General features: G+C 43.1%; 34 protein-coding genes, 2 tRNA genes and 1 pseudogene (1 of these 37 cut by a window edge). 23 read left to right on the top strand and 14 right to left on the bottom strand.

Translation table 11 applies throughout. From position 1 onward, the window contains the following. Positions 1–414: 414 nt before the first annotated feature. Positions 415–816: pseudogene (locus Xind_RS07660) on the bottom strand (lysozyme); the annotation flags it as partial. Positions 817–1,192: 376 nt separating this feature from the next. On the opposite strand from Xind_RS07660, the gene Xind_RS07665 reads away from it, so the two are divergent. The 5 genes from Xind_RS07665 (at position 1,193) to Xind_RS07685 (ending at position 3,957) form a co-directional block, all read left to right on the top strand. Next, the gene (locus Xind_RS07665) at positions 1,193–1,612 is read left to right on the top strand and encodes a fascin domain-containing protein (protein WP_047682203.1); all 420 of its coding nucleotides are present in this window, start codon (positions 1,193–1,195) and stop codon (positions 1,610–1,612) included. 40 nt (positions 1,613–1,652) lie between these two features. Next, complete coding sequence (locus Xind_RS07670; RefSeq protein WP_187649780.1) at positions 1,653–2,000, top strand: hypothetical protein; 348 nt, start codon at positions 1,653–1,655, stop codon at positions 1,998–2,000. A gap of 362 nt (positions 2,001–2,362) precedes the next feature. Further along, positions 2,363–2,452: transfer RNA gene (locus tag Xind_RS07675), tRNA-Ser, on the top strand. Between the two features lie 22 nt (positions 2,453–2,474). Continuing rightward, a tRNA-Ser gene (locus Xind_RS07680) sits at positions 2,475–2,564 on the top strand. Between the two features lie 235 nt (positions 2,565–2,799). Beyond that, on the top strand, positions 2,800–3,957 hold the full coding sequence (locus Xind_RS07685; RefSeq protein ID WP_187649781.1) for an iron-containing alcohol dehydrogenase: 1,158 nt from the start codon (positions 2,800–2,802) through the stop codon (positions 3,955–3,957). A 204-nt stretch (positions 3,958–4,161) separates the two neighbouring features. On the opposite strand, the gene Xind_RS22235 is transcribed toward Xind_RS07685, so the two are convergent. The 5 genes from Xind_RS22235 to Xind_RS07705 form a co-directional block, all read right to left on the bottom strand. Continuing rightward, positions 4,162–4,287: a hypothetical protein gene (locus tag Xind_RS22235; protein ID WP_276511063.1), complete on the bottom strand. Its 126-nt coding sequence runs from the start codon at positions 4,285–4,287 to the stop codon at positions 4,162–4,164. 56 nt (positions 4,288–4,343) lie between these two features. Beyond that, positions 4,344–4,844 carry a DUF6622 family protein gene (locus Xind_RS07690; RefSeq protein WP_246432490.1) on the bottom strand — a complete coding sequence of 167 codons (501 nt, stop codon included), beginning with the start codon at positions 4,842–4,844 and terminating at the stop codon, positions 4,344–4,346. Positions 4,845–5,036: 192 nt separating this feature from the next. After that, positions 5,037–5,408: a VOC family protein gene (locus tag Xind_RS07695; RefSeq protein ID WP_047682212.1), complete on the bottom strand. Its 372-nt coding sequence runs from the start codon at positions 5,406–5,408 to the stop codon at positions 5,037–5,039. Between the two features lie 239 nt (positions 5,409–5,647). Then, entirely contained in the window at positions 5,648–6,334 is a 687-nt protein-coding gene (locus Xind_RS07700; RefSeq protein WP_047682265.1) for a helix-turn-helix transcriptional regulator, read from the bottom strand. 155 nt (positions 6,335–6,489) lie between these two features. Next, on the bottom strand, positions 6,490–7,929 hold the full coding sequence (locus Xind_RS07705) for an amidase (RefSeq protein WP_047682214.1): 1,440 nt from the start codon (positions 7,927–7,929) through the stop codon (positions 6,490–6,492). A 337-nt stretch (positions 7,930–8,266) separates the two neighbouring features. On the opposite strand from Xind_RS07705, the gene Xind_RS07710 reads away from it, so the two are divergent. From Xind_RS07710 to Xind_RS07725, 4 genes are all read left to right on the top strand, one after another. Next, the gene (locus tag Xind_RS07710; RefSeq protein WP_187649782.1) at positions 8,267–8,875 is read left to right on the top strand and encodes a CDP-alcohol phosphatidyltransferase family protein; all 609 of its coding nucleotides are present in this window, start codon (positions 8,267–8,269) and stop codon (positions 8,873–8,875) included. Positions 8,876–9,080: 205 nt separating this feature from the next. Continuing rightward, positions 9,081–10,823, top strand: coding sequence for a C4-dicarboxylic acid transporter DauA (gene dauA / locus Xind_RS07715; RefSeq protein WP_047682218.1), 1,743 nt, complete (start codon positions 9,081–9,083; stop codon positions 10,821–10,823). Between the two features lie 324 nt (positions 10,824–11,147). Then, entirely contained in the window at positions 11,148–11,492 is a 345-nt protein-coding gene (locus Xind_RS07720) for a hypothetical protein (protein ID WP_047682220.1), read from the top strand. Between the two features lie 33 nt (positions 11,493–11,525). Beyond that, entirely contained in the window at positions 11,526–11,867 is a 342-nt protein-coding gene (locus Xind_RS07725; RefSeq protein ID WP_047682222.1) for a hypothetical protein, read from the top strand. 318 nt (positions 11,868–12,185) lie between these two features. Here Xind_RS07725 and kdsA read toward each other — a convergent pair whose 3' ends face one another. The 5 genes from kdsA to hemA form a co-directional block, all read right to left on the bottom strand. Continuing rightward, on the bottom strand, positions 12,186–13,040 hold the full coding sequence (kdsA, locus tag Xind_RS07730; RefSeq protein ID WP_047682224.1) for a 3-deoxy-8-phosphooctulonate synthase: 855 nt from the start codon (positions 13,038–13,040) through the stop codon (positions 12,186–12,188). A gap of 109 nt (positions 13,041–13,149) precedes the next feature. Then, positions 13,150–13,959 (bottom strand): invasion regulator SirB1, encoded by an 810-nt coding sequence (gene sirB1 / locus Xind_RS07735; RefSeq protein ID WP_047682226.1) that lies wholly within the window; start codon positions 13,957–13,959, stop codon positions 13,150–13,152. Beyond that, entirely contained in the window at positions 13,943–14,830 is an 888-nt protein-coding gene (gene prmC / locus Xind_RS07740; RefSeq protein WP_047682228.1) for a peptide chain release factor N(5)-glutamine methyltransferase, read from the bottom strand. Before prmC ends, sirB1 begins: the two co-directional genes overlap by 17 nt. Positions 14,831–14,847: 17 nt before the next feature. Further along, positions 14,848–15,930 (bottom strand): peptide chain release factor 1, encoded by a 1,083-nt coding sequence (prfA, locus tag Xind_RS07745; protein WP_047682230.1) that lies wholly within the window; start codon positions 15,928–15,930, stop codon positions 14,848–14,850. 30 nt (positions 15,931–15,960) lie between these two features. Further along, complete coding sequence (gene hemA / locus Xind_RS07750) at positions 15,961–17,223, bottom strand: glutamyl-tRNA reductase (RefSeq protein ID WP_047682232.1); 1,263 nt, start codon at positions 17,221–17,223, stop codon at positions 15,961–15,963. A 261-nt stretch (positions 17,224–17,484) separates the two neighbouring features. Between hemA and lolB the strand changes: the two genes are divergently transcribed. From lolB to Xind_RS07775, 5 genes are all read left to right on the top strand, one after another. Further along, positions 17,485–18,102: a lipoprotein insertase outer membrane protein LolB gene (lolB, locus tag Xind_RS07755; RefSeq protein ID WP_187649783.1), complete on the top strand. Its 618-nt coding sequence runs from the start codon at positions 17,485–17,487 to the stop codon at positions 18,100–18,102. Beyond that, positions 18,102–19,004, top strand: a complete 903-nt coding sequence (gene ispE / locus Xind_RS07760) for a 4-(cytidine 5'-diphospho)-2-C-methyl-D-erythritol kinase (protein ID WP_047682236.1) — start codon at positions 18,102–18,104, stop codon at positions 19,002–19,004. Before lolB ends, ispE begins: the two co-directional genes overlap by 1 nt. Before the next feature lie 181 nt (positions 19,005–19,185). After that, positions 19,186–20,133 (top strand): ribose-phosphate diphosphokinase, encoded by a 948-nt coding sequence (gene prs / locus Xind_RS07765; protein WP_047682238.1) that lies wholly within the window; start codon positions 19,186–19,188, stop codon positions 20,131–20,133. Between the two features lie 853 nt (positions 20,134–20,986). Next, complete coding sequence (locus Xind_RS07770; protein ID WP_187649784.1) at positions 20,987–23,020, top strand: autotransporter outer membrane beta-barrel domain-containing protein; 2,034 nt, start codon at positions 20,987–20,989, stop codon at positions 23,018–23,020. A 347-nt stretch (positions 23,021–23,367) separates the two neighbouring features. Continuing rightward, entirely contained in the window at positions 23,368–25,356 is a 1,989-nt protein-coding gene (locus Xind_RS07775; protein ID WP_187649785.1) for an autotransporter domain-containing protein, read from the top strand. 227 nt (positions 25,357–25,583) lie between these two features. Here the strand turns inward: Xind_RS07775 and ychH are convergent, their stop codons facing one another. Beyond that, the gene (gene ychH, locus Xind_RS07780; protein ID WP_047682242.1) at positions 25,584–25,862 is read right to left on the bottom strand and encodes a stress-induced protein YchH; all 279 of its coding nucleotides are present in this window, start codon (positions 25,860–25,862) and stop codon (positions 25,584–25,586) included. 269 nt (positions 25,863–26,131) lie between these two features. Between ychH and pth the strand changes: the two genes are divergently transcribed. The 4 genes from pth (at position 26,132) to Xind_RS07800 (ending at position 31,624) form a co-directional block, all read left to right on the top strand. Further along, a complete protein-coding gene (gene pth / locus Xind_RS07785) occupies positions 26,132–26,722 on the top strand; it encodes an aminoacyl-tRNA hydrolase (protein WP_047682244.1) in 591 nt (196 codons plus the stop codon). A gap of 122 nt (positions 26,723–26,844) precedes the next feature. Further along, positions 26,845–27,936, top strand: a complete 1,092-nt coding sequence (gene ychF, locus Xind_RS07790; protein WP_047682246.1) for a redox-regulated ATPase YchF — start codon at positions 26,845–26,847, stop codon at positions 27,934–27,936. Between the two features lie 297 nt (positions 27,937–28,233). Beyond that, on the top strand, positions 28,234–29,532 hold the full coding sequence (locus tag Xind_RS07795; RefSeq protein WP_246432485.1) for an HlyD family secretion protein: 1,299 nt from the start codon (positions 28,234–28,236) through the stop codon (positions 29,530–29,532). After that, the gene (locus Xind_RS07800) at positions 29,525–31,624 is read left to right on the top strand and encodes a peptidase domain-containing ABC transporter (RefSeq protein WP_187649786.1); all 2,100 of its coding nucleotides are present in this window, start codon (positions 29,525–29,527) and stop codon (positions 31,622–31,624) included. Before Xind_RS07795 ends, Xind_RS07800 begins: the two co-directional genes overlap by 8 nt. Before the next feature lie 146 nt (positions 31,625–31,770). Here Xind_RS07800 and Xind_RS07805 read toward each other — a convergent pair whose 3' ends face one another. Continuing rightward, positions 31,771–31,953 carry a hypothetical protein gene (locus tag Xind_RS07805; protein ID WP_047681366.1) on the bottom strand — a complete coding sequence of 61 codons (183 nt, stop codon included), beginning with the start codon at positions 31,951–31,953 and terminating at the stop codon, positions 31,771–31,773. A 121-nt stretch (positions 31,954–32,074) separates the two neighbouring features. Further along, entirely contained in the window at positions 32,075–32,305 is a 231-nt protein-coding gene (locus tag Xind_RS07810; RefSeq protein WP_047681369.1) for a hypothetical protein, read from the bottom strand. A gap of 692 nt (positions 32,306–32,997) precedes the next feature. Between Xind_RS07810 and panP the strand changes: the two genes are divergently transcribed. The 5 genes from panP to Xind_RS07835 all read left to right on the top strand — a co-directional run. Then, positions 32,998–34,677 carry a pyridoxal-dependent aspartate 1-decarboxylase PanP gene (panP, locus tag Xind_RS07815; protein WP_047681372.1) on the top strand — a complete coding sequence of 560 codons (1,680 nt, stop codon included), beginning with the start codon at positions 32,998–33,000 and terminating at the stop codon, positions 34,675–34,677. A gap of 734 nt (positions 34,678–35,411) precedes the next feature. Next, positions 35,412–37,049, top strand: coding sequence for a cyclic peptide export ABC transporter (locus Xind_RS07820; protein ID WP_187649787.1), 1,638 nt, complete (start codon positions 35,412–35,414; stop codon positions 37,047–37,049). A gap of 489 nt (positions 37,050–37,538) precedes the next feature. After that, the gene (locus Xind_RS07825) at positions 37,539–40,793 is read left to right on the top strand and encodes a non-ribosomal peptide synthetase (RefSeq protein ID WP_047681378.1); all 3,255 of its coding nucleotides are present in this window, start codon (positions 37,539–37,541) and stop codon (positions 40,791–40,793) included. A gap of 26 nt (positions 40,794–40,819) precedes the next feature. Next, entirely contained in the window at positions 40,820–50,878 is a 10,059-nt protein-coding gene (locus Xind_RS07830; protein WP_187649788.1) for a non-ribosomal peptide synthetase, read from the top strand. Continuing rightward, positions 50,875–57,671, top strand: the 5' portion of a protein-coding gene (locus Xind_RS07835; RefSeq protein WP_187649789.1) for an amino acid adenylation domain-containing protein. Its footprint extends 4,042 nt past the window's final position; only the first 6,797 of its 10,839 coding nucleotides appear in the window; it begins with the start codon at positions 50,875–50,877; the stop codon falls past the right edge of the window. The genes Xind_RS07830 and Xind_RS07835 overlap by 4 nt, the downstream gene beginning before the upstream one ends.

The following is a 57,671-nucleotide window of genomic DNA, read 5'->3' on the forward strand; positions in this document are numbered from 1 at the left end:
AAATTTCACGCCAATTTTCCATAATTATTCACTATCACGTTGAATGTCCTGAATTGATATTTTTACTTATTTTCGTGCATTTAAGGTTATTTTTAAATTAACAGAACCCCTGATAAGCCCCAAAACTTAGGGAGCCCAGATAGGAGAACTTCAATTATGGCCTACTTTCAATTATGGTCTACTATAGTATAAAAAAACGAGTATAGAAAAACGCCCACGTGCAGATGGCACTATACTTAAAATGACATATCTTAGCTAATACCGATAGACGGCGATAACCCGACGCAAATAAAAATACCACCCGTCGGGGTGCGTTGGGTACACGGCGGGAACGAAATGGCAGCATGATGTGTTATCGAAGTAGACCAGAGACAATCACCAGGGCACCAAGAGTAAGATATTGGCTATTGAGTTTCATGATAAAAACATCTGGCGTTCAGGTGCCCTGCGATTATTCAACCCCCGCAATACCTTACCCGCGGCTTTATTCCATCACAGAAATTCATCTGCTGCACCTTTGTAGTCACTGGCATTAAGCTTCTTAAGCAAGGTGGAACGAACAAAGTTACCGACGCCACAATTGAACGTGAACGAACACAACGCATCAAACTGATCTTGAGTCAGTGATACCTTAACAGACGATTCAATGGTGATGTCAATAAGTTCGAGGTCATCATGTAAGAATGCTTCGGCCTGTTGTTCGGTTATCTCTTGTCTTGGTTTGACGCCTTTCGTGTGCCCATAACCAATTGTCCACGGAAAGCCGCCTGTTGCCGGGTCAGGGTAGGCTGTTAGTTTCAGACCTTCCCATTGTTGAAATGGGAAATTATGTTACCGGTAATATCAATATGACGTATCAGTCACGTTTTAGAATGAAGCCAGCCACTCAACCAAAACTGAATATTGATACATTAAGCGAAATTAACGTAATTATAGATATTTCCATAGGAATCCCTCATGACATCAAAAATATTTGAAATATAGTTTTCTCATTTAATTACCATTCCTTACTTACTTTATTTCATAAAATAATTATAAATTTAATAATAGTTTAATTTATATATATTTATTGGTGTATGGATTGATGTTTTTTATAATTCACAATAAATTTCATTTAGATATACAATTACCTATAAAATAAAGTTTTTATTAAAATTCAATTATAACAATCATTAATAATGAGGATTAAATCATGTCAGAGCAAATAATTCAAATCGCACTACAAAGCACAACCGGAAAATATTTAAGCAGAATAAGTCGCGGTAATATAAACCCAATAGAAGCGTCAAAAGATGCTATCGATCTCCCTTCAAGATTCACTATCAAGTCATCAGGTTCTAACCAAGTTGTACTTATGGCCGATAATGAAATGTACCTTAGTAGAATGAATCGTGGAGAATTAAACCCCATTGAAGCAGCTAAAAGAAAAATAGATGAACCTTCAATATTTATCGTAGGTTATATCTCTGAAAACAAAATAACGTTGCGGGCTGACAACGGATATTATTTGAGTCGTATTTATCGCGATGGAATTAGTACTATAGAAGCTGCAAAAGAACAGATTGATGATGAATGTTATTTTTGGGTAACAACCATCATGAGTTATCAATAAAAAATCGCTATAGATATAATAGACAAAGGAATTTCAAATTATGAAAAAAGAAATAGCTCCAGATTTCACTGGAGTAACATACAGAGAGGAAATCATAGGCATCCCTCTTCATGTGGTACATTTACCCCATAACACGATTAAATCTTTCTCAGGCATTGTATCGGCACTAGCTGCTGCAAACAGTCTTAATGTATTTTTAGTAAATCAGTTTCCCGCTTGGGTGAAATTAGCCGCCCCATATTCTACAGCACTTATTGCATATCTTGCAGCGGAACTTGCCATAATTATAGCTATGGATGCGCGTAGCAAATGCGGAGTTGATTTATACTCTCCAGTACTTCCTATAGTGAGTGCAGTGCCACTTTGGGGTCCTGTTCCCGCTTGTTGATTAGGAATAACATATTTGGTTTATAATCCACACCATTACAATACAAGGGTGCTAAAATATTCAGCACCTTTACTTAATTAAAACTACCGAATGCTGTTATCGTGGCCCCCAATAGCACTAAAACCCATAACAAATTGATTTATAATATTAAAAAACCGATGACTACAAGATTGCCAGTAACTATAAATGAGTGGGATACGAAAAAGTGTTTACCAGGCAATCAAATTGTTTTTTATTTGTCTAATCAGTCAAAAAGCCTAAAAAAATCGTGACAAGTCTGTTGACGCCTGCACTGCTTTTCCCTATAGTAGCGCCCCGTTGCAGTGACGAACACAGAAAGAATCCCTGTAACAACAAAATATGGTGAGGTGTCCGAGTGGTTGAAGGAGCACGCCTGGAAAGTGTGTATACGTGAAAACGTATCGAGGGTTCGAATCCCTCCCTCACCGCCATATTTTGAAAAATTAAAAACACGGTGAGGTGTCCGAGTGGTTGAAGGAGCACGCCTGGAAAGTGTGTATACGCGAAAGTGTATCGAGGGTTCGAATCCCTCCCTCACCGCCACTTCTTTAAGAAAGCCTCATTGTCCTCACCAAACCAATTTAGCCATTTTCTTTCAAACCAACCTCTTATCGTTGACTGTTCATTGCAATTTCGAGCACTTCTCACGAATAATTTTCTAATAAACAATTTATTAAAAATATGGGTAACCATTCTATTTTTTCACTATCTATTGTCTTCGACATTCGACAAACCTCTTTTATCATTACCTTTATTTCCTAACGTTAAGGAGCTATATATGTCCACTGTCGTGTTACCTCGTATTATGGAAATAGGTGGTGGGACTCTCATCAATCTTCCGAAAATTCTGCAAAGTATCCGCAGTAAAAAACCGCTGATTGTGACAGACAAGATGATGGTTCAGTTAGGTTATCTCGATAAACTGCAATCTATTCTGCAAAAGGCGGGTATTGAAAGTGATGTCTATGCTGACACAATACCTGAACCTACTGCTGCTTCTATTCAGGCCGGGATTGAAAAGGTAAAAAGTGGTTTGTTTGACGCAGTTATTGCACTTGGCGGAGGAAGCCCGATTGACAGTGCAAAGGCCATCGCCATGATGGGTAAATTTGGCGGAACAATCAACGAATATCGTTCTCCCCGCCAATTCAATGAACAGGGGTTACCTGTGATTGCCATTCCGACAACGGCAGGAACAGGTTCAGAATGTACTCGTTTCACAATTATTACTGATGAAAAAACCGATGAAAAATTGCTTTGCGTAGGTATGGGATTCATGCCTATCGCCGCGATTATCGACTATGAGTTGACTATCAGCGTTCCGGCAAGAACAACAGCAGATACCGGCATTGATGCAATGACTCATGCCATTGAAGCCTATATTAGCCGGAAAGCTAATCCCTATTCAGATAGCCAGGCTATTGCTGCTATGAAACTCATCGGCCCCAACCTGCGCAAAGTATATCATGACGGCAATAATAAAGTTGCCCGTGAAGCAATGATATTGGGTTCAACTCTGGCAGGCATTGCATTTTCTAACTCCTCTGTTGCACTTGTACACGGTATGAGCCGCCCTATCGGAGCTTTCTTCCATGTTCCACATGGTTTATCCAATGCCATGTTACTTCCTGCCGTTACCCGTTTTTCTTTAGACGCAGCCAAAGAGCGTTATGCCGAATGCGCACGCGCACTAACTTTTGCAAAACTAACAGACAATGACGATGTAGCTGGTGAAAAACTTCTGGCAACTTTAGCCGATTTAAATAAAGCGTTTTCTGTGCCAACACCAGAGCAATTTGGTATTAATAAAACACGTTTTTTTGAAGTTGTGGAAATAATGGCAAAACAAGCTGAAGCCTCTGGTTCACCAGGTAATAACCCACGTATTCCAACCATTGCGGAAATGGTAGCCATTTATAAGCAATTGTGGAATTAATAGCCTGTTTATTGCGGGAAAAATAATACCCTGTTCATCCAGGGTATTACTCAGAACCTGCATCACTTAACCTTCTTGGATTCGCCTAATCCTGCCCTGCGCCAATAACGGCCAAACTTTTTTATATAAGTCAGAAGCACCAAGTGGTGGATAATAAACACGACGTTGTAAAACATCCGGTCTGTTAACCTCCGCCGCGACCACTTAGATCAAAATATCCCTGTTTCCCAATTGTGGAATGAGTTTCTTCACCAGAGTCAGAACTTCTGGTTCACCAGGACACCTGATTTCGATTACAGCCATACTTTCAGGCAGAAAATCTGTTGTCATATCATTTTCGCCCTTCACAAGCCGACTTCATTAGTTAAGAGATGGATACATCCTTCTCAAACATTTTTTTGCTTATCTTTATAATAAGGAACAAATAGATTCAGCATTCCTCCCCAAAAAATACCATCTGACAAACCACCGACAAAGCCAAATAGCAAATTAAAACTCAAAGAATGCATTAAAAGAGGATGAATAGCTATCATCGCGGAAAGAATGAATTTGACACAGAAAATGATAAGGATCAAAATCAAAGTTAAAGGTGTACCTTGACGAATAATTAAATCACTTTCAGGTTTTTGTCTTAATCGTGGCTGAGAGTTCCATAATTTCCAGCCTATCGCAATACCTGCCAGTATACCCACAATAAGCGCCAGTAATGCAGAAACCTGAAAAACCGTTTCATGTAATACACTGTAAACTGCCCAGATAAAAAACAATATAGGCAATAAAAACAAACGACTGGGATGCATTTCTCTATCGTCTAACGCCTTAATTCCGCGGAAAACCAAAAAGACTAATAAGACCCAAACCCATACAGGGGTGTTTTTTATAACCATCAAGATCGACATGCCTTTCACCTTTATCTATTCTCTTCAATGTACAAGTTACAACTTTGCTGGCTATATCTTGAAATCTATTATTATAAAAAATTAAGAGCCTAATACTATAGGCTCTTATTATAATTGTTCCTAAATAGATCCTCTATTTTTTCGCATTTTTAATTGTTATACATAAATTATCTATACTCTCTAATCCAAAGGACATACCCGAATAATATGACCATCGGGATCTTCAACAAGAAACGTTCGGCCAAACACTTCGGTATGAGGTTCTTGTAAGACTTTAATTGCAGGTTCCTGTTTCCATTTTTCAAACAATTTATCGATATCTTCACTGTTTGGTAACATAATACCGATTTCAGAAAACCGTGGAATTGTAAGATCTGGTTTTGTTCCTCCTGACCAAATAGCAAACAACGCTTCTCCATCAGCAGGGAATGCCACATAGCGTGAGCTTAAAAATATGGGTTCAATATTAAAGATCATTTTATAAAACGCGGTTGAACGCTCAATATCACTAACATAGACAAGCTGAAGATTAGGTTTAGCAGATATAGCCACCCTATTACCCCCTACATTCATTGCATTAAATACATTTTTTATCAGTACTCAGATGAAACACTGACATCTTTTTTTTAATCTTTCCTTGGTGCATATTTCTTATTTATTCAACAACTGCTTTCAATCTTAATACTGTTTCAACTAAATCATGTGTCACTTGTTTAAAGAAATCCTGGGATTTAACAACAGGATTATTTATATCAACCCCAAGTGACAGTTTTTGTCAGTAGTCTTTCTGATTAGCCAGTTATTTTTTCAAATTCCCGCCACTCCTTCAGTAAAGATTGCCTTGAACGGGGGTAACACTGCCTTTCCACCTTCAGACTCATTATCCTGTCTGATCTGAAATGACGGAATGCCTCCCGTAATTCACACCAACCAATCACGATACTGATATTTTCAAAGTACCCTAACGCAAAAGGCCAAATTGTTCTTTCAGATTCATTACTTTTTAGATCTAAATAAACGAAGGTAATTTTATGTCTGGTACGGATTGCCTGTCTTACAGACTGAATATCAACCACGGGTTGAATAGCTGTTGCCGCCGACCCAATTAATAAGGAATTGTTCTCCAACAATTGTTTCAATTCTGTTGGGATAACAGCCGCAATTTTACAGACAGCACTGTTTGCCGATTCTCTTAGTTGTGGATCTGCACGTTTAGCCACCCAACTGGTGCCTAACGCCAGTGCTTCTATTTCATTTTGAGTAAACATGAGTGGTGGCAAAACAAAACCCGGTCTTAAAACATACCCTATTCCCGGCTCACCTTCGATAATCGCGCCCTGCTCCTGCAAAGATGCAATATCCCGATAAAGTGTTCTTAAACTAATGTTCATTTTTTGTGCTAACACTTTACCCTGTACAGGAAAATGATAACTGCGTAGCATTTCCATGAGAGATAACAAACGCTGTGCTCTGGACAATTCTCCATCCCTATTTAATTTGTTAAAAATAATCCAATAAATCATAAGCCAATTACAGAAATTGACTCAACTGAAACTCTGGAAACATAATAACCCTGCTTAAATAAACAGGGCTATTTATGTTTAAGTATACTTTGTGTATCTATCTGGCCTGATCAAGCTATCACTGATGGACGACGCCCTTTCCAAGGCATTGCTTGCTCCAGTTGCGCAGAAACCTGAAGCACTGTAGCTTCATCACCATAGCGGCCCACGAGTTGTATACCGATAGGAATACCATCATCACTCCAACCAAGTGGCAATGAAATAGCAGGTTGACCAGTAATATTGAAGGGATATGCGAACACCGAATCTGCCCATTTGGCATTGTAACGATCGATATCAGGTTCTGACATATCATAATACCCCATAGGACGCGGTAATTGTGTCAATGTCGGTGTAATAAAAATATCGTAAGATACCAGGTCAGATGTGAGTTCCCGCCCAAGTAAACGGATCTTTTCTATATCGTTGGAATGAGCCATACCATTTATCGAACGCCCACGTTCTAAAATCGCCCAGGTCACAGGTTCAACATCATTGGGTGTTACCGGGCGTCCGACAATATTAGATAAATCATCAAAAATTGCCGCTGTCTGCACACAAGCCATGTTGATGTAAGTCCTCCAGGCGACATCCGTGTCAAACTTCATATTGTGCTCTTCCACAATGTGTCCCTGCCTTTCCAACTCATGAACAGTAGCTAATACCGCCTTTTTAACCTGTGCATCAATTTGAGTGTTATTGGGTGGTGTGACAGTAAACCCGATACGCAATTTTTTCGGCTCGCGTACCATCAGCTCTAGCCACGGTGAATCTGGTGTTGGTGGTGTATAAGGATCGCCCGGAAGTGCACCTGCCAACGCATCCAGATAAGCAGCTGTATCTCTTACTGTGCGTGAACAACAGAGAAAATGGACGCCGCCGTACCAATAATCGCCAAAAGGTGCTAAGGTCACACGTCCACGGGATGGTTTCAGCCCCACAACGCCGCAGCAGGAGGCAGGGATCCGGATAGAGCCTGCTCCGTCACTGGCTTCTCCGATAGGAACAAGGCGAGCAGCAACGGCCGCTGCCGTACCACCGCTAGATCCTCCGGCAGTAATACCTTCTTTCCAGGGGTTTTTTGTGACACCATAAAGTTTTGGTTCAGTACTGATTGACCAACCACTCTCTGGCGTATTCGATTTCCCTACCAATATCAATCCCGCACGTTTAATACGCCGTGCCATTTCTGAGTCAACAGGGGCAATTATATCTTTCATATAGCGAGAACTGTTGGTCAATGATGTGCCTTTCCATTGAGTAGCCAGTTCCTTAAGTAAAAATGGTACACCGGCAAAGAGGGCATTATGATCGACAGACGTTGCAGCTTCTCTGCCAAGATCATATAGCTTGTGGACGACAGCATTAAGCTCAGGATTAAGTCGTTCAATACACGTAACAGCCGCTTCCACAAGCTCGACAGGTGTTACTTCTCCCTGCTTGACCAGCCTGGCTAAATCAAGCGCATCCGACTCCGTGTAGGTGTTAATAAGACTTTCAGTTACAGTCATTACTCTCTCCTATCGAATAGAGACAAGTCTACTTGTAATACTTATCGCTTTATCTGTTTCATATTGTATTGGTCTATATTCTTTATTTCCCGCATTGCAACTTTATGAATTATATCTTGTAATTTATAGTTATATTCAACAAAATTTATATATGAATTATAAATAAAGACCTTTTCAGTCGATTCAGGCTAAAACTATCTTGTTTATTGTCAATAGCGGGCTTAACCGGCATAAGATGACTTATTTTTATCATTATATTTTCCCGAACATAAATATTTGACATTACACTTTATATTAATAAGACTAACGGTTTTACCTCTAAAGGATTTAGGGAATAATGACTATATATGATTTAAAACCCCGTTTTCAGAACCTGTTGCGTCCTATCGTCATTCAACTTCATCAACGAGGATGCACAGCCAATCAGGTCACATTAGCTGCACTGTTTTTGTCAATTTTTGTCGGTTTATTATTAAGTTTATTCCCCTTTCCTCATCTCTATTGGCTCCTGCCTATTTTTCTTTTTATTCGTATGGCACTGAATGCCATTGATGGCATGCTGGCACGGGAACACAACCAAAAATCTCATTTGGGAGCTATCTATAATGAATTGGGAGATGTCATTTCTGATGTGGCTCTTTATCTCCCTTTTTGTTTTTTACCTCATGTCAGCAATATCAGTTTACTGATTATTCTGTTTCTTACCATTCTGACTGAATTTATTGGCATATTGGCGCAAACAATCGGCGCATCACGGCGTTATGACGGCCCGATGGGGAAAAGTGACCGGGCTTTTGTTTTTGGGGTTTATGGATTGGTTATTGCAATTTTTCCTTCAGCTTTAAATTGGAGCAGTTATTTGTTTCCTATTGTAGCCATTTTACTCTTGATAACGTGTTATAACCGGATTGTCAGAGCACTAAATGAAATCAAGCTCAATAAATGAATAGACATAAAAATACTGAACACATTATTTCACAGTGAAATTATAAAAAAACACTATTCATTTGATTTTTATTGATTCAACGCTAACCTATCAGGTAACTTTTTGACGTATAACACCTTTATTGGATGATAAAAGCGGTATCCTTATACTAATTACTTATTTTAGTCTGTTGTGTGGGCAGCTTATTTTTAGGTCTTATATTAAAATGAATACTCGTAAAATTAATGGGATACGACTATTTAGTGCGTTTATTGATTCCTGCTGGAAGGAATCTTACTCCTTTTCCCGTTTTATCAAAGATGCTATTGCCGGGATCACTGTTGGTGTTATTGCCATTCCTCTGGCAATGGCTCTGGCAATAGGGAGTGGCGTTGCGCCTCAATATGGGCTATATACAGCCGCCATCGCAGGTATGATTATTGCCATTACAGGTGGTTCACGTTATAGCGTTTCCGGGCCAACGGCTGCTTTTGTGGTCATTCTTTATCCGGTATCACAGCAATTTGGTTTGAGTGGCTTGCTGATAGCAACACTTATGTCTGGTGTTATCCTGATTATGATGGGATTAGCACGTTTGGGTCGGCTTATTGAATACATCCCGCTGTCCGTTACGCTGGGGTTTACTTCTGGTATTGCTATCACCATCGCCACAATGCAGATACAAAATTTCTTTGGTCTGCAACTCACACATGTTCCCGAAAATTATATTGATAAAATTATTGCTCTCTCTCAGTCCCTCCCTTCATTTCAGTTGAGTGATACACTTATTGGTCTGACCACTCTTCTGATACTGATTTTCTGGCCTAAATTGGGACTTAAGTTACCAGGTCATCTACCTGCTTTGGTTGCCGGCACAGCTATAATGGGAGTGATGCACCTATTGGGGCATGATGTCGCTACTATCGGTTCTTCGTTTAGTTACACACTGGGGGATGGAGCACAAGGTCAGGGCATTCCGCCAATCCTTCCTCAATTTGTGTTGCCATGGAATTTACCGGGTTCAAGTTCTTCCGATATTAGCTGGAATACCGTCTCTGCATTACTGCCCGCTGCCTTTTCAATGGCTATGCTAGGTGCTATTGAATCATTATTATGTGCAGTCATTCTTGATGGCATGACAGGGAAAAAACATCACTCCAACAGCGAGCTACTTGGACAGGGATTAGGTAATATTGTTGCACCTTTTTTTGGAGGCATTACTGCAACTGCGGCTATTGCCCGCTCAGCCGCCAATGTGCGTGCAGGTGCAACCTCCCCTATTGCCACAGTCATTCACTCCTTGCTGGTATTATTGGCACTGTTATTTTTGGCCCCAATGCTCTCATACTTACCTTTAGCGGCAATGTCCGCGATTTTATTGATAGTAGCCTGGAATATGAGCGAAGCTCACAAGGTTGTGGATTTAGTTCGTCATGCCCCCAGAGATGACATCATTGTGATGATGCTGTGTCTATCATTAACTGTATTGTTTGATATGGTGATAGCAATTACTATTGGCATTGTTCTGGCATCACTTTTGTTTATGCGCAAAATTGCCAACATGACCCGGATTAGTACCTCAGCAATGACGGATACTGAACAAGGGCTATTAGCTGTCCGGATTAACGGCCCTCTTTTCTTCGCTGCTGCCGAGCGTATTTTTACTGAATTGAAAGAAAAAAGTGTGGAATATCAGATTATTATTATGCAGTGGGATGCTGTTCCTGTTTTGGATGCCGGTGGGCTACATGCTTTTCAGGGTTTTGTACGCGAAATGGCGAAAGGACAGAAGCATGTTGTAGTCTGTGACATTCCTTTCCAACCATTGAAAACACTGGCAAGAGCAAAAATTGTACCCATTGAGGGACAACTTAGTTTTTATGCTACCTTACCCAAGGCATTAAAAGAGATGGAGTTTAATTATTCCCCTGAAATTTGTATTTCAGCAGAAAAAACCAGCCATTGTTAAGATTCTCTTGGCTTATCCAATCAGACATCAAACTAATCCAGTGGAACCCTTTTTACGGGATTGTCCATGTCAGATTTACTGGTATTCATTGCCTTAGCGACTTAATTTATCTGGAGTGACAACAATCTTGACAATTACCGTTTATGACCTACCTTTAATAGTATACCTTCGTTTCGCACTTCATTCATAATTTATTGTTTTCTTTTCATTAAGAATTGTCGTGTATGCAATATACATACAAACACTTAGAGATCAAAATATTACAGATATAGCTGCGGAAAGTCGGATGTAAAGTTTCTATTTTTCATTATTAAGGGGAGCATCATGAAAATAGAAAAAACTTTTTATAACAATACAAAAATGCCTATTTTAGTAATTCTTGGGGCAGAGTATGTAAGGGGTACAGTTAGCCCTTCAGTCTACAGACAAACAGTCAACCCTCAAGAAACAGAAACTTTAACTGTTGATGGAGACTATATATCGCGGCTTGATTTGGTTATACAGTATAACCAAATTGACTTTGGTATGAGTTTAAAAACTATGGAGCAAGAGCCGGAAATAACTAGTTTTTTAAAATATGAAAAATTCGTTCTTAATTATAATGAAACGAATGAAGTTAATCCACCTGAATATTTTCAGGTTTCTATAATTCCGTTGATTGAATTATAATATCATTTAACATAACTAACAGGAGGTTATGAAATGGATAGTAATCTTCATTATAATCCTGATAAGTACATAGCTAACTATACTGAATTCAATTTTTACGTATCTATATACCTTTACTTCAATAAAAAGGAAAAATTCGCATCAACATATATAAAATCTAATTCGTGGGAGGCCTTTAAAATTCCAGGTATTCCTATAGTAACTGGCATAGTATTTCAAAGTGTTACAACTGCATTACAACTGCGATATTTTGCACAATCTCCCGCATCAAAAGGTCTTATGTCTCATTTTGAAAAACCAAGCATTCATCTTCATCAAGGAAGAGACGTTGAATTTTATTTTTATTTAACAAGTACAATACAAGAGCAAAAGTAATTAATTAATATTATTTACATTTCTATCCAGGATAAAAACTAGCATATTGATATCATAACCAAGAACAAAATTTCTCATCCACATTATAATGGAGTGATGAATCATTCATCGCTCCATTATAATAAAAAATCCCCGTATAATCTGTGTAAAATTCGACAACTCAAATTCTTGATTATTGATCAGCTATTTTATAAAGGTCTAAAAAATTAATAATATGGCTTTCAAGCTGCGATTTGAAAAACACCAGATATACAAAAGCGGTTACAATGATAATTATCTGTAACCGCATATTATTCAATATTTCAGTCGATTAAATTATTACTTACTGGTATCCAATGCCGGGAAACCTTTCACTACATCATCAATCGCTTTCAACTGCATCAAGAATGGTTCCAGTTTTGCCAGTGGTAGTGCAGATGGGCCATCACATTTTGCATTTTCTGGGTCTGGATGCGCTTCAAGGAATAAACCAGCAATGCCCACTGCCATTCCCGCACGAGCCAGTTCAGCAACCTGCCCGCGGCGGCCACCGGAAGCTGCACCAAAAGGATCTCGACACTGTAATGAATGTGTTACATCAAAAATCACAGGTGAACCATTGGTTGCTTGTTTCATCACACCAAAACCCAACATATCAACAACCAGATTGTCATAACCGAAGTTACTACCACGGTCACACAGGATCACCTGTTCATTGCCACCTTCTTTGAATTTTTCTACGATATTACCCATTTGCCCCGGACTAACAAATTGTGGTTTTTTAATATTAATCACAGCTCCAGTTTTCGCCATCGCTTCAACCAGATCAGTTTGACGGGCGAGGAAAGCCGGAAGCTGGATAACATCAACCACTTCAGCCACAGGTTGAGCTTGTGCAGGTTCATGCACATCAGTGATGATTTTTATGCCGAAAGTCTGTTTCAGTTCCTGAAAGATTTTCATTCCCTCTTCCAAACCAGGGCCACGATAAGAGTGGATAGAAGAACGATTAGCCTTATCAAAAGATGCTTTGAAAACATAAGGAATGCCCAGTTTTTGTGTCACTGTGACATAGTGCTCACAAATCTGCATGGCCAAATCCCGTGACTCAAGAACGTTCATGCCACCAAACAATACAAATGGCAGATCATTTGCGACCTTAATATCACCAATATTAACCACTTTCTGTTGCATGCTTATACCTTCTGTTGTTAAGCGCAAATAAATTTGCTGTATTAATAAAACATAAAATCAGGCGCAGACATTTCGTCATTGCACGATAAGTCTATTTATTTAAATACTGTTAATGCAGTACTATTGGCGGTTGCTCTATGGAGTTAATCTGCATTTTTATCATCTCTGAGATTGGATCCTCAGGGCAATGCTCTACAAAATAACTCAAATCCGAAACAGCAATATGATTACAATCGAGCTGAGCATAAATAAGCCCACGATCACGGATTTCATACGGGTCATCAGGGTCGAACATCAATACGACCTCACTGGCTTTGAGTGCCAGTTCCATCTTTTTCTCTTCCATTAAAGAAACTTTGATCGTATCTGTAATCTTGCGCACAATGCTGCTGTTATCCGCTTCCTGCAAGTCTTTCTTTTCCAACCGAACAGTTGGACCAATGTTACCTTTCAACCAGACATCAAGGGTATGCTCATTGAGAGTCTCCCCATTCATGGGATTAATGAACCACGTAGGTTGATCAGGCAAATCGATGCGCAATATCAACTGTGTTGGAAATATCACTGGCTGTACAGGCATTGCCAATGCCTGAGCTATATGTGCAAACAGCGTACCTAACGCAACCGGAGCACCTTGACGTGAATGAAGTACACTATCCAACCATAAAGTATCCGATAGACAGTACACCCCATTCGCCGCGCCAAACTTCCATTCCCGATAAAAAAGTGTCAGCAACGATTGCAATTTTGCCCTGGTATCGTTGACTAAAGAAAGTACCTGCCGTGCTTCTTCAACCAAAACAGTTAACTGTTCTGCCACTGAAGTTTGTGGAAAATCAGGACGAATAGCCTTTGTAACCAAAATAATACCATCAATCAGAGGAGCATTATTGAATTCATAATTAGCTATGGGGTTCATTTTTATTCCATCGACCTACCGTGATACGTTCATTACCACCATAATCTTGAAAAGTCGCTATCTGATGATAACCCTTCTCTAAAAACAGGCTCCTCACAACAGCTCCCTGTTTCCAGCCATGTTCCAATAACAGCCATCCATTTGGTAATAAAAAATGGCGGGCTTGTTCCACAATTGCCTTTAAATCTGCCAGACCATTATGGGCCGCAATCAATGCAGTAGCTGGTTCAAACCTGACATCACCCTCTTGCAAATGAGGGTCATTCTCGTCTATATACGGAGGATTACTGACAATCATATCAAATTGTCTGTCACCCACCGCAGAAAACCACTCACTTTGTAAAAAATTCACATTGTGAATTGCGAGTTGTGAGACAATTTCCCCTGTATTAATTTTTTCCACATTATATTTCGCCAGTGCGACTGCTTCAGGGTTGATATCAACCCCTGTCACATGGCAATCACGTCTCTCACTTGCCAGTGCCAGAGCAATTGCTCCTGTTCCTGTACCAAGATCCAGAATTTTTGCGGGCGTTTCCGGCAATAATTCCAGCGCTTTTTCAACCAGACACTCGGTATCAGGGCGCGGGATCAACGTTGCCGGTGATACGGCAAGCGGCAATGACCAGAACTCTTTTTCACCCACAATATAAGCAATCGGCTCACCTTGCATACGGCGAGCCAATAGATTATCAAGCCTGTGAGACTCTTCCTCTGAAATGGAAGTTTCACTGAAAGCAATCAGATAAGTGCGGGAATGTCCAGTCACGTATCCCAACAGGATTTCCGCATCACGTTTAGGGCTGTCACTACCAGGCAAGTCATCAGACAACTGAGCCGTTGCATATTGTAGCCAATGTTGATAATTCATTAGTCCTGCTCTGGCTGTTATTCCTGTTCTGACAGGGCAGATAATTGATCGGCCTGATATTCGGTAATGATTGGCTGGATCAACATATCCAGTTTACCTTCCATGACTTCATCAAGACGATATAACGTCAAGTTGATGCGATGATCAGTAACTCGTCCCTGCGGGAAATTATAGGTGCGGTTACGATCTGAACGGTCACCAGAACCAAGAAGATTACGACGTTCTGAGGCCTCTGCTTCTTGACGTTTCTGCGCCTCAGCGGCACGAATGCGGGCAGCCAGTACAGACAAAGCCTTAGCCTTGTTTTTGTGCTGCGAGCGCTCATCCTGACATTCCACCACAATCCCTGTCGGAATATGGGTAATCCGAATAGCTGAATCGGTGGTATTAACGTGCTGCCCTCCGGCGCCAGAAGAGCGGTAAGTATCAATTTTTAAATCACTGGGGCTGATTTCCGGCAATTCAGCTTCCGGAACTTCCGGCAGAACTGCAACAGTACAGGCAGAAGTATGAATACGGCCCTGAGATTCCGTTTCCGGTACTCGCTGAACACGGTGACCACCTGATTCAAATTTCAAATGACCATAGACCTGATCTCCTGAAACTTTCGCAATGATCTCTTTGTAACCACCGTGCTCACCTTCGTTAGCGCTCATAATTTCTACTTTCCAACGACGGGCTTCAGCATAGCGGCTATACATACGGAACAGATCTCCTGCAAAGATTGCAGCTTCATCACCGCCTGTTCCTGCACGGACTTCAAGAAAACAGTTCCGTTCATCATCCGGATCTTTGGGTAACAGCAATAACTGTAGCTGCTGCTCCAGTTCTTCATTACGAACTTTTGCGTCCTTGAGTTCTTCCTGCGCCATTTCCCGCATTTCGGGATCATCAAGCATCATCTCAGCAGTCTGTATATCATCCTGAATCGTTTTCCAAGTTTTAAAACAGCTTGTGACATCAGTAAGTTGTGCATATTCCTTTGATAATGCGCGAAAACGCTCTTGATCAGCGATCACATCGGCGTCACCGAGATGAGCCAAAACTTCTTCATGGCGTTCTTGCAATGCTTCCAGTTTAGAGACAATAGAAGGCTTCATTCGTAATATCAGACCTTATTTAAAATAGGGTTAGTTGTGATCCAGCCCAAGGCTGTCCCGCAAGAGATTCAGGCGCTCAAAATCACCATCGCTGGCAGCCTGTTGGAGTGATTTAGTCGGTATATGGATCAGACGATTCGTCAATTGGTGAGTCAATTGGTTGATGACCTGTTCTGCATCAGCACCTTGCCGTATGGAGATTAATGCTTTTGCAGTCATTTCAGCCCTGATTTTTTCTGCCTGTTCCCGATATTCGCGAATTGTATTGACTGCTCCCTGGGAACGCAACCAATCCATAAAATGAGTGCTCTCTTGTTGCACAATTCCTTCAGCAATCACAGCAGCAGCTTTGCGCTGTGCAAGGTTTTGCTGAATGATAGCCTGTAAGTCATCAACACTGTACAGGTAAACGTCACTCAATTTCTCAACATCCGGTTCAATATCACGGGGAACAGCAATATCAACCAGTAGCATAGGTTGATTACGGCGTAATTTTAATGCCCGTTCAACCATACCCTTGCCGATAATCGGCAAAAGGCTGGCAGTAGAACTGATCACAATATCAGCTTCTGCCAGACGGGTATCAATTTCTGGCAGAGAAATAACTTCAGCATTAACCTCATTGGCCAGTGCGTGTGCCCGTTCCTTCGTGCGGTTGGCAATTATTATACGATTTACCTGATGTTCCTTAAGATGGCGTGCCACAAGCTCAATAGTTTCTCCTGCCCCCACCAGCAGGATATTTAATTGAGAGAGGGATTCGAAAATCTGTCGTGCGAGTGTACAAGCTGCGAAGGCAACAGAAACTGCATTGGCTCCAATCTCTGTTTCGGTTCTCACTCGTTTAGCAACAGAAAACGATTTTTGGAACAGACGTTCCAACTCTCCTGACAAGGACTGGTAGTTTTGTGACTCGGCAAAAGCTTTTTTCACCTGCCCTAAAATCTGCGGTTCCCCAAGCACCAATGAGTCCAGGCCGCTGGCAACTCTCATTAAATGACTGACTGCTTCACTATCAAGATGCCAGTAAAGGCTTGTGCTAATCTCTTCAGGATTAAGTTGATGGTATTCACATAACCAATCGATCAATTGCTCTTTTAGATTATCTTGCTGCTCAACACTGAGATAGAGTTCCGTGCGATTGCAGGTTGACAGCACAACACCACCCCGCACCAACGGTTGCCGGAGCAGGTTATCAAGCGCAAGCCCTATCGTATCTGGAGAAAAGGCTACCCGCTCACGTAAGGAAACAGGCGCTGTTTTATGATTAATACCGAGTGCTAATAAAGTCATCTTAACTGCGTTGAGTTATCATGGGCAGGAGTCCATGACAATATTAATAATCATTCTCATAAACCTATACCCTTCATAAGGACTCTCATTGGTCGAGCATTCTACTTGATGCAACAATCCAATAAAAGTCAATAGAACAGTTCCGCTGTAATTATTCGAGAAATTTTGGCAAAACTTCGCTAAATTATCCCCTTGATTATAGACTTTGATGGCCCATTATTCGCCACCAGACCATTTTGTCTGTCTGCCAAAGGTTACTGTATGAAAATAGCATTATTTTTTCGTTTACTTCCCCTCTCCGCTGTTTTACTGACAGCCTGTACCGTTACGCAAGCACCCGTCGGAACAGGGTCAGCAGATGCTCCGCAATGGCATGATCGCAAACAACAACTGCAAAATTTAAAGCATTATCAGACACGAGGTTCTTTTGCTTACCTGGCAAATGAAAAAAAAGTGTATGCCCGTTTTTTCTGGCAACAATATACCGTTAATAATTACAAACTGCTGCTGCTTAATCCATTAGGAACAACTGAGTTGGAATTACTTGTCCAGCCAAATATGATCCAGCTTACTGATCATGAAGGAAAGAAATATATCAGTGATAATCCTGAAGACTTAATTTATCAACTCACCCATATGAACATCCCTTTGGATAATCTGAAAAATTGGATTATCGGCCTGCCCGGAAACGTCAAAAATTTTCAGCTAGATAAAAACTATCTGCTCAAATCCGTAAGCGATGGCGCAGGTGATGAAGTCTGGCAAGTCAATTACCAAGGATATGACACGTCAATCACTCCCGCGTTGCCAAACCGGCTGGAGCTCATTCAGGGCAATAACCGTATCAAATTAAAAATGGATAACTGGACGACCCAATAATGACTTTGACCTGGCCTTCCCCGGCAAAATTAAATTTATTTTTATATATCACCGGACAACGCCCTGATGGTTACCACGAACTGCAAACACTGTTTCAGTTTCTGGACTACGGTGATGAAATTACTATTGTTCCCCGTCAGGATAACCTAATTCGCCTGTTGACTCCTGTTAAAGGCGTAGCACATGATGATAACCTAATCGTACGTGCTGCCCGTTTATTACAGAATCATTTATTACAAAGCCAATTATTACAAGACAATACCCCCGTCTCAGTTATCCCCCCATATCTGGGAGCCGATATTCATATTAACAAACGTCTGCCAATGGGCGGGGGGCTAGGTGGAGGTTCTTCCAATGCAGCAACCGTGCTTATCGCCCTGAATTACCACTGGCAAGCTAATTTAGCTGATGATGAGCTGACACAACTTGGCCTCAAATTGGGGGCTGATGTTCCAGTATTTGTCAAAGGCCATGCTGCTTTTGCAGAAGGTATCGGGGAAAAACTTCAACCAGCCTCTCCAAAAGAGAAATGGTTTCTGGTTGCCCACCCCGGAATTGAGATCTCAACCCCGACAATCTTCACAGATCCTGAATTAAAAAGAAATTCTCCGATCCGCACTTTACCCGCATTATTACAGGCACCATTCAAAAATGATTGTGAACCAATCGCAAGAAAACGTTTTCGTGAGGTTGAACAGCTTCTTTCATGGCTGCTAGAATACACACCGTCACGCCTGACCGGAACTGGTGCATGTGTTTTCGGCGAGTTCGAATCAGAAGCATCAGCCCGTAAGGTGTTTAATCAAGCCCCAGAGTGGATGCAGGGCTTTGTTGCGCGTGGCGTTAACATTTCACCGTTGCATACATTCCGCTCTGGGATAAACATGTTATTGAACCGATGAATAATTATACCCAATAGATTTCGAGTTGCATCTCGGCGGAAAGAGAACGAATTCCCAGGAGCATAGATAACTATGTGATCAGGGTAAGTGAACGCAGCGAACCAAGAGGCAACTTGAAAGATGAAGGTAATGTTCAATTGGTCAACAATATCTCTCTGGACGCAAGCCTGAGGTTTTTCTCGTGCCCGATATGAAGCTTTTTGCTGGTAATGCCACCCCTGAACTAGCACAACGTGTTGCCAACCGTCTGTACACAAGCCTGGGAGACGCTGCTGTCGGTCGTTTTAGCGACGGTGAAGTCAGTGTTCAAATCAACGAAAATGTACGCGGTGGCGATGTATTCATCATCCAGTCTACTTGTGCACCAACCAATGATAACTTAATGGAATTGGTCGTTATGGTCGACGCTCTGCGTCGCGCTTCTGCCGGGCGTATTACTGCTGTAATTCCTTACTTCGGTTATGCCCGCCAGGATCGCCGTGTTCGTTCAGCGCGTGTGCCTATCACTGCCAAAGTCGTTGCGGACTTTTTGTCCAGCGTTGGTGTAGACCGTGTTCTTACGGTTGACCTGCACGCCGAGCAGATCCAAGGCTTCTTTGATGTTCCGGTTGATAATGTATTTGGTAGCCCAATCCTTCTGGAAGATATGCTCCAGAAAGATTTGGAAAACCCGATTGTTGTATCCCCAGACATTGGTGGTGTCGTCCGCGCCCGTGCTATTGCTAAGCTGTTGAACGATACTGATATGGCTATTATTGATAAACGCCGTCCACGGGCGAACGTTTCTCAAGTTATGCACATCATTGGTGATGTTGCTGGCCGTGACTGTATTCTGGTTGATGATATGATCGACACAGGTGGCACGCTGTGTAAGGCCGCTGAGGCATTGAAAGAGCGTGGAGCGAAACGGGTATTTGCTTATGCAACCCACCCTATTTTCTCTGGTAATGCTGTAGAAAACATCAAGAACTCAATGATAGATGAATTCATTGTCTGTGACACAATTCCTCTGTCTGCTGAGGTCAAGGCGTTGAACAAAGTTCGTACTCTGACACTGTCTGGTATGCTTGCTGAAGCAATCCGCCGTATCAGCAATGAAGAGTCAATCTCTGCAATGTTTGAACACTAAGGTAATGTTTGAACACTAAGGTATAGTGCAGTGCAGATGTTGAGCACAAACTTATACAAGTGATTAAATAAGTTATCGCTGAAAAACCCGTTGGTACATTTGTACCAACGGGTTTTTCTGTTTTATCTAATCCATGAATTTAATAATTTCAATAGTTTTAATTAAAAACCGAAATATTTATATCGTTAAAATAATTATTAATATCAATTAGTTAATTAATTTAACAAACTTCATATTAAACAAAACAACAACCTGTATACTAAGAACAGAAAAAAACCAACCTCATGACAGCTTAATAAATCATCTGGTATGTCCAGTAATTAACATGAGTAACAATACTGGTATGGTGCCATGGATACTGCTAATCTGTCGGCCGTTTTCTGCTATGCCTTGTGAGGTATTGATGGTGAAGAATTGATATTCATCTCCGAAGTACCTTCAAGGAAAAGTATGAATGCCAAAAAATAGACAAGTTACACAACAATTATTTTGTTAAATAATTTTCATCAGAAAAATCAAAATTCTCTAATGAAATCAACTTTGGGTTAAATAGTGCCAACATTGATTGTCGCTTTAGTTCAGTTAATAAAAGGTATAAACACCAAACATTTCTTAGAACACATTATATACAAATAAATCAAAGCGATATGGAATATTGTTAACAGGGAATCAGTACTTAATCCAAAGAATTGTTATCAATAGGTTAACAGCCTGACTAAGAGTATATCCATTTAGAATATTCAACCCATCAGCACCTCAAAATCTGACGAAGGGGCGTCAATCAGGCTTTGCTATTAGACGTCAATACGCTGGTAAATAATAAATAAGAAAAATTACTTTAAGGAGAATGCTAATGAAAAAGGCATTTTTATTCACACCTGCACTGTTAGCGCTTTCAATCAGCACCGTTTCTAATGCTAATGCTTATGATAAAATTTATGTTTTTGGTGATAGCTTAAGTGACACCGGAAATAGTAAGACGGATAAACTAGATATAGAACGCTTTACAACAAATGGGAAAAGTGAGCAACTTTATGCTGAATATATTTCCTGGAAACTTACTGGCAGCGAATTAATACCTTCAAATAAAGGTGGAACTAATTATGCCAAAGGTGGGGCGACTTCTATTTGGGAATTAAATCCTAAAACCCCTGACAATACAACGAACAAACAAGTCAGCAACTATCTGCAAAGTAATAAGCGAGCAGATTCTAATGGCATCTACATCCATTGGGTTGGGGGTAATGATCTTGCTGCGGCTTTGATAGCGGGCCAGAAGGATCCTTCTATTGCTCACGATATTGTGCGAAAAAGTGCAAGCGCAACCGCGAAACAAATTACACAGTTGGTAGACGCTGGAGCCGGATTGGTTATTGCACCCACCGTGCCTGATGTAGGTACAACACCTAGACTTCTTGAAACGGTGCTCAGACAAGGTTTAGAAGACCACAAAATTGACGACGCTACAATTGAGTATACTCTGAAAGAAGTACATCAGAGCATTAATACGCATGATATTCCTAGCGGGGCCGCCCGTGAGCTTGCTTTGCAACAATTATTTAAAAAATTATCGCAAAACGCCGAACAGATACTAAAGAAAAAATCATTAGCGTCTGGCGAAAAACCATTATCCGCGGCTGAAATTGAAAAAGAACTTACAAAGGGATATAAAAAGGCCAGCGAGGGGGCAACAAAACTCACCAATTCTTATAACGAGATAGTCGATGATCAAATCAGCCAAAGCAATGGCAATATCCTGCGTGTTGATATTAATGGTCTGCTGCATGAAGTCATTGACAACCCTTATATTTATGGTATTCAAAATACATTAGGCTACGCCTGCCCTCAGGGACAATCAGCTAGTATATGTCGCTCCGATAAGGATAAAGATCCTGAATTTAATAAAGACAGAGAGTTTTTATTCTCTGACGAATTCCATCCTACCCCACTTGCACACAAAATTCTGGGACAATATATTGAATCTATTTATATCGCCCCATCACAGGTAATGACCCTGAATCAAGTCAACCGTACCCCGGTTAAAGGCGCTCGTGCTTCCCTTGATGGTCACCTGCAACAACTGCGCAGCGGGGGCAATGAAACGGGGAAATTGGGCGTATTCGGTGGCTATAGCGGCAGCCGCAATAACACGTTCACCTTAGGTGGCGATTATCAGCTGACAGAAAGCTTGTTACTGGGTGCACTGTATTCTAACGACAAGACTGAACACTCCCCTGCCTCCAATTTCACCTATAATGGAAATGCCCATGTTGCAACCGCCTATGGATTGTGGAACGTGTTTAACAACGCATGGTTAAGTGGCGATCTCCATTATGCCCGTATTAATTACGATAGCCTGACCCGTAGTATCCAACTTGGTGAAGCGACCCGCAGAGAATCAGGCTCAACCACAGGTAAACAATGGGGTGCCCGTTTTGCCGCAGGCTGGGATATTCCTGTCGCTGACGTTGTCACCACCAGCCCAATCATCCAGTTCGCCTGGGATAAAGGGGATGTTAAAGGCTACCGTGAATCCGGCAATAATAGTACTTCCATGTACTTTAGTGACCAGAATTACACGTCTAAGGTCGGTACATTAGGTTGGCGTGTAGATACCCAATTAGGCCGTTTCAACCCTTATGCCTCTGTTCAGTTTAATCACCAATTCGGCGATACCCATTTCAAACTGCGCAGCGCCATTAATTCCACCGCAACATCGTTTGTTATGGATAGTGGTAAACACAGCAAAAACTGGCGTCAATATACAGTAGGGGCGAATGCTAATCTGTTTGGTAACGTACGTGGCTTCGCTTCCGTAACCCGTAATGAAGGCAGCTCGCAAGATCCTCACTACAACTTCAATCTGGGTATCAATGCCAGTTTCTAATGTTGTGCACGTAGTAAAGTGATGTATCTGATAAAACCATCACAATAACATGCGTAACACTGCAAAAGCGCAAGGAAAATGAAACCTCCTTGCGCTTTTGTATTCCTGTCATGCTTTTTTCTCATCGTTCAACCTACGTATACATATGCCTGCATGGTGTTGACTTTCCGTATATATAGCCAGAAGTAATATCACATAGAAATTATCAATAGGGATCAGCCCTCAACCCAACCAATAAGACGGACAGATTCGAGAAAAAATAAATACCTCCTTAATTCGAGCGAGGTTTTTTATTCGAGGTTTTGTGCTGACTGAAAAGTAATGGCTACATCGACCGGGGAATTCGAATGAAAAAGGTACTTTTTGGAATATCAACAACAACAATATTTTTGGTTAATTTCATTACAAACGCCTATGCTTATGACAATGTCTATGTTTTTGGTGATAGTCTGAGTGACGGAGGAAATTATAATCGTTTCACAACGGACGGAGCCAACAGCGAATTGTACGATGAGTATATTTCTCATCAAATTACGGGTAAGAAATTAATCCCTTCTAACGAAAAAGGAACTAATTATGCTCTGGGAGGTTCAACAGCCCTGCCGATGCCACGGCAAAATCCTATATTAAATGTTTTTCAGCCAAATACTAAAGAACAACTTGATAATTACCTCAAACAACATAACGGAAAAGCCGATCCAAATGGTATCTATATTCACTGGGTAGGCGGTAATGATCTTGCTGAAGCTTTAGTCGCTGGTCAGGATGACTTTTCTAAATCACGTAACATTATCAATACCAGTGCCAATGCTACCACAGAACAAATCAATCAACTTGTTAAAGCTGGTGCCGGACTCATCATTGTACCTACTGCTCCCGATGTGGGAATGACACCTAAGCTGCTAGAAATATTGATTAAAAATAGCTTAGAAAAAATAGGTTCTTCTGAAGAGAAGATTCAAGAAGTTCTGGATAAAGTCCATAAGAAAATTGACCAGTATGATATCCCCAGTGATAAAGCCCGTAAACTTGCCCTTAAAAAAATATTTGAAGAATTAGCTAAAAAAGCCCAAGAGGAATTTGGAATACCCGCTGAAATAATTGAAAAAAAACTGACTGAGGCCTACGAAAAAACTAATAAAAACGCCTCAGAGCTTACTGATACTTATAATAAGCTGATAGATGATAAAATCAGCCAGAATAATGGCAATATCCTGCGTGCAGATGTCAATGCTCTGATGCGTGAAGTGATAGCAAATCCCTACATTTATGGTATCCAAAATACGTTAGGTTATGCCTGCCCTCAGGGAGAATCAGCCAGTTCTTGTTCTTCTAAGGATAAAGAATTTAATAAAAACAGAGAATTTTTATTCTCCGATAGTTTCCATCCAACACCATTAGGGCATCAAGTTATTGGCCAATACATTGCCTCTATTTATATAGCCCCATCACTTGTAATGTCACTGACTCAAGTTAACCGACTCGCGGTTAAAGGTGTTCGGGCTTCTCTTGATGGTCACCTGCAACAACTTCGCAACGGAGGTAATCCACAGGGGAAAATCGGTGTTTTTGGTGGTTACACAAACAGTGGTAACCATGTCCTTACATTGGGTAGCGACTACCAACTAACGGATAGTCTGTTACTGGGCGCAGTATATTCTAATTACCAAGATGAACGTACCCTCGCCTCCAGATTCACTTATGAAGGGCTTGGTCATGTTGTGACTACTTATGGCTTATGGAATCTCTATAACAATGCATGGTTAAGTGGCGATCTCCACTATGCCCGTCTTAATTACGATAGCCTGACCCGTAGTATCCAACTTGGTGAAGCAACTCGCAGAGAATCAGGCTCAACCACAGGTAAACAATGGGGTACTCGTCTTACGGCAGGTTGGGACATTCCTGTCACTAAAGTCATCACCACCAGCCCGATCATCCAGTACACCTGGGATAAAGGTAATATAAAAGGCTACCGTGAATCCGGTCACAACAGCACCTCTATGCACTTTTCTGATCAGAAATACACTTCCAAAGTAGGCTCTCTCGGTTGGCGTGTTGATACTCAGTTAGGTCGTTTCAACCCATATGCCTCTGTTCAGTTTAATCACCAGTTCGGTGATACCCATTACAAACTGCGCAGCGCCATTAATTCCACCAAAACATCGTTTGTTATGGATAGCGGCAAACAGAGTAAGGACTGGCGTCAATATACAGTGGGTATCAATGCTGAATTTTTAAAAAATTTACATGGAATTGTTTCCGTAACACGCAACGAAGGAAGTGCCCAAGAGCCTGATTACAATGTCAGCCTGGGTATCAATGCAAGTTTTTAGTGTGAATTATATGTATCCTTTTGCCTGTCAAGTTGCAGCCTTGTTGGCTGCAACTTGAAATCTATTAGACTATGATAAAAATCTACAGTGCAGAGAGCTGATTCGATTAATCATCTATATTATAAATCGAGTCAGTTAAAAAGTGAGGTATTCGTTTCATATTATGTGTTTGTTATATCGTGTGTTACGTCAAAATCAGCAACATCTAAAAAATAACGTAATAAAAATTATGAATGTTTATGTTGTTTTTTACGGCGATAACGTTGATCATAATTCTTCAACCACCAATACTTATCAGTAACCTGTTCCCGCCCTCCAAGACTGGCTCCCCCTAGCCAAATCAATGCACCAACAAATAACCCCATTAGTGCGATTCCTGCCAAAAATTCAGATTCACTAAAACTGAATATGTGGCTGAGCAAGACATAAGATAAACTGATAAGCATTGCCATCATGCCTAATCCCATGAAAATATTGCCCAGAATAAAGGCTTTTTTACGTTTCATAACCAACCTCCAATACTTTTTGTGAACGTAGTTTGTGAACGCAATTTGTCAACAAACGAATTCAAAAGCACGAAAGCAGATACCTCCTTTTAGACATTATAGCCATAATATCTAAAAGGTTATTGCGTTGGCGATCACAAGCTGTACGATTTTTAACTTATTTCTCTTTATTATCTAATATCATAATGAGTTTTGTACTCAAGCCTTCAGGCAGGTACACTAAGCCTCTTTTTTTAATACCTTAATGCCAATAAGCGAAATCAAACACTGTGAGTAACATAAAATTAATCGTTGGTCTGGCAAACCCCGGTGCTGAATATGCACAAACCCGACACAATGCAGGAGCATGGTTTGTCGATTTATTGGCACAACGCCATAACCAGCCCTTAAAAGAAGAGAGTAAATTTTTTGGTTATACCGCTCGTATCTATATGAATGGGCAAGATGTCCGTCTGCTTGTGCCAACCACATTCATGAACCTCAGTGGCAAGTCTGTTCTTGCTTTAGCCAGTTTCTACCGTATCCAGCCAGATGAAATTCTGGTTGCACACGATGAGCTTGATCTTCCCCCCGGTGTCGCAAAAATGAAGCTAGGTGGCAGCAATGGCGGGCATAACGGCCTGAAAGATATCCAGAGCAAATTTGGCAATAATCCTAATTTTCATCGTCTGCGTATTGGTATCGGCCATCCGGGTGATAAAAACAAAGTTGTGGGATTTGTTCTCGGCAAGCCCTCTGCCAATGAACAAAAACTGATTGATGATGCTATTGCTGAAGCTCTCAGTTGTACTGACATTCTTATGAATGATGGTATGAATAAAGCCATTAACCGCCTGCACGCTTTTAAAGCCAGCGCTTAACAGGTCCGCTCGGAGTAGAGCGTGGCGCATCAGACTATTGCGTGTATAATAACGCCAATTTTTTATAACTCACCGACAGACTATTTTCTGTCGGTTTATAAGTGATCAAAGGTGATAAATCTATGGGATTCAAATGCGGTATCGTTGGCCTGCCTAACGTTGGGAAATCTACATTATTTAATGCGCTGACCAAAGCAGGTATCGAAGCAGCAAACTTCCCTTTCTGCACTATCGAGCCAAACACGGGTGTTGTACCAATGCCGGATCCACGTCTCGACCAGCTAGCTGAAATTGTAAAACCACAGCGCATCCTCCCAACCACAATGGAATTCGTAGATATTGCTGGTCTGGTAAAAGGTGCTTCAAAAGGCGAAGGTTTGGGTAACCAGTTTCTGACTAATATTCGCGAGACGGAAGCCATCGGTCATGTTGTACGCTGTTTCGACAACGACAATATTGTTCACGTTTCCGGTCAAGTTGATCCGGCTACCGATATTGAAGTTATCAACACCGAACTGGCATTGTCAGATCTGGATACCTGTGAACGTGCTATCCAGCGTGTTCAGAAGAAAGCTAAAGGTGGTGATAAAGATGCTAAAGCTGAATTAGAAGTGCTTGAAAAGTGTCTTCCCCACCTTGAGCAGGCGGGTATGTTGCGCTCTTTAAACCTGAGCGTGGAAGAAAAAGCGGTAATTCGCTATCTGAGTTTCCTGACGTTGAAACCAACTATGTACATTGCCAACGTCAATGAAGATGGTTTTGAAAACAACCCGCATCTTGATACCGTTCGCGCTATTGCAGAGCAGGAAGGCTCTGTAGTTGTTCCGGTTTGCGCAGCTATTGAAGCGGATATCGCAGAACTGGAAGATGCAGACCGTGAAGAGTTCATGGCAGAACTTGGGCTGGAAGAACCGGGTTTAAACCGCGTTATTCGTGCTGGATATCAGTTGCTGAACCTGCAAACCTATTTCACAGCAGGGGTAAAAGAAGTGCGTGCATGGACAATCCCGGTTGGTGCAACGGCGCCACAGGCTGCGGGTAAAATCCACACTGATTTTGAAAAAGGCTTTATCCGTGCCCAAACGATTTCATTTGAAGATTTTATTACTTACAAAGGTGAACAAGGCGCAAAAGAAGCAGGCAAAATGCGTGCTGAAGGGAAAGATTATATTGTTAAAGATGGCGATGTAATGAATTTCTTGTTCAACGTCTAATCTATAAACAAATTTACTTATCTTGTCCAATACCAATCCATGAGATTTATGCTAAAAATCCGCGTGATCACGCGGATTTTTCTTTTATAAGCCCGCCTATTCTTAATATTCCAAGACGAAATTTTGAAACCCCACATTAAGAAATTTTATTAATGGTTGAAGTGGCATTCAGGTTAACTATATTACAGTAATATTGCATCAAGCAGACCAAATCTACCGACATCACACTGATAAATTGATATTTTCAACTATTCCTCAAACCATAATCACTAAACAAAGCATGAAGATTAATTACATATGACTGCTATGAATAAGTTATTTAGGCAAGAAGCCTTAGATAACCAAAAATCCAAATGGACAGGAAAAGCACTATTGATAGCAAAAATTCCGGCATGGGTTATTTGTATTGCTTCATTAACTTTTTTAACTGTTTTATTTATATTTATTACTTTTGGAAGTTATACAAGAAGAATTAGTGTTTATGGTGAAGTTATCACTAATCCTCATCCAATAAATATTTTATCTTCTCAACAAGGATTTATTGCAAAAACATTCGTCAAAGTAGGTGACATAGTAAAAAAAGGCCAGAAAATTTATCAGGTAGATTTCAGCCAAATTACAGAGTCTGGCAAAATCAGTACTAATACAAAAAACTCCCTCAAGAATCAATTAATACAAGTCAATAATATTATTCAAAACCTGCAATATAATAAACGTATCACTTTAGAAAGCCTCGAAGAACAAAAAAAACAGTATGAATTATCCCATGAGAAGGACAGAATTGTCGTTGAAAATGCACGTCAGGGTATTGAATTTGCAAAAGAAAATATGAAAAATTACAAGAGCTATCAGAAACGAGGTCTGATCACGAAAGATCAATTTAATAATTATGGGTATTCTTATTACCAGCAGCAAAACACATACCAAAATCTCTATAGTCAATATATCAGCGATTCATTAAAGATCACAAGCCTGAATAGTGATATCATGCTCAAGCAAGCGGATTTCGATAAACAAATTTCACAATACAAAATTCAACGAGACGATCTACAGCGGCAACTAGCCGAAATGGCTGCCAGTGGCTCCCTATTCATCACCTCCCCTATTGATGGACGTATTGAATCACTTGGATTTACTGTGGGGCAAATGGTCATTACAAATGACAATTTAGCACAGGTGATCCAAAATGGTATAAAACCAATTTATTATTTAATCCTATGGGTTCCTAATAACAGTTTACCCTACATTACAAAAGGTGATGCAATTAATATACGTTATGATGCCTTCCCATTTGAAAAATTCGGCCAATTTTCAGGACACATCAATAACATTTCATATGTCCCGGCATCCTCTCAAGAAATGTCTCATTATAAAAGTTCACCGATAAATAAGATCGGAGAAAAAGCCGAATCTTATTATAAGGTGTTAGTAAGTCTGGATAAGAATCAGTTTAGTTATAACGGAAAAAATTTATATTTATCTAATGGCATGAAAGCCCAATCTACTTTCTTCCTTGAAAAAAGACCTCTTTATCAATGGATGTTCTCACCATTCTATGATATGAAAAAAACATTAACAGGCCCTAGCAATGAATAAAGCATCTTTTGACGTCATTACCGAAAAATTGAATTTAGGATTCAGAAGAAGAATCCCCAAGATTTTACAAACTGAAGCAGCCGAATGTGGATTAGCAAGTTTAGCAATGGTATTTCATTATCATGGGTTACAAATCGATTTATCCAGTTTACGTAGTCAGTTTGGAATTTCTACGCGAGGGGCGACACTCCCTGCCTTAATTAGCATAGCTACTACGCTCAAATTTAAAACCAGAGCTGTATCGTTAGATCTTGATGAGCTTCATGCATTAAAAACCCCCTGTGTTTTACATTGGGATATGAATCATTTTGTTGTCTTAGTCAGTGTAAAAAAAAATAAGATTACTATCCATGATCCAGCGTTTGGGCAACGTATAATGAGTACTCAGGAGTTTTCCAAACACTTTACGGGTATTGCATTGGAATTATGGCCGGGTAATGATTTTACCCCTGTAAAAAAGCAAAATAGATTACGTATTATCTCCTTATTAAATAATATTCAAGGAATTAAATCTGCACTGGGGAAAATTTTCTTCTTATCTGTTGTCATAGAAGCTATTAATATACTGCTCCCAGTGGGGACACAATTGGTCATGGATCATGTTATCATTGCTCAAGATCATAGCCTTTTAACTATTATTTGCTGTGGTTTGCTCTTCTTTATCTTATTTAGAGTCAGTGTGTCAACGTTACGTAGCTGGGTATCCATTACTATGGAAGCATTCGTTGATGTACAATGGAAATCAGGTGTATTTGACCATTTAATGAAATTACCTTTAGCTTACTTTGAAAAACGTAAGCTAGGTGATATTCAGTCACGCTTCGGTTCACTAAATATTATTCGCACAACCTTTACCCAAAATATTGTTAATGGAATTATTGACACTATTATGCTGATCAGCGTCTTTGTTATGATGCTGCTTTATGGTAACTGGCTGGTTTGGATTGTATCAGGGTTCACTATCATTTATATAATAGTCAGATTTCTGACATATCAATATTATAGACAGCTTTCTGAAGAACAGATAGTTAAAGAGGCCAGAGCAAACTCCCATTTTATGGAAACGTTATACAGTATTAATACATTAAAGGCGTTGGGATTATGTGAAACTCGTGCAAAATCCTGGTTAAACCTGAATATTGATACCCTGAACTCAAATACTAAACTCAGTAAGATAAGTTCAATTTTTAATATCATTAATGTTTTTATTACTACTTGTGAACAAATTATTATTCTGTGGTTAGGTGCATCATTAGTGATAGACAACCAAATGACACTTGGGATGTTTGTTGCTTTTAACGCATATCGGGGACAATTTGCTGACAGAGCAAGTAATTTGATCGACATGGCAATTAAATTGCGCATGTTAAATTTACATAATGAGAGAATTGCCGATATCGTCCTCTCTGAACCAGAAAGAGAAGCCCCTGCGCGGGAAATCGGCGTTTCAGGACAACCTGTTGATTTAACAGTTCATGATTTACATTATCAATATGATAGCTTATCAAAACCGGTGATATCCGGCTTTAATCTTAATGTCAAAGCGGGAGAAAGTGTGGCCATTGTTGGCCCATCTGGGGCTGGAAAAACAACACTCATGAAATTAATGAGTGGGTTATTAGAACCAGATAAAGGTACTATTTTAATGAACGGGCTTGATATTAATGTCATTGGTCTAAATAACTACCGGAAGTGTATTGCCTGTGTGTTGCAAGATGATAAATTACTTTCCGGCTCTATCGCTGAAAACATATCCGGTTTTGAACCTTCACCCGATATCTACCTTATACAAGAATGTGCTAAACGGTGCAGCATTCATGATGATATTTTATTGATGCCAATGGGGTATGAAACACTTATTGGTGAATTAGGTAATGGATTATCTGGTGGACAAATACAAAGGTTATTGATAGCCAGAGCGCTATATCGTCGTCCAAGTATTTTATTTATGGATGAAGCAACCAGCCATCTGGATTTAACTAATGAAGCGTATATCAACGAATCAATCTCTGCATTGAATATTACCAGAATTATTATTGCTCATAGACCATCAACAATTAAGTTTGCTGATCGTGTTATCTCTATATCATAGATCTCATTCATTTTTCAATTGATTTTCTTCTATACCTTAAAATATATAGTAAATATTTTTAGAAAAATCATTAGCCATTCTAATAGAGTGGCTAATGATTTATAACATACATAAAATTTAAAATTGATGCTTATAACTTATATGAATTAATTATCACATACGGGTTTGAGATAAGGGGGGATAATTGGCCATTCACGATCAAAGAAGTGTAGAATATCATCAATTATTCCATTTTTATATTCGATAGTTTCTTTTAATAGATCGCCTTTATTTATAACAGAGCCAGCACCTGAGACTTGCCCTAATTCAATAGTTGTTAATTCTTTCATATATCGCCTCATTATTTCATAATTGATTACGATTGATATTAACTTCTTAGTACATTAATTAAAAAATCACATGAACTTAATATTATTCTATTTTATGAGTATGTACTCTGAAATTTGGAAGTTATTCATCATTGATACAATCAAGTATATCACAGCCAAGATTTCCCAAAGCATCTACCTCACCTTTAATAAATCCGCCTAAGTCTTTCGAAATATAGCCTTCATTGGAAAGGAAATCAACGGTATCATCAATTGTTTTACCAAAGGCGTGAATGCCGGCTTTTACTGCTTTACGCCAGTTAAAAGTACCACCTGCAACCTGCTCCAATTCAATAATTGTTAACTCTTTCATATATCACCTCATTACTTATTAGTATCATCATTTAACTAAATTAGAACCATAATGCATAAATAGATAATAGTTTGAATTATGGCTCCAGAAAAATTAAAATAATTATAAATTGAGAGAAAGAAATTCAAAAATGATCCTAAAAATCATTGCATAAAACCTTTCTGTGATTCAGATCAAATTTATATTTTTCTGGAGCCAGCTTTCTCCGCTGTTCTGATATCACCATAAATTATTTGTTCTTAACTTTTATTAAACAACCAACCATTTATCACATACTATTTTTGGAGTATTGACTATTTTTTCTATCAGAAACTATTTTCATCGTCAATAGATAAAATAAACTGATAAGAAATTAAAAATACTTATTTATTTGGTTACTTTCAATTTATCAATCATGACATACTATAATCCAAGAATTAATATAAATCACATTAGCCTGAAAATAGCCTTGTTATTATTTTTCCACAAAAAATTATCAATAATTTTTAACAATACCCATACAATACGAATGAATCTCATTCTTATTTTTAGCTGTTCTATACAGATAAAGAGAGATATAAAGGAGGCAAGAATCCAGGACCCCAGGGGGGTACACATACCGTTCAGCGGTATCCAACTACTTGCACCCAACAATGATATGATTATGCTATTCACTCTACATTAATTAGCGATTCTGGAGAGGCAAACAAACTATGCAGAGTTCTCTTGACAGGCTGAATCACAATGAAAATGAAACAGAAAAGACGACTCCTCACGATAATTATTCGGGCACACAAGAATGGCAAGAACTATTCGACCAATTTACCACCAATATCGGTGAAAAAGCGTTGTCTGAACTGGAAGAGAAGATTGCAGATGATCCTGTAGGTTATTGTTGCCGTGAGCTAAACAAACCAGTGTATGAATTAGCAGAACTGGAGAAGAAGTTTTCTTCGGTATTCATACCAGAAATTCCCGTCGATACCGAAAAATATATCCATAATTTGAATGAAGATGTTCTTAACCAAGTGATGCCTGTGTCATCCCCTACTTTTGTTGGTCATATGACATCAGCCCTTCCCAGATATTTACCTGCCCTTGGCAAGATATTAACTGCCCTGAATCAAAATTTAGTCAAACTGGAAACATCACATGTTCTGACCGTACTGGAACGCCAGGTATTGGGTATGATGCACAAATTGGTATACGGTTGTGATGAAAGTTTTTATAAACAATGGCTGCACAGTGGTGATTATGCTCTGGCAGCCTTCTGTTCTGGCGGAACACTGGCTAATCTGACAGCCATGTGGGCATGTCGAAACCAGCTCATGCCAGCCGACGAAAATTTTACCGGTCTTAAACGTGAAGGACTGGCCAGAGGTTTACTCCATTACGGTTACAATGGAGTGGCGATTTTAGTATCAGAACTCGGCCACTATTCGCTGAAAAAAACTGTTGATGTGCTCGGCCTTGGACAAGATGCACTAATCAGTGTTGATGCCGACAAAAACGGACGGATCTGCATTGATTCCCTCTACTCACATCTGAAAAATCTGCGTCAGCGCAATATCAAGCCCATGGCAATTGTCGGAATAGCGGGAACAACCGAAACCGGCTCGATCGATCCGCTGGACGTACTGGCAGATATCGCTGAGCGCGAGCAATGTCATTTCCATGTCGATGCTGCCTGGGGAGGCGCGAGCTTGTTGTCAAAACGCTATCGACATTTATTCAAAGGCATTGAGCGCGCTGATACTGTGACAATTGACGCTCATAAACAAATGTACGTCCCTATGGGAACAGGTATGGTACTGTTCCGCCAGCCTACTCTAACTGATTCTATTGCCCAACATGCTAATTATATTGTACGTAAGGGTTCAAAAGATTTAGGCCGCCACACGTTGGAAGGTTCACGCAGTGCGATGTCGCTTATGTTGCACAGTAACCTGCATCTGCTTGGCCGGCAGGGTTTCGCCCAATTAATAGATCGTAGTATCGAGAAAGCACAGCAATTTGCAGACATTATCCGCCAGCAGGAAGATTTTGAGTTAATCAGCGAACCACAACTTTGTCTGCTTACTTACCGATATATACCACCAATGGCATTGACGGCACTATGCAACGCTCCTGAATCTGTGCGGGAAAAACTACACGATACACTGAATGTACTGAACCAAAATATCCAATCTATGCAGTGGACTACCGGAAAGTTCTTTGTCTCACGTACCAGTCTCAGGCCGGTGCAATGGGAGCGACAACCAACAACTGTTTTACGTGTTGTACTGGCAAATCCATTGACAACTTTAGAAATACTTGAGTGTATGTTGGAAGATCAACGCAAACTGGCACAGCAAAGTCCGTTATGGCAAACCTTACAGAACTTAATCAATTGAGATAACTTAATATCTGCTTCATTTTTCAAGTTACAATTCGAACTCTATTGGGCATATACCCAATAGAGATTCTGGGATAGTATGTATAAAAAAACAGATCGGAACAGTCATTTCAAAATTAAATATATCCACCGCCTAAATAATACAAGATATTATTTAACCGCTTCAGCTATTAGATAAATAATATTTAAAACCAAATTTTTTAATTCAAATAAATATTTATAATGCCAGATCATTTTTTCACTCTTTGCTGTACAAGAAGTGAGAAAGTGCAACTAACAAAGCAAGAGCAAATCTCCGAATTCACAGATAACTCTATGCTTATAAATACATGTTTATAGCTACAGTGACCGTGCTGAGTGTTCGTAACCAACAAAGAGGCAACTTAGAAGATGGAGGGAACATACACTATGTTAATGAAATGATATAGAATTGCATAAAAGTACATCTACGTTACTATCTGATTACTTAGAGAAATTATTTATGCTCTTTTATTCCACTATTACAAATAAACTCTATCAATTAATGAAAAAAAATAATATGCATCAATTAATGTCATATCTATTACACCCCATTACACCTTAACTGTGACTTTTATCACGATTTAAATTCATTCACATTTATGTTTATAAATCTTCCTTGAAATTTCACCAGAAAAAAATAACCATGTTGAGTCTCATTGACCAGTATATATTTTTTATATTACTCATAATCTCCTATAATGGTTTATTTTTATGACACTAATAGCTTATCTCTATCGTCAATCCTGGATATTGCTGTTTTTATCAACAATATTTGCATTAATCAGCGGGTTTGCCGGTGCATCAGTAGTAGGCATGATTAGCCAGGGAATTACAGGTGCAGCTAATCTCTCAACATTTATCTGGAACTTTTTTGGTATCTGTATTCTTTTTTTTATTACTAAAACTTTATCAGAAATATTGTTATCACATTTAACTCAGGCAACGATTTATTCCCTGCGACTGAGTCTGAGTAATAAAATATTACGGGCGCCTTTTAAAAAGCTGAATAATATCGGGAAACATGGCCTCTTAGCTGTTCTGACCAAAGATGTCGATGTGTTTATACACTCTTTTATGTTAGCGCCAACCGTCTTTGGCAATATCACACTTATTATCGCTTGTTTCGGCTACTTAGCCTGGATTTCCTGGCAACTCTTTATTATTCTGACCATTGTCTGTCTGCTCACAATGTATATCTTCTATTTTTTGGAAAAGCGCCCTATACGTCTGATGGAAGAAATGCGTGAGCAGGTAGATAAGATCTACCTCAGCTTCCAACAGCTAATTGATGGTAGCAAGGAGTTAAAACTCAATAGCCAGAAAGGCAATGCTTTTATTGATAGAGTCATTTCTCCCGGCGCAAAAAAATTCAAAGAGATCTGCATTAAAGCAAATAATAACTATGCCTGGGTACTGAATGCCGGTTCGGTGGTCTTTTATATTGTCATCGGCTTGATGATTTTTGTTGTACCTATCTGGTTACCTCAAGAACCTTCTAATTTGATGACAGTCACTCTGATTGTTCTATTCTTATCCGGCCCAATCAGCGAAGTGATCGGCGCAATTCCAGAATTAAGACAAGCCGAAATCTCACTACAAAAAATGAAACGACTGGATAGCCAGTTAGAAGAATCTCTGTATATACAACAAGCTAATACACCAAATCCATTTGCAAATGAACAACCACTATCGCTTGAATTGAAAGATGTTGTTCACCACTACACGACCGATAAAGAAGATCGGGAGTTTAATCTAGGGCCGATGAGTCTGACGATTTCCCAAGGCGAAATCATTTTTATTGTCGGTGGAAACGGAAGCGGAAAGACAACACTTGCCATGCTGTTAGTCGGTTTGTTCGAGCAAGAATACGGCTCTATCTGGCTTAATGGTGTAAAAATGGATCAGACAAATAATGAACACTATCGCCAATATTTTTCAGCCGTTTTCTCTAATTATCATTTATTCGATCAATTGTTAAATACCGGGGCAAATGTTACCGAAAAAGCAACCCATTATATTGAATCTTTCAACATGAGCCATAAAGTTAAAATCGTTGACGGACAATTCTCGACAACTGAACTTTCAGCCGGTCAGAGAAAACGCTTAGCCTTAGTATCTGCTTATCTGGAAGATCGTCCTATTTATCTATTTGATGAATGGGCAGCGGATCAAGACCCTGTATTTAAAAGAATATTCTATACAGAATTACTGCCTGAACTAAAAGCTCGTGGTAAGACCGTTATTGTTATTAGCCATGATGATGCATATTTTGATATTGCAGAACGTGTAATTAAGTTGGAAGATGGACACATTAAAGAAATAAACACCAATAGCCATTATTCTGGCTGAAAATGATCTAGATCAAAGACAACCTACTTATTATAAATATATCCTCGCCCATTTTAAGAGCCTCGTTAAACAGGCTCTTTTTTTATAGAATATATATTATCATTTAGATTATTATGTAATATAAAATATTCATGATAATAACACTTATTACCTATAATAAAATTAGATATAAAAGAAAGGGAATATCACTATGTAAAGTTTTTTCATTTAATATATAATCTAACACCTTAAATACCATAATAAAGACAAAGTACAGTTTATATACAAAATGAGATTAACTTATAACTTTCCTGTGAAATGCCATTCATATCACCGTAATGGTTTTTTTTATTGCGTTGTACTTCCACCGCATTAATTTTCTGCTGGAAAATAAATTTATTGAACTTTATTTAACCAATATTTTTGGCCTTAAATTCTGTTCTTATTTTTTTGTTTTATCAGTTCTCAAATTTTTATTTTTCCATATACCCATAAAAGGGGAGCTATAAAATGAATTATCCTGAGACATTGAATTCATTTGCTTTATCAGAAGCACAAAGCAGCCGTTGGTTTCAATATCAAATTAATCCGGCCCAGAGGGGACAGAGTAATAATGCATTTTGTGCCAGAGTTAAAGGTTTAACTGCTGAGAAATTAGAAAACGCGCTCAATCATCTGATAAAACGCCACCCTATGTTACGGGCTAGTTTTGGTCAATATGACGGTAAGTTAGGATATCAAATAGCAGAAAATGCTGTGATTAAGATCACAAGACATGATGCCAGGGATCTGAGTGAGGAAACGCTGCAACAAGTTGTCCGTAATGATTGCTGGTACGTTTTCGATTTGGAGAATCCACCACGTGTTTATGCCAGTTGGTATCAATGTCATGATCAGGAAAACATCATGGTATTAACCTTTGACCACATGGTTGTCGATGGCTGGTCTTATTGGATATTACTGGAGGAACTGGGTAATCTCTTATCTGAACAAGAATTGCCTCCGGCATCAAAACTCAGTTACCAAGACTATGTTATCTGGCAACAACAATGGCTGGACAGTAACAATGCAAAAAAACAACAACAATTCTGGTGCGATAATCTGAGCAGTTATTTAACAGAATTACAATTACCTGCCAGCAATAAATCAAAAATTAATAAATCCCCTTCCGCAATAAATAGGATCACGATTCCCCGTAAGCTCCCCGAAACGCTGGCTACAAAACTGCATACGTTAGCAACGAAATATGGTAATAGCCTGTTTGCTATTTTTCTGGCAGCCTATCAAATTCTGTTACATCGCTATACTGGTCAGGATGATATTCTTGTCGGCTCTATAATGCCGGGCCGCAGCCGGGCTACCTGGGGTAAATTAGTCGGTGAATTTGTCAACCCGGTTGCCTTACGTGCTCAAATCAATGGCGGGATAACTGTACAGGAACATATCTTACAGGCTGCTAAAATCATTCGTCAGGCTATTGAGAATCAAAAATATCCTTTCCCCAAAATCCTGGAACAAATTAAGTTACAACGTAACACTGATACTCATCTTGTTTTCCAGACAACCATAACTTTCCAACAACCCAGATATGTCAGTAACCTGCCATCATTATGGATGGATCAGAGTGGCAGTAATACGGTGCATTGGGGAGGAGCAGAACTGCGATCTTTCACATATCCTTATTATGGCGATATGCCTGTTCCATTGATGGTTAATATAATAAAAGTCGATCAACAGATTAATTGCGGTTTTCATTATGATACTAAATTGTTCGATGCTGAGTTAATCACTCAACTTATGGACAATTATTTCACCTTACTGGCAGCAATAGCCGATGATGATCAACAGACTATCGACAGCTTACCGTTGATGGATGAATCAGAACGCCAACACATTCTCTATAATTTTAATGCCACTGACGTCTCCTACCCGCAAAATGTTCGGCTTCACCAACTATTCGAACAACAAGTCGATTATGCGCCGGCAGCAATTGCATTGGTTTGTGATAACCAGCAATTGACTTACGAGGAATTGAATCGTCAGGCCAATAAACTTGCACACGCTTTCGTTACGGCCGGTATTCAGGCAGATAATCGTATCGGTCTCTGCATGGAACGTAGCCCGGATATGGTCATCGCGTTGCTAGGAATATTAAAAGCGGGTGCAGCTTATGTTCCTCTCGATCCAGAATATCCGGCAGATCGTCTCAGGCATATTCTGACCGACAGTGAACCAGTACTGGTCCTGAGCCATCATGGGTTACAAAGCCACTTACCAGACACTAATGTTCCTTTGTGGATATGGGAAAGCGAAGAATGTCAGGCAACTCTCGCTGAGCAGCGGGAAGATAATCTCCCTATCATCGACTTGGGGCTGACATCACGTAATTTGGCCTATGTCCTGTATACCTCAGGGTCAACAGGTTTACCTAAAGGAGTAATGAATGAGCATCGGGGTGTCGTCAATCGCTTGCTCTGGGCTAAAGATGAATATCAATTGAACCCTAACGATCTCGTATTGCAGAAAACCCCATTCAGTTTCGATGTTTCAGTATGGGAATTTTTCCTGCCTTTGCTTTCCGGTGCTCAATTAGTTATGGCACGTCCCGGAGGTCACAAAGATCCCCTTTATTTGCTGGAAGAGATTGAATCCAGAGGTATCACAACCATCCATTTTGTTCCCTCTATGCTGCAAAGTTTCATTCATCTCACTCCAGCAGGACGTTGCCCTTCTTTACGTCAGATTTTGTGTAGTGGAGAAGCCTTACCGTATTCCCTGCAACAACAGTGCTTATCTCACTTCCCTCATAGTGAACTGCATAATTTATATGGCCCGACCGAAGCCGCAATTGACGTAACATCCTGGCGTTGCGGATCAGAAAAATATGTCGATTTAGTACCAATTGGTCATCCTATCGCTAATACACAAATCTATATTCTGGATAAACTTAGCCGGCTTGTTCCTATTGGAGTAACCGGGGAGATCCATATTGGTGGCATTGGTGTTGCCCGCGGTTACTTAAATCGTCCTGAACTCACGGCAGAACGTTTTGTTCATGATCCATTCAGCAATCGCCCGGATGCACGGATGTATAAAACAGGAGATTTGGGGCGTTGGCTACCCGATGGCAGCATTGATTATCTGGGCCGTAATGATTTTCAGGTCAAGATACGAGGAAATCGCATTGAGTTGGAAGAAATCGAAACTCATCTGGCCCAATGTACTGGTGTTCAGCAAGTTGTGGTTGTTGCACATGCATATGACTCAGCAGATACAAGGCTGGTCGCCTACATCATCCCCCAATCAGGTACGACACTGAATATTCCCGAACTGCGGGAACAATTGGGCAATAACCTGCCTGATTACATGATCCCTGGCGCATTCGTCATGTTGGATACTTTCCCACTGACATTAAGTGGCAAATTGGATCGCCGCGCTCTCCCCATTCCCGATCACTCGTCTGTGATCACAAAAGAATATGCAGCACCACAAGGTGAAATTGAAGAGCAACTGGCTGATATCTGGCAAACGGTATTGAAGATAGATCGTATCGGACGTTATGACAATTTCTTTGAGCTCGGTGGTCACTCGCTCTTGGTTTTGCAACTTCAATCCAGAATTAATGAAATCTTTGACGTTGATATCTCTATCCAGCAATTGTTTGCACATCCTTCTATCTGTCAGCTTGAAGAGTGCATTATCAACGCTCAATTACTGCAATTTGACGCAGATTCCCTACAAAATATTTATCAATCAATGGAATAAATCTGGCTCTCAAATGGTACTTAAACATGAATAATAATGAATTAACCTCTTTACCATTAGCTGAACGGAAAAGACTACTTGAGTTAGCCAAAGCCGCCAAGCTATCTCGTCAACATACACAAAAAGCAGAAATTCGTCCCCAAGCCCGTAACGGCGATGTGCCATTATCCTGGACACAACAACGCCTGTGGTTCCTGACCCAGTTAGATCCCGCAGCCCAGACGGCGTATCACATGTCAATAGGACTACATCTACAAGGTCAGCTTAACCTGAATGCGCTGCAAGCGGCTTTGGATCGAATTGTTGCCCGTCATGAGAGCCTGCGGACAACTTTTGTGACCATTGAAGGCACGGCCCGGCAAGTTATCGGGGATGCTAACAGTGGTTTTGCTTTGACGACTGAAGATATCAGCCATTTACCAGCACCAGAACAACAAACAACAGTTGAAGAGCGCGCCCACCTTGAAGCTGTCAAGCCTTTCGATTTTACCTGTGGGCCATTACTCAGAGGGCATTTGCTCCGTTTAGCAGCAGACGAACATGTTCTGTTGTTGACTCAGCATCACATTATTTCGGATGGCTGGTCAGTCAAGATATTGATACATGAACTCTCTGCTCTTTATCAGGCTTTCAGCCAGGGGCAACCCGATCCATTACCTGAATTGAAGCTCCAATATGCTGACTATGTTCTCTGGCAACAACAGTGGCTACAAGGCGATGTACTGGAAACTCAACTAAATTACTGGCGCAATCGTTTACAAGGTGCGCCCGAATTACTCGAATTGCCCACTGACAAACCTCGTCCGATGCAACAGAGTTACAGAGGTAACCGCGTCGATCTGGCATTCTCACCGGAATTAAGTGCAGGATTAAAAAATCTCAGCCAGCGTCATGGCACAACTTTATTTATGACATTAATGGCAGGTTGGGCAGTGTTGCTTTCCCGCATTAGTGGGCAATCCGATCTGGTGATAGGAACTCCGATTGCCAATCGTCCACAGCATGAGCTGGAGTCTTTGATCGGTTTCTTTGCTAATACACTGGCATTACGCATTCAATTGGGTGACAACCCAAATGTCAGCGAATTGCTGGCTCAAGTGAAAAATTGTGCGTTAAGCGCTTATGCGCATCAGGACTTACCATTTGAACAATTGGTCGAAGCCTTGCGACCAACCCGCAGTTTAAGCCATAGCCCTATTTTCCAGGTCATGCTGACTCTCGATAATAAATCAGAACAAAGGAATTTTGAGTTAGCAGGACTAAAACTGAGTGAACTTCCTCTGGTTAGAGAAAGTGCTTACTTTGATTTAACTCTATCGCTCAATGACACCGAAAACGGGTTAATGGGTGATTTAGAATACGCCAGTGATCTGTTTGACCCGGCCACGGTTGAACGTATGGCGCGGCATCTGCACACCCTGCTGGCGGCGATGGTGGCTGATGATAACCAGACGGTAGCCGATTTACCGCTCTTAACACCGCCTGAGTGCACTCAGCTACTGACCGCATTTAATACCCCCACCGTCAGTTACCCGTCCGATCTGCTGCTGCAACAACTTTTCGAACAGCAAGTGGCGGACTCACCGGCCGCCACCGCGCTGGTGGCTGGCGAACAGCAACTGAGTTATGCCGAACTGAACCGACAGGCCAACCAACTGGCCCATGCCCTGATAGCGGCCGGCGTACAGCCGGATGACCGGGTCGCCATTTGTGTTGAGCGCGGTGTTGATATGATTGTTGGCCTGTTCGCTATCCTGAAAGCCGGGGCCGGTTATGTACCATTAGATCCTGAATACCCCACTGAGCGTCTGGCTTACATTCTGTCAGATTGTGAACCTAAGTTATTATTGACTCAGCATCACTTACAGAGCCGTTTAACAACCAACGTCCCTGTCTGGGTCATGGATGATGATGACTGTCTGGATTATGTGGCCCAACAGTCCGACCACAATCCTGAACCACAACAACGGGGATTGGAACCTCATCATCTGGCTTATATCATCTACACTTCCGGCTCCACCGGGCAGCCGAAAGGCGTCATGATTGAACACCGCAATGTGGTCAATTTTGTCCATGTCCAGCGTCAGACCAATGCACTGACCCCGGCGGACCGGGTACTGCAATTTACCTCGGTGGCCTTTGATACCACCGTCTCCGATATTTTCGCCACCCTGGCCGCCGGGGCAACGTTAGTGCTGCGGCCGGCCCATCTGCGGATCCCGGATAATGCCTTTAGCCAGTTCTTACAGACACAGGCGATCACCGTCTGCGATTTACCCACCGCCTTCTGGCACCTGTGGGTACAGGAGATGGCCGCCGGCCGCTGTGGTTTCAGTGCTTCTTTACGGCTGGTGATTGTCGGCGGGGGAAAAACCGAGCTGCGTCACTTCAACACCTGGCAATCATTAGCGGAAACCCGGTCCTGCCGCTGGATCAACTCCTACGGCCCAACGGAAACCACGGTGATTGCCACGGTATGGCAACCGGCTGCCCCGGCAACCTGTCCCGCCGGCTCCGTCCCCATCGGCTACCCTTTGATCAACTCCCGTCTTTATATTCTGGATGCACAAGGGCAACCGGTGCCTGTCGGCGTGGCCGGTGAAATCCATATCGGCGGCGCCGGCGTGGCCCGCGGCTATCTGAACCGCCCTGACCTCACCGCTGAGCGGTTCGTGGCGGATCCATTCAGTGAACAACCTGATGCCCGGATGTATAAAACCGGCGATTTAGGCCGCTGGCTGCCGGACGGCACCATTGAATACCGGGAACGCAATGATTTTCAGGTCAAGATCCGTGGCTTCCGGATTGAACTGGGGGAAATTGAGGCCCAACTGGCGCAGTGTGACGGTGTCAAAGATGCGGTCGTCACCGCCCATGAAGATGAAAGCGGTAATAAGCGTCTGGTGGCCTATCTGGTGCCACAGCCTGAAATTACGCTGGATCTGGTGCCATTGCGTGAACAGCTCAGCACCCGCCTGATGGACTATATGCTGCCCGGCGCTTATATCATTTTAGACGCCTTCCCTGTGACCCCGAATGGCAAACTGGATCGCAACGCCCTGCCCGCCCCCGACAGTGCTGCACTTGTGCGCCGTGAATATGCCGCACCACAGGGTGAAATTGAACAGACACTGGCTGAAATCTGGCAGGATTTATTGGGCGCAGAGCAAATCGGCCGTCATGATAATTTCTTTGAACTGGGCGGGCATTCGTTACTGACTGTACAGGTCGCTGCCCGTTTACGGGAGAAACTGAACCTGGAAGTGACACTGCAAGATCTGTTCACTCACCCGGTACTGGCCGATTTAGCCCCGTCACTGGTGCAGGCCGCCCAATCCGTCCAGCCACTGATTTTACCTGCGGACCGCCAACAGCCGTTACCCCTTTCCTGGGCTCAGCAACGGCTATGGTTCCTGGCCCAACTGGACAGCGCCGCGCAGGCCGCCTATCACATCGCCGGCGGCTTAGAACTGCACGGCGCTTTAAATCTGGCCGCCCTGCAAGCCGCCCTGGATCGCATCGTCGCCCGTCATGAAATTCTGCGCACCACAATCAGCGTTATCGACGGGGAAGCGCGCCAGATTATCAGTGAAGCGGGCCGGGGCTTTGCCCTGAGATACCACGATCTCAGCCCGTTATCCCCGGCAGCGCAACAAATGGCACTGGAAGCGGCAACACAGGCGGAAGCCCGGCAGGATTTTGATTTTGCACAAGGACCGTTAGCCCGCGCTCAATTACTGAAACTCGCGGATCAACACCATATTCTGCTGGTGACCCAGCACCATATTATCTCTGACGGCTGGTCGCTGGCTGTCCTGACGAAAGAGTTCTCCGCCCTTTATCAGGCCTTCTGCCAGCAACAGCCCGATCCGCTGCCACTGCTGCCCATCCAGTACGCTGATTACGCCCTGTGGCAGCGCCAATGGTTGCAGGGAGACAGACTGGATCAGCAGGTAAACTACTGGCGCAATACACTACAGGATGCGCCGGTTTTGCTGGAACTGCCCACCGACCGCGTCCGTCCGCTGGAACAAAGCTACCGGGGAGATCTGGTTCGCTTTACCCTGTCCCCTGCACTCAGCACCGGTTTACATGCCCTGAGCCAGCGTCATGGCACCACCCTGTTTATGACCCTGCTGGCTGGCTGGGCGGTTTTACTGTCACGGCTCAGTGGTCAATCCGATGTGGTTATCGGCACGCCGGTCGCCAACCGCCAGTACCGTGAATTAGAGCCGCTGATAGGTTTCTTCGTCAATACACTGGCCTTAAGGGTCCGGCTGGAAGATAACCCTACCATCCAGCAGTTATTAGCCCGTGTCAAAGCCCATGCGCTGGACGCCTACGCCCATCAGGATTTGCCTTTTGAGCAGTTAGTGGAGGCATTACAACCGCCACGCAGCCTGAGTCACAGCCCGATATTTCAGGTGATGATGGTTCTGGATAATACCGCGAATAAACAGCGTTTCACTCTGCCGGAATTAACGCTCAGTGAACTGCCGTTAGACAGAAAAACCACCCAGTTTGATTTGTCACTGTCACTCAGTGACACCGAAAACGGGTTAACCGGTGAACTGGAATACGCCAGTGATCTGTTTGACCCGGCCACGGTTGAACGTATGGCGGGGCATCTGCACACCCTGCTGGCGGCAATGGTGGCTGATGATAACCAGACGGTAGCCGATTTACCGCTCTTAACACCGCCTGAGCGCACTCAGCTACTGACCGCATTTAATACCCCCACCGTCAGTTACCCGTCCGATCTGCTGCTGCAACAACTTTTCGAACAGCAAGTGGCGGACTCACCGGCCGCCACCGCGCTGGTGGCTGGCGAACAGCAACTGAGTTATGCCGAACTGAACCGGCAGGCCAACCAACTGGCCCATGCCCTGATAGCGGCCGGCGTACAGCCGGATGACCGGGTCGCCATTTGTGTTGAGCGCGGTGTTGATATGATTGTTGGCCTGTTCGCTATCCTGAAAGCCGGGGCCGGTTATGTACCATTAGATCCTGAATACCCCACTGAGCGTCTGGCTTACATTCTGTCAGATTGTGAACCTAAGTTATTATTGACTCAGCATCACTTACAGAGCCGTTTAACAACCAACGTCCCTGTCTGGGTCATGGATGATGATGACTGTCTGGATTATGTGGCCCAACAGTCCGACCACAATCCTGAACCACAACAACGGGGATTGGAACCTCATCATCTGGCCTATATCATCTACACCTCCGGCTCCACCGGGCAGCCGAAAGGCGTCATGATTGAACACCGCAATGTGGTCAATTTTATCCATGTCCAGTGTCAGACCAATGCACTGACCCCGGCGGACCGGGTACTGCAATTTACCTCGGTGGCCTTTGATACCACCGTCTCCGATATTTTCGCCACCCTGGCCGCCGGGGCAACGTTAGTGCTGCGGCCGGCCCATCTGCGGATCCCGGATAATGCCTTTAGCCAGTTCTTACAGACACAGGCGATCACCGTCTGCGATTTACCCACCGCCTTCTGGCACCTGTGGGTACAGGAGATGGCCGCCGGCCGCTGTGGTTTCAGCCCGTCTTTACGGCTGGTGATTGTCGGCGGGGAAAAAGCCGAGCTGCGTCACTTCAACACCTGGCAATCGTTAGCGGAAACCCGGTCCTGCCGCTGGATCAACTCCTACGGCCCAACGGAAACCACGGTAATAGCCACGGTATGGCAACCGGCTACCCCGACCACTTGCCCCGCCGGCTCCGTCCCCATTGGCTACCCTTTGACCAATTCCCGTCTTTATATTCTGGATGCACAAGGGCAACCGGTGCCTGTCGGGGTGGCCGGTGAAATCCATATCGGTGGCGCCGGCGTGGCCCGCGGGTATCTGAACCGCCCTGACCTGACCGCTGAGCGGTTCGTGGCGGATCCATTCAGTGAACAACCTGATGCCCGGATGTATAAAACCGGCGATTTAGGCCGCTGGCTGCCGGACGGCACCATTGAATACCGGGAACGCAATGATTTTCAGGTCAAGATCCGCGGTTTCCGGATTGAACTGGGGGAAATTGAAGCCCAACTGGCGCAGTGTGACGGCGTCAAAGATGCGGTCGTCACCGCCCATGAAGATGAAAGCGGTAATAAGCGTCTGGTGGCCTATCTGATCCCACAATCTGCAATAACACAATCTGCAATAACACAGTCCGCAACAACACTGGATATCATTCAGTTGCGCGAACAACTGAGTACCCGCCTGATGGAGTACATGCTACCTAGTGCCTATGTCATCTTAGACGCCTTTCCTGTGACCCCGAATGGCAAACTGGATCGCAAGGCACTGCCCGTTCCCGACCGCTCCGCTATTATCAGTCGGGAATATCAGGCTCCTCAGGGGGAAACTGAACAGCAATTAGCGTCTGTTTGGCAAGCCTTATTGGGATTGGAACAAGTTGGACGTCATGACAATTTCTTTGAATTAGGCGGACATTCGTTGCTGGTTGTCAATTTAATCGAAGAACTTCGCCAGCGAGGTTTCACTCTGGAAGTGAGTACCGTCTTCTCCTCTCCAACTTTGATGGCAATGGCAGCACGCCTGATGGATACAGCATTAGATGATACTGTCACATATGATGTACCACCTAACCTCATTACTGACGATTGCCAATCCATCACACCGCAAATGTTGCCGTTAGTTACTCTGACCCAGGATCACATCGACCAGATTGTGACTCATGTTTCTGGTGGTGTTACCAATGTTCAGGATATCTACCCGGTAGGGCCATTACAGGAAGGAATTTTGTTCCATCACTTGCTGGAAACAAAAGGCGATATTTATCTGGACAATCTACTGATGAGTTTTGACAGCCGGGCTCGTCTGGATACTTTCCTGCTGACATTGCAACAAGTCATCGACCGCCACGATATTCTGCGCAGTGCATTTCATTGGAATAACCTGCCGGAGCCTGTGCAGGTGGTTTATCGCCATGCACCTCTGCCAATCATCGAATCAGAGCTGTTATCTGATATCGACACTGTACAGCAATTACGTGATGCGACAGACCCCCGTTTAATACGGATGGATATCACCAAAGCACCATTATTGTCTGCCAATGTTGCCAAAGATCCACAAACTGACTGCTGGCATTTGGCATTACTCTACCATCATCTGGTTTGTGACCATTTGTCGCTGGAAATGATCTTCAATGAAGTTGAAATGTTACTGCTTGGGCAAAAAGACCATTTACCGCCTTCTCTGCCTTACCGTAACTTTATCGCCCAAATCCGCTCAGTACCGATGGAAAAACATCAAACCTATTTCCACCAGCTTTTGGGTGATGTGGATGAGCCTACTTTGCCTTTTGACTTACTTGATATCCAAGGTAATCACGATGAACACGACGATTCAGATGAAAACAGTAAGAATGAAAACAGTAAGATAGAAGAAGCTGAATTTGCTTTGGATGATGAATTAGCTCATCAGATACGTGATTGTGCCCGTCAACAGGGAGTCAGTGCCGCTGTTCTGTTCCATGTGGCGTGGGCACAGGTTCTCGCACAATGCAGCGGACGGGAAGATGTTGTTTTCGGTACAGTCTTATTGGGCCGTTCTCAACGAGGAACGGATACCACTCAAGTGCTCGGCATGTTCATCAATACTCTGCCTGTACGTATCCTGTTACAGGAACGTACTGTGCAACAGGTGGTACAGGAAACTTACCAACAACTCAGTGCATTACTGGAGCATGAACAGACCCCGTTAGCCATCGCCCAACGTTGCAGTGGTATTCAGGCACCTCAGCCACTTTTTAGTAGTCTGCTCAATTTCCGTCATAGCCAACGGTACGATCAACAGGCTGGTTCACCAGTTTGGGAAGGCATTCAGACGTTCAGCAGTGAAGAACGCAGTAATTATCCCTTGTCATTGGATGTGGATGATTTTGAAAATGGCTTTGCGTTAACGGCTCAATGCAACCGTCAGGTTAACCCGACCCGCATTAACGTTTATATGGAGACGGCATTGAGAGCACTGGTGACGGCATTACAGAATAGGCCAAAGCAACCTATTCAATCTATCACCATCCTGCCACCGGCAGAGCGTACACAGCTATTGGTAGACTTTAACAGGACCAACGTTGACTGCCCTCAGGATATGTTACTCCAGCAGCTATTTGAACAGCAGGTTGCGCTCACTCCTGATGCTATCGCATTGATTCACAGCAAACAAATTAGCACAGAGCAAATTGGTGAAGGACAAGCTGGTGAAGAACAGCAACTCACTTACAAGGAACTGAACCAGAGAGCCAATCAACTGGCGCACGCACTGATTGCAGCAGGGGTACAGCCGGACGATCGCGTGGCGATTTGTGTTGAGCGTGGTTTGGATATGGTGGTCGGCTTGTTCGGGATCTTAAAAGCCGGTGCTGGTTATGTGCCACTGGATACAGACTACCCGACTGAACGCCTGAATTATATTCTGTCAGATTGTGCACCTAAGTTATTGCTGACCCAGAAACACTTACAGACTCGCTTATCAACCGATGTACCTGTCTGGAACCTGGATAATCATCATCATGCAGAGCTGATGGCACAGCAGCCCACTCACAACCCCGAACCGCAACAGTTAGGGCTGGAACCCCATCATCTGGCCTATATCATCTACACTTCCGGCTCCACCGGGCAGCCCAAAGGGGTGATGATTGAACACCGCAATGTAGTCAATTTTGTGCATGTCCAGCGTCAAACCAATGAGCTGACTCCGGCAGATCGGGTACTGCAATTTACTTCCGTTGCGTTCGATACCACTGTGTCGGATATCTTTGCGACACTCGCTGCCGGTGCAACTTTAGTATTACGTCCATCCGAAATGCGTGTACCAGATAGTGCATTTGCCCGATTCTTACAGCAACAGAAAATCACGGTGACGGATTTACCTACTGCTTTCTGGCACCTGTGGGTACAAGAGATGGCCGCAGGACGTTGTGGTTTCAGCCCTTCTCTGCGTCTGGTGATTGTCGGCGGGGAAAAAGCGGAACTGCGTCATTTTATGACCTGGCAATCGCTGCCGGAGACCCGTTCATGCCGCTGGATTAACTCTTATGGCCCAACGGAAACCACCGTTATTGCTACAGTGCTGAAATTGGATAGTACTTCTGTCTATAGCGCAGAAACTTTACCGATTGGCTATCCTCTCGCCAACACGCGCATCTATCTCCTTGATACGCGTGGAGAACCTGTCCCGATGGGCGTTTCCGGTGAAATCTATATTGCAGGTGCTGGTGTGGCTCGCGGTTATCTCAATCAACCTGAACTCACGGCAGACCGTTTTGTCCCTGATCCATTTGCTGAATTATCAACCGAACCGTCACATGCCCGCATGTACAAAACCGGTGACCTAGGCCGCTGGCTGCCGGACGGTACGATTGAATATCTCGGACGCAATGATTTTCAGATCAAGCTCCGCGGATTCCGCATTGAACTAGGTGAAATCGAAACTCAACTAGCAGCTTGTGAGGGAGTCAAAGATGCTATCGCCATGGTTCGTGAAGATGAAACAGGTGATAAACGTCTGGTGGCTTATCTGGTGCCACACCCTGATGCCGCGCTGGAAGTCGCCAGCTTACGCGAACAACTGAGCAATCATCTGCTGGATTACATGATCCCCAGTGCCTTTATCGTATTGGATGCTTTCCCGCTGAACCCGAACGGTAAACTGGATCGTAAATCTCTGCCTGCACCTGACCGTTCTGCTACTGCAACGCGGGAGTATGAAGCACCACAAGGAGAAGCAGAACAACAACTGGCTGCTATCTGGCAAAACCTACTGGGACTGGAGTTGGTTGGTCGTCATGATGACTTCTTTGAACTTGGAGGAAATTCTTTATCAATCATGCAATTATCAACGCGACTACATGAAGAATTCCATCTGGAAATCTCAATTGCAGATATTTTCCGTCATTCAACCTTATCCAAACTTGCTGAATTTATCCTGTCAAAACAGGTAGAAACCTATTTTGATCAGGATATTGAAGAGATTCAAAAAGAGCTAGAAAACCTATCCGAAGAAGAGTTGCTTGCCATGCTAAATGGAGATCAACCCAATGGAGGCCAACAATGAATAAAAATGAACAAACACTAAATCAATTAAGGCAAGCAGTACTCCAGAAGAAACTAAAAGAACGTATTCAAAGCAGCCTGACCGCAGAAAAAGATCAGATCCCTGCCAGAGATCCACAGCAGGAAATACCATTATCCTGGGCGCAACAGCGCCTATGGTTCCTTGCTCAATTAGATCCGGCGGCGCTGACAGCGTACCACATTCCAACCGCTCTCCATCTGCAAGGTCATCTGAACAAGCCGGCCTTACAGGCCGCGCTGGATCGGATTGTCGCTCGTCATGAGATCTTGCGTACTACGATGACATCGGCTGCGCATACACCAACGACATTGACAGAAAATAAAGTCAAGGTTGAAGGAAAAACCGGGGCGGAAGGAGGGGCCCTGCAAATCGTTCATCATGCGGATTATGGTTTTTCTTTAATGACTGAAGATCTCAGCCGGTTAACCAAAGATGAACAGCAGGCGACGATTCAGAGTGCCATGCAGTTTGAAGCGACCCACCCCTTTGATTTTGAAAACGGCCCCTTAATACGGGGGCAATTATTCAAGCTCGCAGAAGATGAACATACCCTGCTATTAACTCAGCACCACATTATTTCGGATGGTTGGTCAGTCAACGTGTTAATGCAGGAATTTTCCACCCTTTACCAAAGTTTCTGCCACGGGATGCCTGACCCATTACCCCCACTAAGGATCCAATATGCTGATTATACTCTCTGGCAACGGCAGAAATTACAGGGTAAAGCGCTGGAGAAACAACTGGATTACTGGCGTAGCGCTCTACAAGATGCCCCGGCACTTTTGACACTTCCGACTGACAGACCTCGTCCTTCACGGCAAACCTATGCCGGAGGAGAGGCTATCGTTACGTTGTCACCAGATTTGACCGGAAAATTAAAGGCTTTCGCTCAACGTCATGGCGCTACTTTATTTATGACCTTGCTGGCAGGATGGTCAATATTACTTTCCCGCCTGAGTGGACAAGATGATGTAGTCATAGGCACTCCCGTAGCTAATCGCAAACATCGCGATCTGGAACCGTTAATCGGCTTTTTTGTCAATACCTTAGCGTTACGGGTTCAATTACAGAATAATCCCACTGTCAGCGAATTACTGGCACATGTGAAAGCACATACTCTGCAGGCTTTTGAACATCAGGATTTTCCATTTGAACAATTAGTTGAAGCATTAAAACCACCCCGCAGCCTGAGTTATAGTCCTATCTTTCAGGTTATGCTGTCACTGGATAATACTCCCGGCCAACAGCAGTTTGAGCTGCCAGAATTAACCATCAGTGAACTGGATCTATCCGAAGACAGTTCACACTTTGATCTTTCCTTATCACTCCATGACACCGAAAATGGATTAATCGGTGAACTGGAATATGCCAGCGATCTGTTTGACCAGACCACCATGAAACGTATGGCAGGTTATCTGCAAACGCTTCTGGCCGCTATGGTTAGCGATGATTCACAACGTGTGGCAGATCTTCCACTGCTGATGCCCCATGAACGAACCCAATTACTGGCAGATTTCAATGCCAGAGAGGCCTGTTTTCCACAAGATAGGTTGCTCCAACAGTTCCTTGAGCAACAGGTCGGGCATTCACCTGATACTATTGCGTTGATTAGCGGTAAAGAGCAACTTAGTTATGCTGAACTGAACCAGCGAGCTAACCAACTGGCCCATGCTCTGATTACCGCTGGTGTGCAGCCGGATGACCGCGTGGCGATTTGTGTCGGGCGTGGGCCGGACATGATTATTGGCCTGTTCGGTATCCTGAAAGCTGGTGCCGGTTATGTACCATTAGATCCTGAATACCCCACTGAACGTCTGGCTTACATTCTGTCAGATTGTGAACCTAAATTATTATTGACTCAGCATCACTTACAAAGCCGTTTAACGACCAACGTCCCTGTCTGGGTCATGGATGATGATGACTGTCTGGATTATGTGGCACAACAGCCCAACCACAATCCCGAACCACAACAACGGGGATTGAAACCCCATCATCTGGCCTATATCATCTACACCTCCGGCTCGACCGGGCAGCCGAAAGGCGTCATGATTGAACACCGCAATGTGGTCAATTTTGTGCATGTCCAGTGTCAAACCAATGAACTGACCCCGGCGGATCGGGTACTGCAATTTACCTCAGTGGCCTTTGATACCACTGTCTCCGATATTTTTGCCACCCTGGCCGTCGGAGCAACATTAGTGCTGAGAGATGCTCATCTGCGCATTCCTGACAAAAACTTCAGCCAATTCTTACAGGAACAAGCGATCACCGTTTCCGATTTACCCACCGCATTCTGGCACCTGTGGGTACAGGAGATGGCGGCTGGCCGCTGTGGTTTCAGTACTTCTTTACGGCTGGTGATTGTCGGTGGGGAAAAAGCCGAACTCCGTCACTTCAACACCTGGCAATCGTTAGCGGAAACCCAATCCTGCCGTTGGATAAACTCTTATGGCCCAACGGAAACCACAGTGATTGCCACAGTATGGAAACCGGACAGTCACTCCCCTTGTCTGACGGGTACAGTCCCTATTGGATACCCGCTCACCAATACCCGCATTTATATCCTCAATACTCAGGGACAACCTGTACCCATTGGTGTTACGGGTGAAATCTATATCGGTGGCTTAGGCGTGGCCCGCGGGTATCTGAACCGCTCTGACCTCACCGCTGAGCGGTTCGTGACTGATCCATTCAGTGAACAGCCTGATGCCCGGATGTATAAAACCGGGGACTTAGGCCGTTGGCTGCCTGATGGCACGATTGAATATCTGGAGCGTAATGATTTCCAAGTCAAGATCCGAGGTTTCCGCATTGAACTGGGCGAAATTGAAACACAACTGGCTAAATGTGATGGTGTCAAAGATGTCGTCGTTACCGTGCATGAAGACGAAAGCGGCAATAAACGTCTGGTGGCGTATCTGGTGCCACAATTTACAACAACACAATTTACAACAACACAGTCCGCAACAACACTGGATATCATTCAGTTGCGTGAACAATTAAGCACTCAATTGATGGAATATATGCTACCAAGCGCATATGTCATTCTGGATGCCTTCCCCCTGACGCCTAACGGAAAGGTTGATCGCAAGGCACTGCCAGCCCCTGATAGTAGGGCTATCATCAGCCGGGAATATCAGGCTCCAGCAGGAGACGCGGAACAACAACTGGCAACAGTCTGGCAAGAATTGCTCGGAGTGGAACACGTTGGGCGTCATGACAATTTCTTTGAGCTAGGAGGCCACTCATTATTAGTCGTCAGCCTGATCGAACAGCTACGTCAGCGCAATTGTGCTCTTGATGTCAGTGCTGTTTTCTCCGCGCCAACATTGGCTGCGATGGCAACGCATCTAACGGCGCACGCTGGTTCAGAGGCAAACAGTCCGGTTGTGCCACCAAACCTGATCCCAACTAACTGTCAAGCAATTACACCGGACATGCTGCCATTAGTCACGTTGTCACAAGGTAATATTGATCAGATAGTCGCTCAGGTAACAGGTGGTGTCAGCAATATTCAGGATATCTACCCACTCGGTCCATTACAGCAAGGGATTTTGTTCCAGCATTTACTGGAAACCGAAGGCGATATTTATCTCGATAGCGTCATCATGACTTTTGACAGCCGCCAACGTCTGGATACTTTCCTGCTGGCTATGCAAAAAGTTATCGATCGTCATGATATCCTGCGAAGTGCCGTCCAATGGCATAACTTGCCAGAGCCAGTTCAGGTGGTTTACCGTCATGCACCACTTCCTGTTAAAGAATTAACACTGTCAGGAGAAGGCAGCGCAGAACAACAACTGCGCCATCATACCGACTCTCATTCGACACGTATGGATATTACAAGAGCGCCATTATTGTCCGCCAGTATTGCGCCAGAGCGTTCTTTACAACACCATTCTTCACAAAATCCGCGTTGGTTACTGGCTTTACAGCACCATCACCTGGTTTGTGATCATTTGTCACTGGAAGTGATATTCGACGAAGTTGAAGCCTTATTACTGGGACAAAGCGAAGACTTACCTGCGCCCTTGCCTTATCGCAATTTTATCGCTCAGACCAAAAACATTCCGTTGGAAAATCATCAGGCTTATTTCCAACAACTGTTGGGAGATGTGGAAGAGCCGACTCTGCCTTTTGGACTGCTTGATATACAGGGCAGCCGTCACCAGATTGCAGAAGCTGTTTTCACACTGGACAATGAGTTGGCGCAAACGCTACGGGATTGTGCCCGCCAGCAAGGTGTCAGTGCTGCGGTTTTGTTTCATGTTGCCTGGGCACAGGTACTGGCGAAATGCAGCGGCCGGGATGATGTGATCTTCGGGACTGTTTTATTGGGACGGTTACAAGGTGGGGAAGACACGGCAAGAATACTGGGAATGTTCATCAACACATTACCTGTCCGCATAACGCTACAGGATCGTTCAGTTCAACAAACGGTACAGGAAGCGTACCAGCAACTCAGCAAATTGCTGGCACATGAACAGGCTCCTTTGGCGGTTGTCCAGCGTTGCAGCAATATTCCAGCTTCTCTGCCTTTATTTAACAGCCTGCTTAATTTTCGTCATAATTCGAGCGACAACGAGCACGCTATATCACCGGCCTGGGAAGGGATACAGACTCTTGACACCGGAGAGCTCAGCAATTATCCCTTGTCACTGGATGTGGATGATTTTGATGATGGCTTCTCACTGACTGCTCAGTGTAGCCAGCAAATCGATCCTGCCCGCATTAACGCCTATATGGACGTTGCATTAAGAGGGCTGGTGCGCGCATTGCAAAATGCCCCTGAGCAAAATATTCAGTCTATCCCGGTTCTGCCATCCGCTGAACGTCGCCAGTTACTGGTAGATTTCAATGGTGCCAGTGTCGCTTCTCCACAAGATATACGGCTGTTGCAACAACTGCTTGAACAACAGGCCTCTCTCTCACCCGATGCCATTGCGCTGGTCAGCGGTGAAGAGCATCTCAGTTATACAGAACTGAACCAACGTGCCAACCAACTGGCGCACGCACTGATTTCAGCAGGTGTACAACCTGATGACCGCGTCGCTTTCTGTGTCGAACGCAGTCTGGATATGGTGATTGCCATGTTGGCAATATTAAAATCCGGTGCGGGCTATGTACCACTGGATAGCGAATATCCGGTAGTGCGATTGGCTTATATTCTGTCAGACAGCCAGCCTAAGCTGTTACTGACCCAACAGCACCTACAAACGCGTTTATCAACGGATATACCAACCTGGATACTGGACAGTGACAACCATCTGGCTGCGATGGCACAACAACCGGCATACAACCCTGATCCGTACCAGCTAGGGCTGGAACCACACCATCTGGCCTATATCATCTATACCTCCGGCTCAACCGGCCAACCAAAAGGTGTGATGATTGAACATCACAATGTGGTCAATTTTGTTCACGTCCAATGCCAGACCAACGAACTGACATCATCTGACCGTGTACTGCAATTTACGTCTGTTGCCTTTGACACCACCGTCTCCGACATTTTTGCCACACTGGCGGTTGGTGCAACTTTAGTTCTGCGCTCTGCGGATCTGCGCATACCCGATATCACCTTTACCGAATTCCTGCGGGAACAACAAATCACTGTTTCCGATCTCCCGACCGCCTTCTGGCACTTATGGGTACAGGAGATGGCAGCAGGACGTTGCGGTTTCAGCCCATATTTGCGCTTGGTGATCGTTGGCGGTGAAAAAGCCGAACTTCGCCATTTCTTAACCTGGCAATCCATGCCGGAAACTCATTCATGCCAATGGATTAACTCTTACGGCCCGACGGAAACTACGGTTATCGCTACTGTTCTTAAGCTGGATAGTCATTCACCTTACATGGCAGAAATTCTGCCGATTGGTTACCCGCTCACCAATAGCCGGATCTATATTCTGGATAAAGACAGACAACCCGTTCCTCTTGGTGTTGCTGGTGAAATTCATATCGGTGGCGCCGGGGTTGCCCGTGGTTATCTGAATCGTCTCGATCTTACCGCCGAACGTTTTGTCCCTGATACATTCAGCGAACAACCGCATGCCCGCATGTACAAAACCGGTGATTTAGGCCGCTGGCTACCGAACGGGACAATTGAATATCTGGAACGCAATGACTTTCAGGTCAAAATCCGCGGATACCGGATTGAATTGGGAGAAATTGAAGCTCAACTGGCGGCCTGTGATGGAGTCAAAGATGCCATCGTTATCGCACGTGAAGATGAAAACGGTGATAAACGTTTGGTCGCCTATCTGATACCCCAACCGAAAATAACATTGGATATTGTTCAGCTACGTGAACAGCTTGGCGCCCGTCTGATGGAATACATGCTGCCTGGCGCCTTTGTGGTTCTGGACGCCTTCCCGCTGACTCCGAACGGTAAACTGGATCGTCAGGCCCTGCCAGAGCCGGATCGCTCTGCAATTGTCAGCCGTGAATATCAGGCTCCTCAAGGGGAAACTGAGCAACTTTTAGCAACTATCTGGCAGACTTTGTTGAGGTTAGAGCAAGTCGGACGGTATGACAATTTCTTTGAATTGGGTGGGCATTCACTGTTAGTGGTTAGTCTGATTGAACAGTTGCGCCAGCGTGGTTTTACTTTGGCAATCGGTGCCGTCTTCTCTTCTCCCTCATTGATGGCAATGGCAGAACGTTTGACAAAAACAGCAGCCAGTGACGGCATTACCTATGATGTTCCCCCTAATCTTATCTCTGATAACTGCCAGGCTATCACACCGGATATGTTGCCGTTGGTCACGCTGAC

Origin of the sequence: Xenorhabdus indica, from assembly GCF_014467235.1 — a bacterium.
Taxonomy (GTDB): Bacteria; Pseudomonadota; Gammaproteobacteria; order Enterobacterales; family Enterobacteriaceae; genus Xenorhabdus; species Xenorhabdus indica.

Bases quoted from the DNA above. Each gene is read 5' to 3' on its own strand.
- Xind_RS07665 (WP_047682203.1), top strand. From the start codon at position 1,193: ATGTCAGAGCAAATAATTCAAATCGCACTACAAAGCACAACCGGAAAA.
- sirB1 (WP_047682226.1), bottom strand. From the start codon at position 13,959: ATGAACCCCATAGCTAATTATGAATTCAATAATGCTCCTCTGATTGAT.
- prfA (WP_047682230.1), bottom strand. From the start codon at position 15,930: ATGAAGCCTTCTATTGTCTCTAAACTGGAAGCATTGCAAGAACGCCAT.
- Xind_RS07720 (WP_047682220.1), top strand. From the start codon at position 11,148: ATGAAAATAGAAAAAACTTTTTATAACAATACAAAAATGCCTATTTTA.
- Xind_RS07795 (WP_246432485.1), top strand. From the start codon at position 28,234: ATGACTGCTATGAATAAGTTATTTAGGCAAGAAGCCTTAGATAACCAA.
- kdsA (WP_047682224.1), bottom strand. From the start codon at position 13,040: ATGCAACAGAAAGTGGTTAATATTGGTGATATTAAGGTCGCAAATGAT.
- Xind_RS07820 (WP_187649787.1), top strand. From the start codon at position 35,412: ATGACACTAATAGCTTATCTCTATCGTCAATCCTGGATATTGCTGTTT.
- ispE (WP_047682236.1), top strand. From the start codon at position 18,102: ATGACTTTGACCTGGCCTTCCCCGGCAAAATTAAATTTATTTTTATAT.
- prmC (WP_047682228.1), bottom strand. From the start codon at position 14,830: ATGAATTATCAACATTGGCTACAATATGCAACGGCTCAGTTGTCTGAT.
- Xind_RS07690 (WP_246432490.1), bottom strand. From the start codon at position 4,844: ATGGTTATAAAAAACACCCCTGTATGGGTTTGGGTCTTATTAGTCTTT.
- Xind_RS22235 (WP_276511063.1), bottom strand. From the start codon at position 4,287: ATGACAACAGATTTTCTGCCTGAAAGTATGGCTGTAATCGAAATCAGG.
- Xind_RS07685 (WP_187649781.1), top strand. From the start codon at position 2,800: ATGTCCACTGTCGTGTTACCTCGTATTATGGAAATAGGTGGTGGGACT.
- Xind_RS07710 (WP_187649782.1), top strand. From the start codon at position 8,267: ATGACTATATATGATTTAAAACCCCGTTTTCAGAACCTGTTGCGTCCT.
- Xind_RS07830 (WP_187649788.1), top strand. From the start codon at position 40,820: ATGAATAATAATGAATTAACCTCTTTACCATTAGCTGAACGGAAAAGA.
- Xind_RS07810 (WP_047681369.1), bottom strand. From the start codon at position 32,305: ATGAAAGAGTTAACAATTATTGAATTGGAGCAGGTTGCAGGTGGTACT.
- ychF (WP_047682246.1), top strand. From the start codon at position 26,845: ATGGGATTCAAATGCGGTATCGTTGGCCTGCCTAACGTTGGGAAATCT.
- Xind_RS07770 (WP_187649784.1), top strand. From the start codon at position 20,987: ATGAAAAAGGCATTTTTATTCACACCTGCACTGTTAGCGCTTTCAATC.
- Xind_RS07800 (WP_187649786.1), top strand. From the start codon at position 29,525: ATGAATAAAGCATCTTTTGACGTCATTACCGAAAAATTGAATTTAGGA.
- dauA (WP_047682218.1), top strand. From the start codon at position 9,081: ATGAATACTCGTAAAATTAATGGGATACGACTATTTAGTGCGTTTATT.
- panP (WP_047681372.1), top strand. From the start codon at position 32,998: ATGCAGAGTTCTCTTGACAGGCTGAATCACAATGAAAATGAAACAGAA.
- Xind_RS07705 (WP_047682214.1), bottom strand. From the start codon at position 7,929: ATGACTGTAACTGAAAGTCTTATTAACACCTACACGGAGTCGGATGCG.
- Xind_RS07805 (WP_047681366.1), bottom strand. From the start codon at position 31,953: ATGAAAGAATTAACAACTATTGAATTAGGGCAAGTCTCAGGTGCTGGC.
- Xind_RS07775 (WP_187649785.1), top strand. From the start codon at position 23,368: ATGAAAAAGGTACTTTTTGGAATATCAACAACAACAATATTTTTGGTT.
- hemA (WP_047682232.1), bottom strand. From the start codon at position 17,223: ATGACTTTATTAGCACTCGGTATTAATCATAAAACAGCGCCTGTTTCC.
- Xind_RS07825 (WP_047681378.1), top strand. From the start codon at position 37,539: ATGAATTATCCTGAGACATTGAATTCATTTGCTTTATCAGAAGCACAA.
- Xind_RS07725 (WP_047682222.1), top strand. From the start codon at position 11,526: ATGGATAGTAATCTTCATTATAATCCTGATAAGTACATAGCTAACTAT.
- lolB (WP_187649783.1), top strand. From the start codon at position 17,485: ATGAAAATAGCATTATTTTTTCGTTTACTTCCCCTCTCCGCTGTTTTA.
- Xind_RS07670 (WP_187649780.1), top strand. From the start codon at position 1,653: ATGAAAAAAGAAATAGCTCCAGATTTCACTGGAGTAACATACAGAGAG.
- ychH (WP_047682242.1), bottom strand. From the start codon at position 25,862: ATGAAACGTAAAAAAGCCTTTATTCTGGGCAATATTTTCATGGGATTA.